Raw genomic sequence first — 57,671 nt, 5'->3', positions numbered from 1 at the left:
CGGATACATCGCGAGTGATAGATGGGTTATCCGATTTTTTGGAAATTTTATCAATTTCGTCAATGTATATAATTCCACGCTGAGCTTCTTTTATATCATAATTGCACTTTTGCAGTAATTTTTGTAGGATGTTTTCAACATCTTCGCCTACATAACCGGCTTCTGTTAAAGTGGTTGCATCAGCCATAGTGAAAGGTACATCAAGAATGCGAGCTAGAGTTTCTGCTAGAAGTGTCTTTCCGCTACCTGTTGGCCCAATGAGTAAAATGTTGCTCTTTCCAAGTTCGATACTGTTATTTATATGTAGTTTATATAATCGTTTATAGTGATTATAAACTGCCACTGCAAGCACTTTTTTTGCTTTTTCTTGACCAATCACATAATCGTCTATTTTCTTTCGAATTTCGTGGGGTTTGGGTAGTGAAATACATGTGTGATGTAAATTGGTTTCTTTTTTTTCTTTAAAAATAATATTATTACATAGATTAATGCATTCATCGCAGATATATACCGACGGTCCTGCAATTAATTTCCGCACTTCCTTTTGGCTTTTTGAACAAAAAGAGCAATATGGGAGTATTCCTGAACCGTCGTTGCATTTATCTGTCATGAGTAAGCCTCTTTTCGCTAAAATTTATTAGGCCATTAATAAAGATGACATTAGAACTAATTAGTAGATTCGCTAATGTTTTATGTTATATTTAGATTAGTTTAATTCTGTTGTTATTAAGTACGGTGGCTTAGAACGGAGTCTATTAATCCATATTCTACAGCTTCATCAGCAGAAAGAAAACGATCGCGTTCAGTGTCTTGTTCTATCATTTTAAGTGGTTTTCCGGTATGTTTTGCCATTAATTTATTCATACGATCTTTAATGTACAGGATTTCTCGCGTATGAATTTCAATATCGGTAGCTTGTCCTTGAAACCCGCCTAATGGTTGATGAATCATGATCCGAGTGTTAGGGAGTGAAAAACGTTTTCCTTTGGTTCCACTGGAAAGTAGGAAGGCACCCATAGAAGCGGCTTGCCCCATACAAAAAGTACTAATATCGGGTTTAATAAATTGCATTGTGTCATAAATGCACATTCCGGCGGTAATTACTCCACCTGGTGAATTGATATATAAGGATATATTTTTTTCTGGGTTTTCTGCTTCTAAAAACATCATTTGTGCCACAATCAAACTTGCCATATGGTCCTCTATATGACCATTTATAAAGATAATTCGCTCTTTAAGTAGACGTGAAAAGATATCGAAGGAGCGTTCTCCGTGTGTAGTTTTCTCTACTACCATAGGCACTAAAGTCATATGAGGTATAAAGTGATGTTTTGTTTTACTATATGACATTACCATCTCCATAAAAGATAATCTTTAGGAAAATTTTGTGCATTGTATGTCCTACGCAGACTCTTAGTAATGTTTTAATTTTTTGCTAGAGTGGTATTAAGTAGTAACTATGTTTCTTGTTGGGTTTTTTATAACACTATTCATTTCTTTAACTTGGGGGTCTTCATGCTATTTTCAAGATGAATGGTGTACTAATTTCAGAATCGGCATATATTACTATCCTAACAAGAATCTTAAAATAGATAATTAATATGATATATATTTTATATATTAAATATTTTTTTTAATTTAAGAGTGTCACGAATTTTTTTTGTGAGCTGGCTATCAGCCTAAAGCAAAAACTTACTAACAACAAACTGGTTTAATTATTAAAATTTTTTAAGTAAAGTAGTAGAGATTTAGGGATGCGTTTAAATACATTTAGTTTTTTTAGGTACATAAAATATTTAAGTATTATTTTAAATTAGAGTTCTGTCTTATCTAGATTGGAGCTGTTATTAATTCTTTATTTAGGAGTAATATTTTTTTTGGAAGTGGGAAGTGTCTTTTTTTTGTTTATTGTAATTTTATAAAGTTTTGCTAAAATATTTTGATATAAACTCGAATAATGGTTCATAATTAAAATTAATTATAGAAGTGGATTAATTATTTATAATAAAAAAAATTTTGAACAAAAGTAAAGAAAAAGCTTAATTAAATAAGTTATTAAAAATGTTGTACAACATATATTGTATAATAATTTATTTTTTTCTTATGATTTACATTAATTATTTATGATACATATAACTCATAATTATAAATCTCTTTTTTTTTGTCTTTGGAAGTATAAATTTATGAGACATTTACCCTGGGGATGGTATGAAGTACTTATACGTATGATATTACCGAGAGTTATACATCAATTAATAAAAAAATAGTAAAATTATTTTTTTATTCTTGTATAATAATTGTATTTATTATATATATAATCAATTTATTGCATCCAATTTATTTATTTTATAGATAGAGGCTATATTGTTGTTTTCCACTTTTTCCAGATAGTTGGGTAGATCCCAGATAATTAGAACACGTAATTAATTGAATTACTGTTTAAATTAAATGCATTAAAATTAATGTTTTTACTATTTTAAATTTAACTTAATGGTGTAAAATTTAAGCTTGTTGTTTTTTTGTATGATGTATTTAGAAGATAAATATAGTTGATTTCTTTATAAAAAATTTTTTTATATTACTTATTTTGAAGATTTTTTAGAGAGTTAGTTAATTCTTTTTAAGAGGAAACTACATCTCTTTTAAAAGAAAAGAAACACGATTTAGAGTAATAATCAAGTGTTTTTTTTATTATCTTAAAGAGAAGACAAATAAAAAAGAACTATTAATTACGATGAGCACGTTTACGTTCTTTTTCTTTCAGAAAACGTTTTCGTAACCGGATAGATTTTGGTGTAACTTCTACTAATTCATCATCATCAATAAATTCTAACGCTTGTTCTAGCGACATCTTAATCGGCGGTACTAAAGTCGTTGCTTCATCATTACCAGATGCTCGCATATTAGTTAGTTTTTTACTAGCGAGGCAGTTTACTGTAAGATCATTAGATCGAGTATGAATACCAATAATTTGTCCTTCATAAACTTCTGTGCCGTGTTCTATAAAAAGTCGTCCACGATCTTGTAGGTTATAAAGAGCATATGCTACAGCTTTACCCTGATTATTAGAAATCAAAACTCCATTTTGTCGGTGTTTAATTATTCCAGGACGTACATGTTCATAGTGGCTGAATGTAGAATGTAAAATTCCGGTACCTGATGTCATGGTAAGAAAGTTGTTGCGGTAGCCGATTAACCCGCGGGTTGGAATGATATATTCTAAGCGAATACGTCCTTTTCCATCTGGGAACATGTTGCAGATTTCTCCTTTACGTGTGCCCATTGATTCCATGACTACTCCTTGAGATTGTGATAAAATATCCAACGTCACTAATTCGAATGGTTCTTGTTTAACAGTATCGATATTACGAAAAATAACTTTTGGGCGAGAAATTGCGATCTCAAACCCTTCACGACGCATGTTTTCGATAAGTACTGCGAGGTGCATTTCACCACGACCGGACACACGAAAGGTGTCAGGATCTTTTGTTTCTTCTACTTCTAATGCTACATTATCTACCAGTTCTTTTTTTAAACGTTCTTGGATTTGGCGAGAAGTGATATATTTCCCATCCCTGCCACAAAAAGGAGATGTATTAATACTAAAAAACATAGAAATAGTTGGTTTTTCAATTTTTAACATTGGCAGGCTTTCTATTTGATTTGGATCGCAAAGTGTGTCGGAAATTTTTAATTCACCCAAACCGGTGATTGCAATGATATCACCAGCTTCGGCTATATTAGTCTCAATACGAAGTAAACCCATGTGACCTAATACTTGTCCAACTTTACCATTGCGGAATTTGCCTTTGCTATTCACTATAATAAGGTTTTGATTAGGTTTTACAGAGCCACGCTTAATGCGACCAATTCCTATAACGCCCATATAGCTATTGTAGTCTAGTTGAGAAATTTGCATTTGAAATGGGCCGTTGACGTCGACATCTGGTGGATCGACGTTTTTTATGATACTCTCAAAAAGAGGTGTCATATCTTCTTCCATTTTTGTATGGTCTAGACCAGCAATTCCAATTAGCGCTGATGTATAGACAATTGAAAAATCAAGTTGTTTGTCGTTAGCTCCTAGATTTACAAAAAGATCAAAAATTTGATCTACAACCCATTCAGGTCGTGCTCCTGGGCGATCAACTTTATTGATGACAACGATAGGTTTCATTCCGTAAGCGAATGCTTTCTGTGTGACGAAACGGGTCTGTGGCATTGGACCATCTATAGCATCGACGAGAAGTAATACGGAGTCAACCATAGACATGACTCGTTCCACTTCTCCTCCAAAATCAGAATGTCCGGGTGTATCGATGATATTAATCCGATAATTCTTCCAATTAATTGCGGTATTTTTAGCTAGTATGGTAATCCCACGTTCTTTTTCTAAATCAGTAGAGTCCATTACGCGTTCGGTAACGATATTTCGTTGATTCAAAGTTCCGGATTGTTGTAATAGTTTATCAACTAATGTGGTTTTACCATGGTCTATATGTGCGATGATGGCGATATTCCGGAGATTTTTGATCACAAATTTTCCTTAAGCGTCAGAAGTGTTATTTTACTATACATAAATTCAAGGTTTAAATAAGAACTGTCTTTTGTTTTTTTTATGAGTTTTAATTATATTTTGTCTATCGTAAAAAATCTCTTAAATCATACATTCCAGTATGTGTATGACGCAATAATAACTATTCTGTAAAATCGCGATTAATTTTTTTTAAAAACTCTTTGATATGATTGAAATCATATTCTTTTTAATGAGTATAAATTGTTTTCTAAAAAAAACAACATTATCTAATTAACTGAATTACATAATTATTTATCATTATGTTAGGTGTTAGTTTTTTAGTATTTTTAATACTTTATATTGTTGTATAATTATGAGTTTGTACTCAATGTTTATTGAGATATTTCTTATTAGTGCTCAATTGAGGATATTAGTTTTTCTAAAAAGGTCATTTTATAAGGAAGTAATAACTTTTCTTGTCAAAGGTTATAAATATTTTCTAATATAAAAAAATCTATTTGAATTGCGTAAAGAATATCGATGCGGTTATCGTTTTCCCTTTTTTATAGAAAATAAGTATTCTTGTCGATTTTTATTTGATATTTTTACAGCAAAGAATAATTAAATAGATCTAATATCAATTATTTCGATTGTTTTATGGTGACGAAACTAGATTGTAAAATATTATTTTCTTTAATGTATTTAAGTATCACAAAATAATCTTTAAATATGGATTTAATTAATCAACAATTTTTTATTTGAACAGTAACGAAAGTGAATAAATATTAATTTTTTTATTATGTAGTATACATTACATATATTACATATATTAAAAGAGGCTTTAAAGATAAAAGTTAAGCGTGTAATATGATTGTAGCGTAATTTATTTTACTTTAATTTGATGGATATGTTGTTGAGATATTGAAGTTATCTTATTTAAGTAGGAAAATAAAAAAAATAAATTAAATAGTATTTATATTTTTTTTATTTTTTTTTTTTTTTTTTTGAGAGATAGAGTGAGTGGATATTAAAATAGTAGCAACGATGTTCCATGTGTTAAAAAATTAAGGTCAATTTCTAGTACTACTAACATAGAAAATCTATCCTACATATTTTTAATTCAAAATAGTTATCGATAACTAATTAAACAATCTTTATACAATCCATTTCGGGATTAGTAACGTTTAAAATTAGTTTTTTTCACTCTAATACAAGATTGATATTATCGAAAAAATTTTTTAAGGAAAATCATGTCTATAATGCTTCTGTTTATTAAGATTAACGATTGATCAAATAGATAAAAATATTTATTAAAAATGAATGAGGATTTATGTGTTTATAAGAAAGAAATTTAATATCCAGTAAGAATATTATTATAAAAGAGAACAATATATAATCCTAAAAATTTTATAAAAAACTCTATTTTTAATATACTTATTAAAGTAGATATACTTAAAAATATCGATATAATTATCGACCATAACTAAAGAGAAAAAATATTTTAACATATTGATGTTAAAAAAAGTTTTTACAAGAAATTACTTTAATTTAAATTAATGAATTTTTAGCTTCAATGAAATTTCATAAGTTTAGTCTGGAAATTAATCTATTAATAATTCGCTTATTTGTTCTTGATGCGCTTCGGGATTTCGGACAATAAACATTGCATCTCCATAACTAAAAAAACGATACATTTTTGTTACTGCTTCACGATAAGCTGTTAGTGTGTGACGATAGCCAGCAAAGGCGGCGACAAGCATGATAAGAGTGGATTCAGGAAGATGAAAGTTAGTTATTATGACATCCACGATGCGAAATTGATAACCTGGATAAATAAAGATACTTGTATCACCATAGAAGGGGATTAGGTTTGTTTTTCCAATTTTAGCGGCAGCTGCTGCTGCGCTCTCAAGAGAACGAACAGAGGTTGTCCCAACGGCAATGACCCTCTTTCCTCGAGTTTTACAAGTATTTACTGCATCTACTACATTTTGAGATACTTCTATATATTCCGAGTGCATCTGATGGTTTTCTATTAAATTTACTCTTATTGGTTGAAAAGTAGCTGCTCCTATATGAAGCGTGATAAATTCTATTTTAATTCCTTTAGCATTTAGTAGAGCTAATAGGTTTTCATCAAAATGTAAACCGGCGGTAGGTGCTGCTACCGATCCAGGGTGTTTAGCATAAACTGTTTGATATAGTTCGTGATCTGCAATTTCAGATAATCGATTTATATAAGGCGGTAAAGGAGTATGTCCAAAATCATTTAATAGGGTCATAATATCTCGATTGTCGTTAATATGTAGTTCAAAGAGAGAATTATAGCGACTAATCATGGTTGCAGAGATACTGTAATCGTCCCCCAACAATAATTTACTTCCAGGTTTTGGTGCCTTAGAAGAGCGGATGTGTGCAAGTGTTCGATGGTTGTCGAAAATCTTTTCAATTAAAACTTCAATTTTTCCTCCAGTAACTTTTCTTCCATATAACCGTGCAGGAATAACTTTTGTGTTATTAAAGATTAGTAAATCTCCTTCTGTTAATTTTTCTACTAAATCGTTAAAGGTTTGATGGATTATTGTTCCTCCTAGACCGTCTAGACATAATAAACGACAGGAGCTGCGTTTTGCTTGAGGATAACGCGCAATTAGATTATCAGGTACTTCAAACGAAAAATCTGTAACGTGCATAATAAGTCATTGTCAGATAAAATATATATTTTAGTCTAAAACTATGTATTCTTATCTTCAAGAATTAACTAATATAAGTTATATAGTAATTGATAATTTTTTTATAAAAAATTGTATCTAATATAATAAAGAAGAAATAGAGCATGCAAACATAAAAAGATAAACAAAATAGTCGACAACGTATGTGAGAAAAGTGGAATAATTTAGACAATTATAGCAAATTGTAGGTATGGTTTATGAAAAAAGTAAGCGTTGCTACAGTATGGTGGTGATTTAGATCATCAATAAATATCGCCAGGTGAGCAATATTATTAAATATATTCAGAGGATTAGAACAATCAGATTAGATTTATTATTAATATAAATAATATGAAGATATTATTTGCTTAAAGAACAACAAAAAATAATTTTTTATAAAAAATCTCTATTAACATCCCACTTGGGACCCCAATAGTAATTACTATTAGGATTGACTGGAAAAGTAGCGTCATATCTCTGATAAAGATAATTAGCTAACAGAACGCAGACTGTGTAAAAGACTTATAGGAAAGAACATAAGAGAAACGTTCTCAAAAAACCTTGCGGAAAATTAGTATAAAATTAGTTGTTATTTAAATGTTTTCTGAATTAACTTTAACTACTAAAAAAAATATTCGACAAGATAAATGACGATTAAAGTTTTACATCACAACCATCTATTTTGAAAATAGTTTCTACTCTTTTTGTCTTCATGTTAACAGTTATAGATAAACAATTTTTATGTGTATGATTAATTGGAAGAAAGTATTTCGTTTGCGATGGAAAAAAATCCAAAAAATTAACATTTTTTAAGATAAAGTTCTTATCTGGAACTGTAATAGTTATAGATTATTGAAATGATATCCATTGCTTATATATTATTAGATATGTATTAGGTTGAGAATTTTTTGGTGAATGTGTTATCCCCTTTAAGGAAAAAGAAAAACTGAGTAAATCGGTTGCCACCATAATCACTTAAGGAGCATAGGATATTTCGCATGAAACATGGTATTACTATATGATAGTTCTTGTAATCATTATTACTAAGAACAAGATTAATCTTAAAAGAAATAACGCATTTCCTCAATATCAATTAAGGAAGAAATTGTTACTTAGTTAGTTGAAGTGTCTGGAAGTTTGTACATATAATTTTACTAAATGAAGGGTTGACTAAAATTCTAATAGAATAGCATTCACTAGAATAGTGTGATCATGCTTTATAAGAAATTTCTTAAAAAGTTATTTGATGGTTTTTTTTAATTATCGTAACCATTGTCCTTGGCTTACACGATCATTATTAGAATAATCCTTTATTGTAGTTATTTTACTAAAACCGCCACTTCTAAGCAGGCTACGAACTATTTCTCCTTGACAGCAAGCGTGTTCTAATATTAACCAACCACCAGATTGTAAATGAGATCCTGCTTCATTACAGATGATTTTTAGATGTTTCAGTCCATCTTCTCCAGCTTCTAAGGCTTTTCGTGGCTCAAACCGTAGGTTTCCTTGTACAAGAATGGCGTCGTTAGATTTAATATAAGGTGGATTGCTCACAATAAGATCATAACGCTGATTTTTTAAAAATTGAAACCAGTTACCTTCATAGAATTTTACGTTATTCAGTTTTAGATGATCTGCATTAGCACGGGCAATCAAGATAGCACCTGGAATACAATCAATACCAATAATTTTCCATTCGGGTCGCTCTGAGGCTAAAGCCAGTGCAATTGCTCCACTTCCAGTACCTAAATCAAGCACTTTAAGTTCCATAAAAGGTAGCAAATTTAATGCACATTGAACTAGACATTCAGTGTCAGGACGGGGAATAAGAGTATCAGTTGATACCGTGAGGGGTAAAGACCAAAATTCACGTTTTTTTGTTATATATGCTATAGGCTCGCCGAGTTCTCGTCTTACTAACAAACTTTCAAGTTTACTTTTTTGTAGATCTGTTAATACAAATTCATCAAAAGTAATTAAATGACTACGTGATGCACCTGTTACATTTTCTAGTAGAATTTTGGCATCTAGTCTAGGACTAGAACTGAGAGATATGCGTAGACGCAACGTAGCTTCTTCCAACCATATTTTCCAAGTTGTCATTTTGTTTCAGATAGCAAAGTAAGTTGATTGGTGTGATATTCTTGCAAAATAGGTTTAATCAGCATGTCTAGTTTTCCTTCAATAAATTCATCTAATCTATGTATTGTTAACCCTATACGATGATCGGTTATGCGTCCTTGAGGAAAGTTATAAGTACGAATACGATCACAGCGATCTCCACTACCTAAAAGATTACGGCGTGTAGAAGATTCTTGTTGTTGTCGTCGTTGAATTTCATTAGCTTGTAATCTAGCACTTAATACTCCTAAAGCCTTAGCTTTATTTTTATGTTGGGATCGTTCATCCTGACATTCTACTACTAGTCCGGTAGGGAGGTGAGTAATGCGTATAGCTGAATCAGTAGTATTGACATGTTGACCTCCCGCTCCGGAAGAACGGAAGGTATCAATTCGTAGATCGTTTGTGTGGATTTTTGGTAAATCTGCTTCTGGAATTTCTGGCATCACTGCGATTGTACAGGAGGAGGTATGAACTCGGCCTTGAGATTCGGTATTTGGAACACGTTGAACACGATGACCACCAGATTCAAATTTTAATAATCCATAAGCGCCAGAATGAGATATCTTAGCTATTACTTCTTTAAAGCCGCCGTGTTCACCATCATTGGCATTGATTATATCTATCTTCCATCCTTGCTTTTCTGCATAACGATTATACATGCGAAATAATAGCCCTGCAAATAAAGCTGCTTCATTTCCACCAGTGCCGGCGCGGATTTCTAGAAAACATCCCCGTTCATCATTAGGATCTCGTGATAGTAATAACATCTGCAATTCTTTTTCAAGTTCTTGTTGATTATTTTTTAATTTCAGAATTTCTTCTTGAGCTATGTCGCGCATTTCTAGATCGTGAAGTAAGTCTGTAATAATATTGATATCTGTTTTAAGTTGTTTCCACTTTTGAAAGCATTGAGTGATCGCTAAGAGTTGTGTGTGTTCTTTTGAGAGAGAGCAGAAACGAACTTGATCGGACACGATACTTAGTTCATTAAGCAGAACCTCTATTTCTTCACGGCGTTCCTGTAATGTCGTTAATTTTTTTATTATTGAGGAATGCATGTGTGCTAGTCTCCCTATAGTATCTATCAATAAATATTTAATATAATTAAGAACATATGATATATCATAGAAAGAACCTTTAATATTACTGATTACTTTGGAGCAGATTGAAACATAATTCTAAGTAAGCAGTTTATTTAGTAAAAGTATGAAGATATGGTTTCATCGGTGTCTACATATACAGGACAGGTAGCATATTCAAAAATATTAACCAGTTTTTTTTATAATTAAACGATTATTTAGCTTGTATACCATTTTATGCTACCTTTTTTATCTTTATCATCGTAGATGAAGTTCGTTTAAGGTGCGAGATTAACATTTTTAAGTTATTAAATTTTATGAGATACCTTAATATATTTTTATAGATAATGTTTAGCTAATTTATTTAATTTATGAGATTTATAATTCAAATTATAAAGATAGTTCATAGGGTAGTATAGTATTAATGTATTTTTTTTCAGTTAAGTGAGTTTTATAATGCTTTAGAAGCGATCTGTCGTATCAATAGATATATAGCCTAGCCAGGTTAAGATGTTTTTTAATTTTATTTATTAAGTAAAATATATAGTTGAAGATAACAATTGTAGCTTGGAAATTTTTCCGGCACTATAATTTTATTAATTTTTTCAAAGATTTTAGTAGAATGAATGAAAAATGCTATTACTATTAATTTAAAATATCATCAATAATAATAAAATTAATTTATGGAGATGCAGAGATAATACGATAATTAAGATCTCTGTTTTTTAATTTTATTTAAAAATGTAAGTAATCTTTGAATTTTAAAGGAAAGGAAGATAGCCTAGGCTGTAAATAAAATTAATATCTCATTTTATGCGGATTGGTTTTTTTTTATTTATATCTTATGATCTTATGATGTTACAAATTCTTTATTTAAGTTTTATCTTCTATGTAGCTTTATAGTTGCTTTAGCGATACCTTATTCTTTTTTTTGTAAGGATTAAATAAAATTTTTTAGTTCTTTGATATTTATAATATTTTAAAAGATTTTATCTTGTCATATGCTAAAAACATTAAATTATTTAGAAAGTAATATCTGTACTTGGGTATTTTTTTACAATAGTTTCGAATTAGATGGTAGTTGTTGTGCTAATTAGTAATAATTAAAGAGATGGTTTAATTAACATACCTTGATCATAATAATAAAAATCTATATTATGTATTAAAATATTAATATATTAAATATAGATAAATATTATCTACGATGATGATTGTAGATCAACAAATTTTTTAGCGATTATTTTAAAAGATTTAAAGGGGGCGTTAACTTTATAAAAATAGTTTTTTTATTTTGTAATAATGCGCCGCCCAAGACAGCGATACTATCGCTATATGGAAGTTACAGAGCAATAGAGATTTATAAAAATTATTATTTTAATACATTTTCACATATAATAAAGATTATAAAAAAACGCTTGTTTAATAAATAAAAGTTATTGGGGTGTTAATAGCAGTTTTCTATAAAAAATTTAGGTATTAGATTTATAATCTAAAGATTATTTGGAAATCTTAAATATTGTTTCATATTTCATAAATTTTAACAGTTTGATAATTATATTACTTTCATAACGTTAGACACTAACGTCTTCTTTTCGAAAAGGTATCATGATTTAATCATTATTGAGTAAGGTATTTAAGTAGTTTCGTTTATTTTTATAAAAAAATTCTCATATAATATTAAGTTAAAATAGATTCTACTTAACAAAAAAAATCAATTCAATTATAAATTTTAACATAAAATATTATTTTTTTCACAGAAAATTTCCAAATTAAATAGTTCTACTGTGATGATATAATTTAAGGATTAATAACTAGCACTTCTATGATAATTAAAATATATTTCATTGATTTTTTTCGGACTGTCGACTATTAATTTAAAGTAATTTTTAAACCGAAAAATCAATGAAAATATCAACTTTATTATAGACTTAAGAATATAATTTGAATCGACTAAGATAGCTATTTTAAAGTAGAAATATAGTTTTTATTATTTAATAAATAACAAAATCGAAATATTTAGATAATATATAATTAAAAATGCAATAACATATTCTATAAAAAAGAAATCTCTACCATGTAGTAGTATATAAAATTGCAGAAAATGTTAACACATAGATATATGAGATTTTGATCGATTTTTAAATGATAGAAGTTATGTTATAACTCTATTTGTTTTAAAGAATGCAAATTAACAAACACTTAGTAGAAAGCATTGAATAAAATGAACGACAATTCTCTTATATCAAACAAGCATTAATAAATAAAAAGAAAAGCTGCCTATTTGTTTTAATAATTTTTAAAAAAAACAAATGAATATTGATTAAAGTCATATTTGCATAACGTGGAATTTATAATAAAAATTATTTCCTTGCTAGAGAGATTAATATCTAGAGAAAAGTCAGATTTTTTTTCTAAGAAACACTCAGTAAAAATAGTAGCTAAAATAGCTATAATCTCGATTATTATTCCCTATTATGAGAGATAAAATATTGTTTTAAAAAACTGTTTTTAAAAAAGTACATAAGGTTAATCTATTAAATAAATGAATGTGTTTTTAAGGAATTTTGATGAATGTTTAGATTGTATAAAAATGTGCTCGTTTACAAAATATGGAGAGAAGCGGGATAAAAGCTTTTTAAGAAAAACCATTTTTTGACCAATTCTTTCATAAAAATTAAGATATGAGTATATTTAAGGGTTAGAAAGATTTATGTACGACTATTGTGATTTTTTTTTGTATGTAGATCTATATAAAATACATAGCATAACAAATTCCATGGCCATAGTGAATGCTATAAAGATCGTAATACCGAAAATATTTTATCGTTTTAGAGACAAAAATAAGGTCTATATTGCAAATTTTTAGTGTGTCGAGGTGCAGGGTGGTTGAAAGTACGCTCTATATCGTTTCTTCGCCAAGTGGTACAGGAAAATCAAGTCTAATCCAGTCGTTATTGAAAACGCAAAAACGTTATAATATTCAACTATCAATTTCTCATACAACTCGGGCCATGCGTCCTGGAGAAGTTGAGGGTCAGCATTACTTTTTCGTGCCTATGGAAAAATTTAAGCGTATGATTGCTAAGGACGAATTTCTTGAGCACGCTTACGTGTTTGATAATTACTATGGTACTTCTCGTGAAGCTATCTACCAAGTTTTAATTACGGGAGTTGACGTTTTTCTTGATATTGATTGGCAAGGTGCAAAACAGATCCGAAACAAAATCCCAAATATTTGCAGTATTTTTATTCTTCCGCCTTCTAAAGAAGAATTAGATCGTCGGTTACGTGAGAGAGGTCAAGATAGTGAAGAAGTAATTAATCGGCGTATGGCTCAGGCAGTAGAAGAAATGACTCATTTTTCAGATTATGATTATTTAGTCGTTAACGATGATTTTAATGTAGCATTAAACAATTTAAAAACTATCATTTTAGCTGAACGATTACGACTTGGACCTCAGAAACTTCGGCATAAGGTGTTAATAAACAAGTTGTTGTCGTATTAATATAATGGTGTTATTGAAAATCTTTTTATGAGAGGTAGAGTAGACATGGCACGAATAACTGTACAAGATGCTGTTGAGAAAATAGGAAACCGTTTTGATTTGGTACTAGTTGCAGCACGACGCGCACGTCAAATTCAAGTTTTTGGTAAAGATCCGTTAGTTTTAGAAGAAAACGATAAGCATACTGTTATCGCGTTGCGTGAAATTGAAGAAGGGCTAATTAACCGAAATATTATGGACGTACGGTTAGAAACTAGAGTTAAATGAGGTTGAAAGTTAAAAGTATAAGAACCAAAAACCAAGATAATATGAATTATATTTACTTATTTTTTTAGTCTATAGAGACTTTGTAGTATATGGTTACTGTGTGTTTTAATGAAATTATTCTGATTTATTGTTTTTAATATTAATCTGACATTTATTAGTAATTAAGTTAAATGATGTTTTAAAAGAAAAACTATCAAATATGTATCTATAATGAATGTTGTATATTAATAATTAATAATTGTTTTATAAAATTCCACTTTATAAGTTTAATTAAATATAGAACATTAAACATAATAACATTATAGTTTAGCTTAATTAAAACATTTAACCCTATTCGAATTAAGGGGAAAAATTTTATAAACTAAGAAGTTTACTAAAATAATTTAATTTATGCGAAATGATATATATAGTATTATTTACTATAAAATATGACTTATATAGGTGTTTCGGATTCTAAAATAAATTAATAAACAAATTTTCAGAAGCACCAAATTGTTTTTAGACATTTAAAAAAAAGCTTTCAATAAGATGACATATCCTAAAAATATTTAAACGGGTTTCCCGAGTATTAGACGGTGTTCTAGCCGAACTTCAGTAAGTGTTATATTAAGAAAATCGCCTTGCCGATAACGTGGTTGACCTTGTATTAGTATGATACCGTGTTCTTGATTACATATAATTTCATCACGTATATTATGAATAAACGAAATGGGAATAAAAACTAATGCACCGTTATCGGTTAAACGTACTCGCATTCCACCGCGAGAAATGTCGATGATTTCGGATAAAAAGCAATTTTTGTTGCCAACCTTTGATTGTAAAAAACGAGCATACAGCCAATCAGCAAGATCTCGTTCAGCCATGCGGTTTTGTCGGCGCCGTTCAATGAGACGTTGCCTGATTTTTTCGTTTGGTCGCTCGGCTGTTCCGACTTTAATAAGCGCCTTAAGTAGTCTATGATTAATCATATCTCCATATTTACGAATTGGTGAGGTCCAAGTAGCATAAGCATCTACTCCGAGACCAAAATGGGGACCGGGTGTGATACTAAGATCGGCAAATGTCTGGAATCGACGTATACGTTTCTCTAGATAATGATTTTTTTTGCTTTTTAATTCTCTTCGCAATGCACAAAAACCTTTCAAGGTTAAGAGGTCAGTAGAATTCACATTAATTTGATGACTTTTTAGAAGTGCAACTACTTGATCTATCAGGAGCGGATTGAAGCCATTATGTACATTATATAATCCATATCCAAGATTATCGCGAAGAACGCGGGCAGCGCAGATATTAGCAGCTATCATCGCTTCTTCAATCATGTGGTGAGCCACTCGACGTCGTTCAATAATAATATCGTTTACATTGCCTTTCTTATCCAACACAAAACGATAATCAGGGCGATCATTAAAAATAAGCGAGTGATCTTTTCGCCAGGCATTTCGAACTAGAAAAACATCATGTAATAATCGAATTTGATTACCAATAATTTCGTTTTCTGGTTGCCAAGAACCAAGGTTTTCTATCCAGTCAGATACATTGTTATAAATTTGTTTCCCTTTCGATGTAATCCAAGCGGTAAAAAAACGTGCATCTTTATCTAGACTTCCGTCAGAATGCACTGTCATTTGACATCCGAGTGCGGGGCGACGTTCGTGAGCTCGCAGAGAACATAAATTAGTAGATAAAGCATGAGGTAGCATAGGGATATTTAATCCAGGTAAATAATTGGTAAAAGCGCGTTCGCGCGCAATATAGTCTAAAGGACTATTTACCGTCACCCAAGCAGTTGGATCAGCTATAGCGATTGTCATAATCCACCCACCATTCATCGTTGGTACTAAATGGATAGCATCGTCCATATCTTCTGTATTTTGGTTATCAATGGTGATAAAATCATATGACGTAAGATCTTCGCGTTCTGTTTCACCGTTTTGAAAGACAAGATTTTCTGGCATGGTTGGAGGAGTAGTTGCAAGATTATATCGAGTGAGTGTTACCCACCAGGGGGCGAACTGATCGTCGGCCCGAGTGAGTAGAGAGGTGATTTCAGCATAAAAATGTTGATCGCCTCTTAGTGGATATCGACGCATTTCTGCAACTACCCAATCTCCGGGTTGCAAGTTTTTATTAATCTCTGGCTGAAAATAGGTGGGGATGATTTCTTTTATAAAAGGATAATCAGGTATGACAGCAAGACGTTTATCTTTAATTTGGATTCGACCTATAAATCGTGTTAGAAATGGTTCAATAAGTTCTTCAGGTTCGGCAACTTCACGTTCTTTGTCTATGTGTAGAATAGCTAAGACCTTGTCTCCATGCATGACTTTTTTCATAAAAAGCGGTGGAATAAAATAGCTTTTTTTTGCATCGACTTCAAGGAAGCCAAATCCTTTTTCATTGCTTTTAACCACTCCTTTAACTCGTGGCATTTGAAAATGAAGTTGCTGTTTTAGCTGTGCAAGCAGCGGATTGTCTTGAAACATAATGTCCGGAAAAGTAGATTGTAAGGAGCTGAACGCCAAGAATGTAGCTTTACCCGATTTGGTTTAGGTCAGCAAGATTATCGATACATAAGAATAAAAACTACCTAAGTTTATTTAAAAATAAATTTAAGTAGAAAGAATTTAGAGGTGAATTATTCATTTACTATTGGGAGTGCATCGCGATTGGATTTAGTAACATATAAGGTTGTTGTATTAAAAGTTTTAGTGATTTTAAATTACTAAACAATATTTATTGTGATAAAAGTTAGATGTTATTTACTTTTCTCAAGGTGTTGCTTTATTTATTGTTAAATGTGACGTTGATTGATTATACTATATTTTTAAATATTCTGGTTGAATATTTTATATTACTTTATCTTTTCCATTAAAAGTTTTTAATTTTATATTTTATTTAGATAAAACAAAATTTTTATAAAAAATTATTTTACCTGATATATAGGCTCTTTGCAAGAGTATGGTGTTTATTAAAGGTTAATCTACTTTTCATCATAGTGTTTTATCGCAAAGAGAAATTTAATTTACTTATTGTGCATCTAAGAGTTATAAAAAATTTTTATATATAAATGAGATTTTATATGATGATTAATAATGATACCATCATGTAAAAGTTGAAAAACTCATAAAAAAACAAATATTAAATTAACTTATGTAATTTAATTTTAAAGTAATTAAAATATATTTAATATAATATCATAGTGATATATAAATATATTAGCATAGTAATTTTGCTTACATAAATACTGTTTTATTTATTGATATACTCTTACTTTTTATCTAAATCGTTGATTTATTGATTATTTTGACAAAAAAATTAGAGTTTAAGATTAATTTTATTAAGCAAATGATTTATTAGATTTTTTTGTTTTTATAAGGAGTTTATATTCTAAATTAAAAGTTATTTAACTTATTTAATTTAGAATTTGTTGTGGTCTAAGTTGATCTTATTTAAAAAAAATTATATTTATTATAATAATTAATATTAACATTAAACAAGAAAACGGTAGCTCTCCTCACTGAAACTTTATGCAGCTAATTATATTCCTCAGATCCCATCATTGCCTATGTCTAGTATACCTCACGTCGTATTTTTTTAGAAATAGTTTTTAGTATCATGGGATATAAGTAAAACTGTGTTAATGGTAGAAAATTAAGTATATCGACTTACAAATTCGATGGTTAATTATTCTAAAGAATATATTAATAGCTCTAGAGGAAGTTAATAGCAATTACAGCCTACTTATTGAAGACAATAATGGTATTATTAATAATACTATAGATTAATAGAGTTATAGCAATTTTCAATTTCTTAATTATGCAATATGGTAGTATTTTTTCTATCTTGTTGTAGTGGATAATTAAGTACATGATATATATAAAAGACTAAATGTTTTTGTAAGTGATCGTTTTACTGTTCTAAACTAGATCTATAGAAATCATTAAATATTTAAGTTAAAAGCATCTATTATATTATGCTAATTGTAAAACAACCAATATTAGCTCTGTAATGAATATTAGTACCTGTTGAGGAGTTTGTATAGTTTAGTTGCGATGTTGTATTAAAAGTTAACTTCTAACCCTGATTATTGATTATCATCTTGTATATAGATTAGAGATGAATAGCTCTTATGATCAAGAACGTCGTTAATAATAACCCTAAAATATTATAGATAATAATATTTATAAAGTATATAATTTTTAAAATATTAATGAATTTGAGAATAAGTATTCTATTTTAAAGAAAATTTAAATCTTACTGTTGTTGATTGATAAGTGATTTGAATAGGGTTCATTTAAACTGAAAATTTATTCATGGTCGCCGTATATTTTATATTTAAAAAAAATAAAGAAGCACGATTTTTTTGTAAAAAAATATAAAATAAAATACTTATATCTTATAAATAGAACATTCTTTAAAAGAGGTAAAGTTTAGTATAATTTATATACTGTACATTAAACATATAATTTACTGGAATATTTTAATCAATTTATTGTACAGTAGTTTTTAACCTCTCAGATTCTAGTTACTCTAATGAATAAGATTTTTCAATAAATACAAATGTATACTATTGTTTAATTTTAATTCTGTTAATTGAAATTTTTATAAATATTCTTTATAAACAGATAATATTTTTATTGTATTTTTTTTAAAATAAAGAGGGGTGAAGATTCTAAGAAAAAGTTTGGATGATTTAGATAAAATACTGTTTTTATTGTATATCCTCTCGAAAGAGAGGTCTAAGTTTTGAACTATAAAAACATATAAATAATATAAAAAGCAATAAAATAATTTAACATGATAATATTAAAAACTTTAGAATCCTCTAACGATTAATAATAAATTTGATATTTCTGAGAAATAGTATTATTTTCATATATTTAAAATTTAACTAAAAAAATTCTACTTTATATATATCCTCAGTGGTGATTCATATAAAACATAAGATTCGCTCAAGTGTAGTTTGATAGAATTCATGTTCTAGGATTAAGAAATTCTGCTTTTATTGCTAATGTATATTGAACTTATACTTTCTTACCTTGTCGACTATCTAGAATTACCTAATTTTACGAATTTATTTAAATATTCACAGGATAAAGAATGAATGGTAAATTTATCGCTATTGAAGGCTTGGAGGGGGCCGGTAAAACTAATGCAATTAAACAAGTTGGTAAAATTTTGCAGGAGCAAGGTGTACACAAGATTGTTTTTACTCGAGAACCGGGTGGAACTCCGTTGGCAGAAGCGTTGCGGACATTAGTAAAATATGGGATAGACGATGAGGTTATAACACACGAAGCAGAATTGTTGATGCTTTATGCCGCACGGGTTCAGGTTTTAGAAAACGTAATTAAGCCTGCAGTAACTCAAGGTGCTTGGGTGGTGACTGATCGATACGATCTTTCTTCTCAAGCGTATCAAGGTGGAGGGCGAGGTATCGATTCGGGTTTACTAAACACTCTTCGTGATACTATACTTGGAAATTTTTATCCTGACTTAACATTATATATGGATGTAGCACCATCAATCGGATTAAAGCGCGTTCGTTCGCGTACTTCCGGAGAATTAGATCGTATTGAGGTAGAACCATTAGCGTTTTTTGAACGAATTCGATCTCGTTATCAAATTTTAGCAGAAAAAGACGACCGCATCATAACTCTTGATGCTAGTCAAGAGCTTTCTGAGGTAACTTCTGCACTTCGTGTACAATTAATAAAATGGTTAAAAAACAAAGGTTATTAGAATTACAGTGCAATGGTATCCTTGGTTAAACCAGCCCTATCGGAAGATTTTGCTACGTTATCAGAAAAGTAGCGGACATCATGCTTTACTATTACATAGCCCTATTGGGAATGGAGAAAAATCTTTATGTTATGGGTTAAGTCGTTGGTTGTTGTGTCAGCATCCAGAAGGTATTAAGAGTTGTGGTTTTTGTCATAGTTGTTGTCTCATGACAGTTGGTAACCATCCTGATTTTTATCATATAACATTAGAAAAAGATACTCAAAAAATAGGGATAGATCAGATTCGCGTACTGATTGACAATTTATATTTCCGATCTCACCAGGGAGGAGTAAAAGTTATTTTGATGCTCGACGCTGAGCAATTTACTGAACAAGCAACCAATGCGTTATTAAAAATTCTTGAAGAGCCTCCTGGAGATACTTATTTTCTATTAGGTTGTCATGTACCCTCTCGTTTGTTGCCAACGCTGAAAAGTCGATGTCTTTATTGGTCACTTCCAGGTCCAAATGAAGATTTGGGTGTGCGTTGGTTACAAAAAGAAACAGGGTTTAAGAATGTTCTTTCTGCTTGTGTCGCCCTGCGTTTATCTTCTAATGCGCCTTTAGCAGCAGAAGCTTTATTGCAACCGAAACGATGGAAAGAGCGACTCTTGTTTTGTTCTGAATTAAATATAGCGTATACAAACGGTGATTTTTTAAGCCTTTTGCCATTATTAGAAGAGAATAAGGATAATAAGTTTATATATTGGTTGCTTACCTTTATAATAGATGCAGTTAAATGGCAGCGGGGTGATCAGGTTACTCTTATAAACATAGATAGATTAGAATTAATAGCCACAATCGCTACGCGTAGTTCTACTTATCTATTGCATGCGCAATGGCGACACTGGCAGCAATGCTTATATCAATTACAGACAATTAGTGGTCTAAATAATAAACTTTTATTGACCCACTATTTGCTTAATTTAGAAAAAAGTGTAGTAGATGCGAAAATTTTTTAATAATACAAAAAAAAGGTTCATCTATGTTTCTTGTTGATTCTCATTGTCATGTGGATTTCTTAGATTATAAAACAGTACATTGCGATGTTTCGGATTTAGTAGATAAAGCTCAAATAAAAAATGTAAAATTAATATTAGCCGTATGTACTACATTATCTGGTTTTTATACTATGATGTCGATGATCGGTCATTGTGACAATATTCTTTTATCCTGCGGTGTTCATCCACTTCATATTGATAATCGTTATGATTTTAACGAATTGTGGTATCTAGCAAAAAGAAAAAATGTAGTGGCAATCGGTGAAACGGGATTAGATTATCATGCTAATCAAGAGGATAAGTCGCAGCAACAGATAGTTTTTCGTGAGCATATTCGTGTAGGGCGTGCGTTTCATAAGCCGATTATTGTTCATACACGTAATGCACGTGAAGACACACTTGCAATTCTCCGAGAAGAAAAAGCTTATGAATGCGGCAGTGTGTTACATTGTTTTAATGAAGATCTTGCAATGGCAAGATCTGCTTTAGACTATGGTTTTTATATTTCGTTTTCTGGAATTGTTACTTTTAAAAATGCGGAATCATTACGCGAGATAGCTCGTTTTATTCCTCTAGATAGGCTTCTCCTAGAAAGTGATTCTCCCTATTTAACACCGGAACCTTATCGAGGAATGGAAAATCAGCCAGCTTACGTTCGTAATATAGCAGAGTATATAGCGACGCTAAAAGGAATCTCTTTAATAGATTTAGCTACTGTTACTACAAAAAATTTTAGTCGTTTGTTTCATGTTAAAATTTAGTCTGAATTTTTAATGCTATATGATTTAATTATATTGTTCTGTTACTATAAAATCGGTTATTTTTTTATAATTATTATAAGTTTTTTTTGGTTTTGAATATCTATACTTTTACATAAAACAGAGCAATTAATTCAATTTTTATTAACTTGCAATAAAAAAACAAAATAATAAATTTTGTTGATGATATTAATAGTAAACAAATAAATATTTCTCAATGTTATACCAAAAGGTCTATTCTTAATAAAGAATAGAAGAATATTTAAATAGTTAAAGAACCGGATAATCACTTAAATTCAGTAAGAAGATGTAGGTAAAATTAATCTCTTTAGATTAAAAATTAATTAAAGTTATTTACAATTTAAAGAAAAAAATTTTGAAATATGTTTAATGAATTGTTGATTAGAAATTTTAGAATATGAAAATAATTATTTCGTTTTATAAAAAGATGATTATAATTTTTATAAATAATTATGACAATATGTTACATCGACAATATAGATAGAACATTGTCTATGACATCATCATTAAAACGTTTTAAACTTATGATATCATTTTTTTTACTATATAAAACTTATTTTTTAAGAAATATACATAATGTTGCATAATCTTAATGTATCAAGTTTTTAACTAATGCTATATAAAATATATATAAATAATAATTTATTTGTGAATAATACGATAGAACTGTTAATGGTATGGTGAATCGTAGAAAATTATAAGTCTGAGGAAACACATTCCTAATAATCTGAAAAAAAGTATTGTTAAACTTAAAAGGCGCTTGAAAATAAGAGAGTAAGTCTAAGTGGCTTTAAATAAGAAAATGATTGTTTTATAAAAATAAAGAAATTTAAAATAACAATTGTTTTAATAAGTTCAAATAAACCTTTAGATATGTTGATCAGTAATTTTCTGGATATTATCGAATATTTCATCATCAAACAAAAGATGAAAGAAATAAGATAGTAATCAGTATAACAAAAGATATAATGAAATTCCCCAAGAAAGCTCCTATCAGTTTTCCCTTGGGGAAAGGTAAATAAAATTATTTAAAATTAAGAACTTACACAAAGAAATATAAAATAATCCATTAGTACTGAAACATGTCAATCATATATATGATAAGGAGGATTTATTGGATAATAATCTATCGTTATCTTTTAGATACCACGAGTTATCATGTATAAAAATCAATTAGAATAATGTTCTCCGTTGCAAGTTATTACGACTAATATTAGAATTTATCCGGCGATCTTTTCCGCGTGACTTTACTTCTCCTATAAACTGCATATGGATAGGTTTATTGAGAATTCTTGTGCGAGTAAAATGAGAGAGAATCTCTTTCGCCATACTTTTTGGAAGTTCTATCGTTGAATGAGATGCGAATAATTTGACATTTCCAATATAGCGGCTACTGATGTCGCCTTCATTGGCAATAGCGCCGACAATATGACGAATTTCTACGCCATCATCACGTCCTATCTCGATACGGTAAAGATCCATTTCCCCAATATTGCGAGAGGAGCGACGTGTTGGACGGTGATTTCCACCTTCTCGAAGTTCGTGACGTTCACTGTATTCACGGCGTGATCGTCGTTCGATTACTGGATCCGGTGGTAATATTAGAAGACGTTCTCCCTGCGCTATCTTTAATAGTGCAGCAGCTAGTGTTTCTATGTCAATTTTCTCTTTTGGCTGTAGTTTTTCTAATAGCGTTCGGTATACATCAAGATCATCGCTTTTTAATTGACATTGTATTTTATTTGCAAACTTGGATAGACGACGCGCGCTTAGTAGTTCAGGGGTAGGTATGTAGACTTCCTGGATTGGAAGCTTCATAACACGCTCAATATTTCGTAGCAAGCGACGTTCGCGAGTTTCCACGAATAAGATGGCTCGCCCAGCGCGGCCAGCACGACCGGTGCGACCGATACGATGTACATAGGATTCAGAATCGAGAGGAATGTCGTAATTTACCACTAAACTAATTCGATCAACATCGAGTCCCCTAGCAGCTACGTCTGTGGCAATCAAGATATCTAAACGACCATCTTTTAATCGATCTAAAGTTTGTTCACGTAGGGCTTGATTCATGTCGCCATTTAGAGCTGCGCTATTATAACCACTAAGCTCAAGTGCTTCGGATACTTCTAGTGTTGCATGTTTAGTTCGGACAAAGATGATTGCAGCATCAAAATCTTCAGCTTCTAAAAAGCGGATTAATGCTTCATTTTTTTGTAAACCTTGGACTATCCAGTAACTTTGTCTAATATCGGGACGTGTACTAACATTAGAGTGAATGCGTATTTCTTGAGGTTCATTCATGAAACGGCGACTAATTCGTCGAATAGCTTCTGGCATAGTGGCTGAAAATAGTGCGGTTTGATGTTCTTTAGGGACCTTTGCAAGAATATGTTCGACATCTTCGATAAAACCCATACGTAGCATTTCATCAGCTTCATCTAGCACTAGTCCGGTTAGATTAGAAAAAATTAACGTACCACGTTTTAAGTGATCCAGTAAGCGGCCTGGTGTTCCTACAACTACTTGTGGCCCATGGCGTAGTGCTCGTAATTGTACATCATAACGTTGGCCACCGTATATGGTAACTACGTTAACTCCATTTATATATTTAGCAAAATCAGAACAGGCTAACCCTACTTGTACCGCTAGTTCGCGGGTTGGTACGAGGACTAATAACTGGGGCGCAGCTAAGTCAGCTTTAATGTTGTGTAAAAATGGTAGAGAAAAGGCTGCTGTTTTCCCACTCCCAGTCTGCGCCATTCCTAATACGTCTCGTCCGGATAACAGATGCGGAATACACGCAGTTTGAATAGGCGAAGGTTTTTTATATCCGAGATCAGTTAATGCGCTAAGGAGCGATGCTTTTAGCCCTAATTCAGTAAAAGAGGTTTTTAGTTCAGACATGTACACGAGCCTCATTTTTTAATGGCGGCCAGTCTACATACTTTGTCGTGAAAGTTTTCATTTGTTTTCATAATAAAGTGTGAACCGGCTTAAGTTAAATGTATAACGAAAAAATCAATTTAATCTATGTTGATCGATAAGGGGAGTTCAGGAAGATTTAAATATTTTCGTTAACTATTTCTGGTCCGACTCTGATAGATTTTTACCCTGAATAAAAAAGAGATTCTTTCAACGATGCATATTAATGTTCAATAAATTGTATACATTATTATCAACTGTCATGTTGAAATTCGTTGAATTGGTGTTCTTGTCGCCTAGATTTAAATAGTATTTTACTACTAATTAGAAGTAACTGTTATTAAGATGCTACAGCGAAAGTGTTGTTATCTTCATCTGCTTTAAGGCGTTCCATCAACGTCAATTCATTAATATTACCGAGACAAAACTCGAAAATATTTTGTTCCCACTCTCTTTTATTTGCCTTTAGATAATGGCTGTTAAGCGCGTTATTTTCTTTTTTTTATTGATGTTTTTATTCAACTAGAAAAAGTAAGAGTGAGCGGAAAAGATCATGTAGATCGTTGCTATAAAACGCTTACAGATTATTATCCTGCGCTAAAACAGTAGTAGTTTTACCATAAAAATGGTGATTCTACACTTGAAGTGCGCCTAGTTGTAATTTGGGTCAAGTTCTAGTACAGAATCAAACACTCTATAGGCGGTATCATATTTACCTGCCTGTGTTAAGTATATGTCAAGATAATTAAAATATTTCTGACATTTTAGATTAAAGTTCAAGCTTTTAAAAATGTCATGATATAGCAAGGTACTTTGAGAGAAAGAGTATCATACAGTACTCTACTCTCATATAATAAATATGGTTACTTTTTATAATATAAAGAAAATATATTAGTATATTGTAGTTATTAAGATAACTTCTTATAGAATTAGAGAAATATTGAAAGTTAGTATTTAAGCTATCTTTATATTGTTAATCATTTCTTCTAGAATTCTTATATTTTTAAAGTTATTAAATATAAAAAGCTAATATAAGTAAAACTTTATTGTTTACTCGTTAAGGTATATGCAGATCTTATGCCCTTTAACTATTTTAAATTTAAAATTATGATTCTTTAGTAATGGTGGTTTTTTCTTTAAGAAACCCGGTTTCTTTTAAACTTAAGCGAATGCGGCCTTGACGGTCTATGTCTAGGACTTTAACTAGAACTTTTTGTCCAAGTTCTAAATAATCGCTAACTTTTTCTACTCGTTTATCAGAAATTTGCGAAATATGAACTAGCCCTTCCTTACTACTACTGATTGATACAAATGCTCCGAAATCTACTATTCGTGTTACTTTACCACTATAAATACGTCCTAGTTGGATCTCAGCAGTAATTTCTTCGATACAACGAATAGCATAACGAGCTTTTTCGCTATTGGTTCCAGCGACTTTTACAGTACCATCATCTTCAATTTCAATCGTAGTACCGGTTTTTTCTATTAATGTTCGGATAACGGAACCACCTTTTCCAATGACGTCTCTAATCTTATCTTGACTAATTTTAATCGTATGAATTCGAGGAGCGAATTCAGAAAGGTCTTTGCGTGGAGTGCTAATTGCTTGTTCCATTACGCGAAGGATATGCAGACGAGCACCTTTAGCTTGATTTAAAGCTATTTGCATAACTTCACGAGTAATTCCTGCAATTTTAATGTCCATTTGTAGTGCGGTTATCCCTTCGAAGCTACCAGCAACTTTAAAATCCATATCGCCTAAATGGTCTTCATCACCTAAAATATCGGATAATACAATAAAGTTATTGTCTTCTTTTACTAACCCCATGGCGATTCCAGCAACGGCTCCTTTGATAGGCACTCCCGCATCCATAAGCGCGAGCGATGCCCCACAAACGGAGGCCATAGAGGAAGAACCGTTTGATTCTGTTATTTCAGATACCACACGAACAGTATATGGAAATTCACTAGCGGTGGGCATTACCGCCAATACACCACGCTTTGCCAAACGGCCATGACCGATTTCGCGTCGCTTTGGGGCACCTATTGTTCCCATTTCACCGACGCAGTATGGTGGAAAATTATAGTGTAGCAGGAAACGATCAGTACGTTCACCAGTCAACTCATCAAGACATTGTGCATCACGTTCAGTTCCTAGCGTTGCAGTGACCAATGCTTGAGTTTCCCCTCGAGTAAATAGTGCAGATCCATGAGTTCGGGGTAAAACACCGGTTCGGATATCTAGGCTGCGAATCATATCTTTTTCACGCCCATCGATACGGGGTTTTCCATGCAAGATTCTGTTGCGTACTATATTTTTTTCAAGCATGCCAAGTATTTTCTTAATCTCATTTGCATCTAGGGTTTCGTCTTGAGTGGTTAAATCTATAATCACGTCTGTCTTGATGGCGTCAATAGCAGTATAACGTATTTGTTTTTCAGTTATTTGATAGGCGTCGTTTAGGCGAGACTCAGCTAAGAGAGCGATACGATTTTTCAGGTCAACATTAATTTCTTTTGTTTTCCATGACCATTTTTTTGGCTCGCTTTGAGCTATTAGTCGATTAATGCTATCAATGACGATTTGTTGCTGATTGTGGCCATAGATCACTGCGCCAAGCATTTGATCTTCATTGAGAATATTTGCTTCAGATTCTACCATTAATACAGCATCCTTTGTTCCGGCAACAACAAGATCAAGGCGGCTAGAGCTTAATTCAATCTGAGTTGGATTTAGTATGTATTGATTGTTGATGTAACCAACGCGTGCTGCGCCGACAGGGCCATTAAATGGAATGCCGGAGAGGCTCATCACTGCAGAAGCGCCGATCATTGCTACAATATCGGGATTTACTTGGGGATTTACTGAAACGACCGTAGCGACAATCTGTACTTCATTTAAAAAATCTTCTGGAAACAATGGACGAATAGAACGATCAATTAGTCTAGAAATCAGTATTTCATTTTCGCTTGAACGTCCTTCACGACGAAAAAATCCACCAGGAAAACGACCGATAGCATAAGAACGTTCTTGATAGTTTACAGTTAATGGAAAAAAATTTTGTCCTGGTTTTTCTTGTTTTTCTCCAACAACAGTTAAAAATACGGCTGTGTCATCCATGGTGACCATGACTGAAGCAGTTGCCTGTCGAGCGATCATATTAGTTTCTAATGTAACAGTATGTTGGCCGTATTGAAATTTGAGAACAATCGGATGTAACAAAATAGTTTCCTTTTTTAAAATAAGGGGGGGGCTTGCGATTATATCGCATGTGTAATTAATACATTCTTTTTTATATCCTTACTTGTTTAGTGTGCGTATTACCATATAATGGATTCATCTCCCTTATTAGGCACATAACTATCGCAATAGAAGAAAATTTATACACTTCAGCTTAAACAAAAGTATCTAGAGTATGTCTGTTTAGGAAAAAGGGGGCCACATATGGCCCCCTTTTTCCTAAATTTATCTATTTAGCGGCGCAGACCTAATCGTGAAACCAAGCTTGTATAACGAGCTATATTCTTACCTTTCAGATAGTCGAGTAGTTTACGACGTTGTGAAACCATGCGTAAAAGGCCCCGTCGGCTATGGTGATCTTTTTTATGTGCTGCAAAATGTTTTTGTAAGGTATTAATATGTGCAGTTAAAAGAGCAACTTGAACTTCAGTTGAACCGCTATCTCGAATATTACGTCCGAAATCAGTTAAGATTTTTGTTTTTTCTTTCATTTTTAGAGACACCGTTAAACTCCAAAATAATTATGAAATAATAGGCGCCGATCTCTAATTCAGCAATTTATTTTATAAACAGTATATTTTACTCTGATCCTGTCCTGATTGCAAGATGATTAGATGATCAGGGTTGTTATTTTAGCATCAGTCGACGCGGTGTTAGTTGTCCTAATGTAACTATTTCAGCGATGCCAAAAAATCGATTAGCATCTCCTTCAGTTAAACGTACAAGACCATATGTTATTTGCTTTGAAATAGATACTGTTTTTCCTAGGCGTATTTGTTCTGCAATTATAGACGTTAAATTAACTGTAGGTATATTTGAAAGTGCACTATCTGTCGGTAATAGTAAGCTATCAAGCAGTGTGAACGTTTGGAGTGATTTTTTTTTAATCGCTTCGGAAATCTCTTCTATTCTCGCAAGCGTAACCATTTGATTAGTAGTATACTGACCTACTGCGAGACGGCGGAGTGCAGTAACATGTGCACCGCATCCAAGATATTCACCTAAATCATCGATAAGAGTCCGAATATAAGTGCCTTTTGAACAATGAACTTCTATCTCTACCTCAGGTAATTTCCAGTTACGTAACTTTAAATCGTATACATAAATTAGGCGTGGTTCACGCTGAATGGTAATGCCTTTTCGAGCATATTTATATAATGGATGCCCTTGATGCTTCAGTGCAGAAAACATAGAAGGTATTTGGCTAATTTTACCACGGAAGTGATTTAAGGCAACTGTAAGGTCTTCTTGATTGATTGATACAGGACGTATACTCACCGTTTGGCCATCGGAATCAGAAGTATTAGTTCGTTTACCAAAGAAGGCGGTGACATGATATCGTTTATCTGCTTTTAGCAGATATTGACTAAATTTAGTTGCTTCTCCAAAGCAGATGGGGAGCATGCCTGTTGCTAAGGGGTCGAGTGCACCAGTATGTCCAGCTTTGTTAGCAAGAAACAACTGTTTTACCTTTTGTAGAAGGTTGTTGGAAGACCGCCCACATGGTTTATCTAATAGGAGAATGCCGTTAATATCCCGACCCTGATAACTGTGACCCACCATTAGTTTTCCTTATCAAAACTATTTAGGTTATTCAATGTACTAATATTTTGCTGTGAACAATTATTTGGAACTATCTGGTCAATCAAATTAGCTAAGTATATACCATTTGTTAATGAGCAATCGTAGATAAAAGTTAATTTAGGTACAGTTCGAAGATGCATACTTTTTGCCAGCAAGGTACGGATGAAACCTGTTGCATCTTGTAATACCCGGAGTTCCGTTTTTATTTGCTCCGGGGTGTTGATATGTAGAAAGGTAACAAAAACTTTAGCATGAGTTAGATCGGATGATGTTTCTACACTCGATATTGTCACCATAGTAATTCGTGGATCTTTAAGTTTGTGTTGTAGGATGTATGCGATTTCTTTTTGCATCTCATTATCAATGCGTTGAGTACGACTATATTCTTTATTTATATTAAATTTCTCCAGATTGCCTGGGTGATTATTATCTCAGGTAATAAGTGTTATTTTATCAGATATAATCAAGTGATTGTTCGTGGGATTTCAATGGTTTCAAATATTTCAATTATATCACCTGAATGCACATCATTATAGTTCTTGATACCAATTCCACATTCCATACCGTTACGTACTTCGTTAACATCATCTTTAAAACGACGTAATGACTCTAGTTCACCTTCGTGTATTACTATATTTTTACGTAGGATGCGGATTTTATTATGACGCTTCACTATACCTTCGGTTACCATGCAGCCTGCGATGGATCCAAATTTCGGTGAACGGAATACATCACGAACTTCTGCTAGTCCAATAATTTCCTGTTTATATTCCGGTGTTAACATCTTGCTCATTGCTGTTTTTACATCATGAATCAAGTCGTAGATGACGGAATAATAACTTAGGTTAAGGTTTTCCGATTCAATAACACGACGAGCAGATCCATCAGCTCGAACATTAAAGCCGATGAGGATCGCTTTAGAGGCTGCCGCTAGTGTTGCATCAGTTTCAGTAATTCCACCTACACCTGAAAAAAGAATTTTCACTCTTACTTCTTCTGTAGATAACTGGTTTAATGCAGCGCTAATCGCCTCACTTGATCCTTGGACGTCAGATTTTAACACAATGTTTAGCTCAGACATTTCACTATCAGTTAGGTTGGCGAAGATACCATCTAATTTAGACTTTTTTTGATTTGCTAATTTGATGTCACGGAATTTTCCTAGGCGATGAAGTGCGACTTCACGAGCTTTTTTTTCGTCTCTTACAACTGTTGCTGCATCTCCAGCTGCTGGTACTCCAGAAAGTCCCAGTATCTCAACTGGAATAGAGGGACCAGCAGAGGAGATATCGGAACCAAGTTCGTTACGCATAGCACGTATTCGGCCATATTCAAAACCACATAAAACTATATCACCTCGGTGAAGGGTTCCTTCACGGACTAAAATAGAAGCAACAGGTCCTCGTCCCTTATCTAAAAAAGATTCAATAACTACGCCATTTGCCATGCCATTGCTAATAGCTTTTAGTTCTAATACTTGCGCTTGAAGTAAAATAGCGTCTAGTAATTCATCAATGCCAGAACCAGATTTTGCAGAAACACATACAAACTGGCTATCGCCACCCCATTCATCTGGAATGATGCCGTGTTGACTCAATTCATTTTTAATTCGGTCTGGATCTGATTCCGGTTTATCAATTTTATTGATAGCAACCACTACAGGAACTTTAGCTGTTTTAGAGTGTTGAATAGCTTCTATAGTCTGTGGCATAACACCGTCGTCACTTGCTACCACAAGAACGACAATATCTGTTATTTGTGCACCTCGTGCTCGCATGGAAGTAAAAGCCGAATGTCCTGGGGTGTCTAAGAAAGTAATATTTCCCTGATTAGTTTTTACATGATAAGCGCCGATATGTTGGGTAATGCCGCCTGCTTCGTTTATTGCCACCTTAGTTGAACGGATATAATCTAGCAGAGAGGTTTTTCCATGATCAACATGACCCATTATGGTCACCACTGGTGATCGAACTTCCTGAGTATTTATGCTACCAGTATCACGGTCAGACATTATAGATTTTTCTAGTTCGTTCTCATGGCGTAAAATTACTTTATGTCCCATTTCTTCTGCTACTACTTGAGCGATTTCCTGGTCAACAACTTGGTTGATGGTAGCCATGGTGCCTAGTTTCATCATAACTTTTATGACCTGGGACCCTTTGACTGCCATTTTGTTAGCAAGATCTGCTATAGTAATCGTTTGTCCAATAACAACATCGCGATTTATTGCTTGAGAGGGTTTATTAAACACCTGAGTTAGTGTGCTTGTTTTACGTTTTCCTTTATTTCCTCGACCTACAGTACGCGCTTCTTCTCGATCTGATTTAGTTTCAAATAAACGACTGTTCTTTTTCTGCTTGTTTAATTTTCCGCTTCGGGATCGGATTCGGCGATCGCCTTCTACTTTACGATCGTTTTCATCTTCAGCTTCTCTAGCATGATGAGAGGTTGTAATATGGTAGTCGCTGTCATCTTCTTCAGAAATTTCAGATATGTTATTCCATCTATTACTATGTTCTTCAGCCATAAGGCGAGCTTCTTCCGCCACTTGTCGAGCTTTTTCTTCTATTTTACGCCGAGTTTCTTCTTCTGATTTTCGTCTGAGATCTATAGCTTCAGCTTCACGGCGCATTTTTCTAGTTTTTTGTGGTAAGTGGTTTATGTTTTTAATCTGTTTGTTTACTAATTGTTTACTTTTTGATAGCACATTTTTTGCCTGTACAATATCTTCATGCCAACTCTTTTTTTCGAGCGTATATTTTGTATTTTTTAGAGAATTTAGATCTGCGTTCTTTTTGCCAGTCTCTTTTTCTATATCACTTTTTTGTTCTATATTGTGAGTTTTTCCTTTCTCCTGTTTTTGTGGATTTGATGATATATAGGTTCGGTTTTTTCTTATTTCAATTTGTATTGCTTTACTTTTACCCCCACTGCTGGGAATATTTAAGGTGCTGCGTGTTTTTCTCTTCAAAGTTAACTTATTGGGTTGCCTGCCGCGATTGCGGTTCAGATATGTCAGTAAGGTAGCTTTTTCCTTCTGCGTAACAGAATCTACTATAGTTTTATTGATCCCTGCATCAGCAAAGTGCTGTATCAGGCGATCGACTGGAATCTGTATTTCAGAGGCGAGCGATTTTACAGTTACATCTGTCATGCTGTTCCTTTCGTGCTACAATGTATTATGCGTTTTCTCCAAACCAGCAAATATTGCGAGCAGCCATGATAAACTCGCCGGCTTTTTCACTACTTAGGCCTTCAATATCCGCCAGGTCATCGATACCTTGCTCGGCAAGGTCTTCTAACGTACAAACACCTCGAGCTCCCAGTTTAAATGCTATATCACGTTCAAGTTTAGGGAGCGCAAGTAAGTCTATAGCGGGAAATTGCGCTCCACAATTTACTTCTTGTGCTAGCGCAATTGTAGTGAGCGCATTTTTTGCTTGCTCTCGTAACGTTGTTACCATCACCTCATCGAGGCCTTCAATTTCTAACAGCTCATTAACTGGTACGTACGCCAATTCTTCAAGAGAAGAGAATCCTGCTTCTACAAGAAGCTTAGCAGACTCTATGTTGATATTAAGATTTCGAGTAAAAGTATCGATTGATGCATGGGTTTCAGCTTGATGTTTTTCCTTCAATTCTTCTACTGTCATCACATTTAGTTCCCAACAACTTAGTTGAGAAGCTAACCGGACATTTTGACCGTTACGTCCGATAGCTTGGGCAAGGTTGCTTGCTTCTACTGCTATATCCATGCTTTGTTTATCTTCATCTACTACAATAGATACGACGTCGGCAGGTGCCATTGCATTAATGACAAATTGAGCTGGATTATCGTCCCATAGGACGATATCGATTCGTTCTCCCCCTAATTCACTTGATACTGCTTGAACACGTGCACCACGCATACCAACGCATGCACCTATAGGATCAATGCGTTTATCATTACTCTTCACGGCGATTTTCGCCCGTGAACCAGGATCGCGAGCGGCAGCTTTTATTTCAATGATCTCTTCACTTATTTCAGGTACTTCAATCCGAAATAACTCAACTAGCATCTCTGATCGTGATCGGCTTACAAAAAGTCTTGCGCCGCGCGCTTCTGGTCGGACTGAATATAAGAGTCCACGAAGACGGTCACCTGGACGAAAATTCTCTCTCGGTAACATATCTTCACGCAATATAATTGCTTCCGCATTACTGCCAAGATCTAGGCTGATGCTGTCTCGGTTTACTTTTTTTACTATCCCAGAAACGATCTCGCCTTCATGATTGCGAAATTGATCAACTACCATCGCCCGTTCAGCTTCACGCACTTTTTGAACGATAACTTGTTTTGCGGTTTGCGTAGTAATACGATCGAATACTACCGACTCAATTTCATCCTCAACATATCCACCAAGCTGTGCTGTAGGGTTATCAAACTGGGCTGCATCTAATGTAATCTCTTTAGTAGGTTGGTTTACTTGATTGACAATAAGCCAACGACGAAATGTTTTAAAATCCCCCGATTTATAGTTAATGCTGACACGTACTTCGATATCCTGTTCGTATTTTTTTTTCGTTGCTGTGGCGAGTGCCATCTCGAGCGCTTCGAAAATTTTTTTTCGCGGAACAGCTTTTTCGTTGGATACTGCTTCAACAACAGCCAGAATTTCCTTGTTCATTCTAGTTGCCTTAGTAAAACGTTAAAAGTTGAATATCAGATTCGCTTTTTGGATATCATGTAATGCGAACACTTGATTTTTTTTACCTACTGTTAGTGTGATTATATCCGCGTTAACTGCTGTAAGAATTCCTTTCCACTTAAGTCGATTTTTAACTGCAACACGTAGTATTAATTTAATATTGCTTCCGATAAATCGGCGATAATGGTCGGTAGTAAATAGCGGTCGATTTAAACCGGGTGATGAGATTTCAAGAGTATAGGGGGTGGAAATAGGATCTGCAGCATCTAGTAATATGCTTATTTTTTGGCTTACATCAGCACAATTATTGGCGGTGATGCCCCTGTCATTATCGATATAAACACGTAGTGTCGACTGGTGGTTGCGAATGAAATCAACACCTACTAGCTCAAATCCAAGGTCTTCGACAGGTACAGAGATTATCTGTATTAATTTTTGTTCTAATGTGGACAAAGAGTACCTCTAAGACATAAAAAAAAAGGGCTATTTAGCCCAGTGTGAGTGTATTAAAAAAAAATCCCAAAAATTGGGGCATAAATGAATAAAATTTATAAAACTTTTAGCATATCTAAAAGAATATGGTATTAAATGATATTGGTTGCGGGAGTTGGATTTGAACCAACGACCTTCGGGTTATGAGCCCGACGAGCTACCATGCTGCTCCATCCCGCGTTACATTGAAACAATATCAGTTTACTACGATAAATTATAAAAATCAAGTTTTCTTTGAAATTGGTACCGAGAACGGGACTTGAACCCGTAAGCCCAATGAGGCACTACCACCTCAAGGTAGCGTGTCTACCAATTCCACCATCTCGGCATTTTTAATGCGATCTGATTTTTTTTATTTCCAGGATTAATTTTAATTATCTACTATGAAATACTGTTGTTTTTTTCTTGTTGAGGCGCTTTTGAATCTTGATCTAGATGATTCCACTGGCTATCTTTCTGTTTATGATTTGTAGTTAGGATGCCTAGTATGAGGCTAAGAGTAAAAAAAAATATTGATACAATTGCTGTCATTCGACTAATAAAGTTACTAAAATTGCTTGAACCAACAAGGTTAATAGAAGCACTAGAACTAAAAGAAGCTCCAGTATCAGCACCATTTCCATGTTGTATCATTATTAATGATACTAGAAAAATCGCTATTAATAAGAATATGATTAAAAAAACTTGATACATGATTTTTAGTATCCTTTATACAATCAGGGTACTTTTAAAGAAGTTTAATTAAAATTAATCTAAGAATTATATACTAATATAAATTTTACTGAGTTGCAAGAGCATTTTACTATCAATTAATTTTTATAGTAAATATGATGAAGGTTGAATGGATAATATTTCCTGTTTTATTGAATATTTTCATAATGAAAGAAGACCCGGTGTTTCTAGATAACTTTTTCGGTGTTTTAATAACGTTAATTTGCTTAATTACTTTTATTGATTCTAGTTAATGCTTTGTATTCAGGAAATCATTTTTCAGCCACATGAAACTGTCACAACTTCCTTGTATACATAAAAAGTATTAATCTTTTCTAAGGTTGCGTTATGTTAAGTTAAGTTGTATAACTCATATGCTATTACAGTAAAAAAAGTAAGATATCACTGTTGCCTCTTCTTATCGATATCATCTTTTATGTATACTTAATTAGCCTGTTTTGTTCATCAACGGGAATAAATGCTCTTATCATAAGAGATTTATGTCGATTTCTGTTTTTTATTGTTTTGATCATCTCGCATTAAAGTTTAATTAGCTTAGTTAGTAAAAGCGTTCTTAGATTAATACTAAGAAAATTTCTCCGTGATGTTCAAAAAAAAGGTATAGATGCGTAACGTATAATTAAAAGAGCGTTAATATTAACTGATAGATGAGTAATAAACATAGCTCATTATTATTCTTGAGTTTTGTTTTTCTAATTTAATAATACAGAACAATATAGATAAATTGTTGATCTATATATTGAATATTAAAACCTTTTAAGTAATACTTAAAAAGTAAGCATATCTTATAATTTATACTATAAAAATATAAAAATTGTAATTATTAAAAAAAAGAATGTGCAATATAAGGTTTACTTATAAGAATTTTATCAAGATTCGTTGCGATTAGAATTGGCCGCGATATCTTGAATAGAGTTGGCGAGATGATGAGCTAAGTGGTTAACTTGTCTGATATCTTCTCCTTCTACCATAATGCGGATAAGCGGTTCTGTTCCCGATTTTCTTAAGAGAACTCGTCCACATCCACCTAGTTGATTTTCTATTGCTTTTCTAGTTTTCGTGAAGTGTTTCGAATTAATCGGATTATATGATCCTTCGTATGGTACATTAATTAAAGCTTGTGGAAGTAAACGCATGTTACTGCAAAGATCATGCAAATTCATATGGTTAATTACGATTGCGGATAATACTTGTAATCCAACAATAATACCGTCTCCAGTTGTTGTTTTGTCAAGCAAGATGACGTGACCAGAGTTTTCAGCTCCGATATACCAATTTTTTTCTTTCATTTTTTCAAGTACATAGCGATCTCCTACTCGAGTTCTTATAAAGGGAATCCCCAATGTCTTCAACTCTCGTTCAAGCCCTATATTACTCATTAAAGTACCTACCACTCCACCAGACAGTTGACCTTGGCGTAGTTTTTCTTTTGTGATTATATATAATATTTGGTCACCGTCTACTTTGTTTCCGCGATGATCCACCATAATGATTCGATCACCGTCTCCATCATAGGCAATTCCCAAATCAGCTTTTTCTGCTATTACTGTACTTTGTAAGATTTTAATATTAGTAGTGCCACACTTTTGATTAATATTTAGTCCATCTGGACAACATCCAAGAGTCACTATTGTTGCACCTAGTTCACGTAATATCCTGGGGGCAATTTGATAGGTTGCACCATTGGCGCAATCGACAACAATTTTTAATTTTTTCAAACTTAAATTAGAAGGAAAAGTTCCTTTACAAAATTCAATATATCGTTCTTCTGCATCAATAATACGGCTGGCTTTTCCTAACTCTGTTGGTTCGACGCAGTTTAGTGGTTTAGCTAACTCTAGTTCAATAGCTTCTTCTACTTTATCAGGTAACTTAGTGCCGTTGGTTGAAAAAAACTTAATACCATTATCATAAAATGGATTATGAGAAGCGGAGATTACGATTCCAGCTTCAGCACGAAGAGTACGAGTTAAATAAGCGATAGCTGGAGTTGGCATGGGTCCAGTAAACGCAGCGGAAAGACCCGCTGCGGCTAGCCCTGCGTCTAAAGCTGATTCTAGCATGTAACCTGAAATTCGCGTATCTTTTCCTATAATAATCTTTCGAGATCCATGATGTGAGAGTACTTTACCTGCAGCCCAGCCGAGTTTTAGGATGACATCTGGTGTAATTGGAATCTTTCCTACTCTACCACGAATTCCATCTGTACCAAAATATTGATGATTAATCATTGAAAATAAGTTTCCTTTTCTAGAAGCGTAGCTTCTACTATTCGTATTGCTTGTGCTGTTTGCTTGACGTCATGGGCTCGAATGATTTTTACACCTTGAAGTGCGGCAATAACTGCGCAGGCGACACTTCCCGAAACCCGTTGTCCTGTTGATGTATTTAATACTTTACCAATCATTGATTTACGCGACATTCCTACCAATAAGGGTAATCCTAGATGATGAAACGAAGATAATCGGGAGAGGAGATGGTAATTATGTGAAAGGCTTTTGCCGAAACCAAAACCTGGATCAAGTAGTATTTTATTTTTTTTAATACCTGCATTTTGACATTCTAAAACTTTTTCTTTCAAAAAGGTTGTTATTTCTAGAACAATATTTTCATAATGCGGTGCTTTTTTCATGGAGGTTGGCATATCACTCATATGCATTAAACAAATCGGTAGTTGTATGTTAGCAGCAGCTTTTAACGCTCCAGGTTTACTAAAAGCGCGTACATCGTTAATTAAATGTGCTCCTACTGAAGCACTTTCACGCATTACAAGCGGTGTCGAAGTATCCACTGATAAAAAAAGTGTCAAAACGTTGCGATAGTGCCGCGACTACTGGGACTACTCGGCTTGCCTCTTCTTCTTCGCTAATAGGTAGTGAACCTGGTCTGGTTGATTCGCCACCAATATCGATTAAGGTGGCTCCGGATTTTAGCATATTTGCAACATGATCGATGGCATGTTCAATACGTTGAAATCTTCCGCCGTCGGAGAATGAATCGGGAGTTACATTTAAAATTCCCATGATGCGAGGTACATTAAGATTAAGAATGCGTTCTCCTGCAATAATTTGCATAATAGTATGTCCTTTAAACAACATAGAATATTAGGTTATCTTAACATTTTAAGATCATCGTTGCTTAATTTTGGTTTTATCATTAAAAATGTTTCTTATTAGAGTTAAACAAACATGCTTTAATAATTCCATTCTTTCTTTATTAAGAACACGGTTTTAGACTATAAATCTTAATAGTAAATTAATGGATAAACCCTCATCGATTACATAAAAATTTTTAAAATATATAACTTTATGAAAGTTGTCATATTGTGTATAAGAAAAAAAAGCTTAAAAAGTGTGAGCGGTTTTTATTACTTTAATTCTTATCCAATAATATTTTAGTGTATTTTACTTTCTCTTTTATATTGGGGCTTTATTTGTGCTTTATTTTTGTAAGTCAGATTGAATCGAACACTCCTATCTATACATAAAAGAAAAATATAAATTAATATGAGGAATTATAAGAATTTCATTGTTGGTAACATGGTATGTTTATTTGTTGGCGTTAAGACGACAAACTTCATTGAAGATAAGATATAAAATATTCCAGTACAAATACTTATGAAGTTGAGATTGTCATTCTAATAGCTAGAATGCATGAAATTATTTTAATTCTGGAAATTACACATACTAATTATTTTCTCTCAAATGAGAGAAACGTAGAAATTTATTTATGTTTAAAAAATCTGAACTTACAAGAAAACTATCTAAGAGCTAATTAACAGTTCTTAAATATCATTATATTTAATAATGTGTTAATTCTTTTGAATTTCTAGAAGAGAATATTAATCAAAGTGTTACAATTGGTACAACTAATCTATAAGAAAGAAGTTCTTATTTAGATAAATTATTTCTTTTTAAGAAAGAAATCTGACTTTTCGGCCTACTCGTGTCTAAAAAAACGATATATATCGTTATGATTTTTTTTATACAAGGCGTTCTAATTGTCACATAAAAATTAACACTAAATAATATAGTAAGATAAGTCTTGTTAAGATGCTTTTTTTTGTTTCTTGTTTATTTATAAATGTATTTATATAATAAAAAGCCCTTTTTTATAGCAAGATAAAAAGAAGGGCTTTTTATTTATATACACAATGATTTAAAAACATGAATTAATTTAACGATAACGGCATTCCGGCATTGTGGTGATTGGACTTGAGGTGTGATCTTTATCTACTAAAATAGGTGATTGAGGTGTACTGTCATCGTTGTCAACTTTTTTAGAGAAAGTGTCATTCCAGCCGATTGGGCTTCGAATAGCATTTCGTTTCATTAAATCATCAATTTGCCGTGCATCGATGGTTTCATATTTTATTAAAGCATCCTTCATAGCATGTAAGATATCTAGGTTGTCAATTAAAAGCTTGCGTGCTCTGATATAGTTACGCTCAACGAGAGATTTAACTTCTTGATCAATAATGCGTGCGGTATCATCTGATATATGCTTAGCTTTAGCTACGGAGCGGCCGAGGAATACTTCTCCCGTTTCTTCAGCGTAAAGAAGTGGACCAAGCTTGTCTGAAAATCCCCACTGGGTTATCATATTTCTAGCAATTGCAGTTGCTACCTTAATATCATTAGAAGAGCCAGTAGAAACTTTCTCCGGACCATACACGAGTTCTTCCGCTAACCGGCCAGCGTACAGCGTTGAAATTTGACTTTCCAGTTTTTGTCGACTTGTACTAATAGCATCTCCAACTGGCAAGAAAAAAGTTACTCCGAGTGCCCGACCTCTAGGTATGATGGTTACTTTATGTACTGGGTCATGTTCTGGCACCAAACGACCAATAATAGCGTGGCCAGCTTCATGATAAGCGGTAGATTCTTTCTGTTCTTCAGTCATTACCATCGATCGGCGTTCAGTTCCCATCATGATTTTATCTTTAGCTTTTTCAAATTCTAGCATAGATACTACACATTTTTTGCTTCTAGCAGCACAGAGTGCTGCTTCGTTAACCATGTTTGCTAAATCGGCGCCAGAAAATCCGGGAGTACCTCGAGATAAGATAGAAGCATCCATGTCTGGTGCTAGGGGAACATGACGCATCTGTATTTTTAGAATTTGCTCTCTACCTCGGACATCAGGGAGATCAACGACAACCTGGCGATCGAAGCGTCCTGGTCGAAGTAAGGCTGGATCTAAAACGTCCGGTCGGTTTGTTGCTGCGATCACAGTGATTCCTTCGTTACCTTCAAAACCATCCATCTCTACCAACATTTGATTCAATGTTTGTTCTCGTTCATCATGCCCTCCCCCGAGACCGGCACCTCGTTGACGACCAACAGCATCAATTTCATCGATAAATATTATGCAAGGCGCTGTTTTTTTTGCTTGTTCAAACATATCTCGAACTCGAGAGGCTCCGACACCGACAAACATTTCTACAAAATCTGAACCCGAAATAGTAAAGAAGGGCACTTTAGCTTCTCCTGCGATAGCTTTTGCTAGTAATGTTTTTCCAGTTCCAGGTGGTCCTACCATTAGTACTCCTTTAGGGATTTTTCCTCCTAGTTTTTGAAAACGACTAGGTTCACGCAGATATTCAACTAGCTCACTAACTTCTTCTTTAGCTTCATCACAACCAGCAACATCAGAAAATGTTGTTTGAATCTCTTCTTCTGAGAGCATTCGTGCCTTGCTCTTACCAAATGACATAGCACCTTTACCTCCGCCTTGCATTTGGCGCATAAAAAAGATCCAGACTCCAATTAGTAAAAGCATGGGAAACCAAGATATAAAGATAGAAGCTAGTAAGCTGGGTTCTTCCGGTGGCTTTCCTACGACTTTGACGTTTTTAGTTAAAAGAATATCTAGCAACTTAGGGTCGTTAACCGGGATATAGGTGGTATAGCGGTTACTGTCTTTTTTAATAACGGTTATTTCACGACCGTTAATATGTGCTTCCCTAACCTTATCCTGATTTAATTCATACATAAAAGTAGAGTAATCTACTTTATGTTTATTGGACTCGCTGGGTCCGAAGCTCTGGAATGCTGACATAAGCACGACTGCAATCACCAACCAGAGAATCAGGTTTTTTGCCATGTCACTCAAGGGATGAACCTCATATTACAACTGTGTTAACAAATAGCGTAGGGTACTATACTTTGCGCCCTGTCGCCACAATATAAACTTCCCGAGAACGGGCTCGGGAAGAATTTGGCTTATGAATTTTTACTTTCGTAAACAGGGAGTGAATATCTCGTAGGTATTTATCAAAACCTTCTCCTTGGAAGACTTTAACCAACATCCCCCCACCTGGGGATAGTATATCTTTGCACATATCTAGCACTAGTCTTACAAGATGTATAGATTTAGGAATATCAATTGCTGGAATACCACTCATATTAGGAGCCATGTCAGATAAAACAATCTGGGCTTTTTTTTGCTCCAGACGTTGAAGGAGGCTTTGTAATGTAAAGGGTTCACAAAAATCTCCTTGGAGAAATTCAACTCCAACTATCGGATTCATTGCTAAAATATCACAGGCAATAATCCGGCCTGTTTTACCAATTTGTTTGGTAATATATTGAGCCCAGCCACCAGGCGCAGTGCCCAGTTCAATTACAGTCATTCCAGGCCGCAATAGTTTATATTTTTGCTGTATTTCGGCAAGTTTAAACCAGGCTCGAGATCGGATACCCTTTATTTGTGCTTGCTGAACGTATTTATCACTAAAGTGTTCTCGCAACCAAGAAGTAGAGCTGGCAGAACGCTTTTTAGTTGTCATGTTAGTACAATCTATCTTATTATTAAGATAATTTTAGTAGTAGTTAATTTAGTAAACACCTACTTTGTTTAAAACGAAATGGCGGTAGAGTAGAGTGTTTTCAACCCTAAACTCCCTAAAAAAAATAAAAATAGATTTGAATATTAATAAAAATTATATTTTAAGTTTCTAATTTAATTAACCAAATCATGTTGTTGAGAGTAGATAATAATTCAATGACATAGAGCTTTAACCTTAATAAAATTATATATAAAAATTCCTCGTTTTATTTTTAGTCAAATTAAGTGTTGATGACGAAACGATACTAAATGTTTTAATAAAGTCTACATTTAAACTTAATTTAAAGAATTTTTAATTCTTTTATATAAGGAATAAGACAATTATAGAGCTTATCATTTACAATGTTGCTAAAAAAGAATCCTCAATTTATATAAGGAATATCGTTTAACAATTCTTCGTGAGACGTACTGTCTTATAATTTCGAACTTTTCTTTTGATTTCTACCTTTTAAAAGCAATACAGGTTAATTTATTTCTAATAAAAAAAACTTTTATTGATTTGGGAAGAGGAGATTTTCACTAAATTATTCCTATGCGTTAAACATTTTTAAGATATTTTAAAGATATTCTATATTAAGAATTTTGTATTCTACTTCACCACCTGGTGTTTGGATGATTGCGACATCTTCTTTGTTTTTACCCACAAGTCCACGCGCGATAGGTGAATTAATCGAAATTAAATTTTGCTTGAAATCGGCTTCATCGTCTCCCACGATACAATACGTTTGTTTCTCTTGACTATCTAGATTCTCGATGGTAACGGTAGCCCCAAAAATCACTTGTCCGTTACTAGGAGCAAGTTTAGTTATATCAATGATCTGTGCGTTAGACAACTTTGATTCAATCTGTTTAATGCGACCTTCACAGAATCCCTGTTGTTCCCTAGCGGCATGGTATTCAGCATTTTCTTTCAAATCACCATATTCTCGAGCTTCAGCGATAGCTCGAATAATTGCGGGACGCTGAAAGTTTTTTAGACGTTCGAGTTCTTTCCGCAATTTTTTAGCACCGTTTAAAGTCATCGGAATCTTATTCATCATTATACCTATAAGATTATTACTCTAAATTCTAAATAATCGTAGTTTTGCATATTCTATAATTTTATCTTGAGCTAATCATTAATGAAGAGTTTATTTTTACAATCGTTTTTTTTGTTTAGCATTATGTCACTATTTTTTTAGTATGTTGGAGCGAAGTTAAAATAGATTATTGTTTAGCTGTGTTTCTAAAAATATTTTGGCATATACAACTATTCACTAATTCTACAATTATTTTTTATAATACCGTGTTTTTATACGATGTTTATAATAAAAGTGGTTTTATTCATTTATTAATTAAGTTTATTTCTTCCATTGCTTGCTCATATTTAATGATAAAGATGGAAATTTTTCTTTCTCAAGTGGCTTTTAAAAGTGAAAATAGGCATCTAAAATTAATATATACAAGCTAAGTGTTCTATTTTAATTTTTTTGTAGTGCGTATTTAACAACGTTATTCTAATTATGAATTTATTAAACATTGATAGAATAAAACGATTCTATTAAATGTTTTTTTAATTGCCGCTTGCATCGTGACATTATCGCACATTATATGTGTTATCAGCCAGGGTTTTCTCTATTATTATTTCATCTATATTTATTTTATGAGAGATTTTAGCTAACAAGTTTTTACATCAATTAAGTTAGGGAAGGGGGGTTTAGATTATAGCAGTGGAGATTAGAAGCTATTACTAAACAGTATTATATTTTTTTGCATTTTTTAATGATAGATTAAACTATATTAAGTTTCTATTTTTTTTACAAATAAAGTAACTAATATTACCTATATTGATTGTATGTTAAAAATATCATTTTATTATAAATATCTTTAAACGTGTAATTGTTAACATAATTTTCACTCAAAACTGGCAATTAAATTACTACTAAAACAGTATCTTTCATAAATATAAGGAGACTTATAAAGATTTAATTAAGGTTTAAGTAGTATGATGTTTTTTTTGCTTTTTTATGATGTAATGGCAAGATCATATTATGATCTGTTTTTGATAAAAAAATTTTGGTTTTATATGTTTTAATTTGGAGAAGTAGGTTGGTTTTATGTAGATTTTACAATTTTATGTTAAACTAATACGCTGTATTACTATATTTAAGTTCCTGAGTAATCGTGAAAGAGTTAAAGTGGATTAAATTTAGACCAGAATATCATTTTTGATAAAAACGTATATTGTTTTATTGCTAGATCTAATTATTTGTATAGGTGAAAAAAGTATAGAAGACTATAGAAATCTACCTTCGAGATGGAAGAAAGTTGTTCTCGATTATATAATTTATCACATCATTTATATTAAGAAGTAAGGTTTATTTTAACATTTTACTTGTTTTAAATTAAATTTATTTGATCTAAGGGAGATGTTATTATCGGAGATAATAATAATTAATAAAAGTATAATGTGTAAATAATATATATAAACCGCATATTTTTTATATGTAGATTAGAGAGCAATATAGATATATATACATTATAATTAATTTAATAAAAATTTAAGAATCTTCAAAAAAAACTTTATTGACTGTATTAGTTTAGTTACCAATTAAACTAGCTTATGCCTATGTAGTTAAATAGATTAGGGAAAATTCTAATTAATTACATGCGTTATTAATCTACCTTTAATAGGTTGAGAGTATATAAAATTAAACATATATAAAATAATTAAGTGTTATAAAAAAGTATTAAATCTACATTAAATGAGCAACTGTTATAATTAGAACATTATAACTATTATAAATTACTACCTTAAGATTAATATATGTTAAATTAATTTAATTATTGATAAACTATCACGCAAAACTAAAATAAATGTATTTAATTACATAAAATTAGTTATAATATTGTTTAATAATTTGTTTATGTTTTATGATAAAACTGAATTTTCGTCTTCAAGTTTTAAGATTTAAACAAACTTGCTTGACGATAGTACATTTCTAGAGAGTTGTGATGAGCGAACTCATAAATGATATTGCCGTTATTGATTCCTATTCAAAAAAGGTTGTTTCTCTAACAGATAACGAAAAATCTATTTTACGCCAAGAAATTGCAAGTTTACTGAAGGCTAAGAACGCGGTGATGGTAGTCCATTATTACACTGATCCTGAAATACAGGCTCTAGCAGAAGAAACTGGTGGGTTTGTGGGAGATTCCTTAGAAATGGCCCGTTTTGGAAAGACTCATTCTGCTAGTCAACTATTAGTAGTTGGCGTGCGTTTTATGGGTGAAACTGCCAAAATTCTTAGTCCAGAAAAAACCATTCTTATGCCAACGTTACAAGCGGAATGTTCTCTTGATTTAGGATGCCCTGCAGACGAGTTTAGGGTTTTTTGCGAAAATCATCCTGATCGAACTGTAGTCGTTTACGCTAACACTTCTGCAGCTGTGAAAGCTCTTTCTGATTTTGTGGTAACTTCTAGCATAGCCATTCCGCTTATAGATTATCTTGATGGTTTAGGGAAAAAAATTATCTGGGCACCAGATCGTCATCTTGGTAGATATATACAAAAACAGACTGGAGCAGATATTCTTTGTTGGCATAGCACCTGTATTGTACATGACGAATTTAAAACCAAAGCCTTACAGCGGATGAAAAGCATCTATCCAAATGCAGCTGTATTAGTACACCCCGAATCTCCCCAAGGAGTAGTTGATCTTGCAGATGTAGTTGGTTCTACAAGCCAACTCATTCAGGCAGCAAAAACATTGAAGCAAAAACAAATTATTATAGCAACTGATCGCGGCATTTTTTATAAAATGCAGCAAGCATGTCCAGATAAGAATTTATTAGCAGCACCAACTGCGGGAGAGGGTGCTGCTTGTCAAACTTGTGCACATTGTCCTTGGATGGCGATGAATGGTTTGAAAGGAATCGTTGCAGGACTTAAGTATAGTGGACTGAAGCATGAAATTAAAATCAAGAAAAGTGTGATTAAGCGGGCGTGGTTGCCTTTACAACGTATGATGTTATTTGCAGAAAAATTAAAAGCTTGGTAAACAATAACAGAAATATAGATGAAGATTTATATGTAACATGAATAAATAATCCTATACAAAGAGTTATTTGAATAGGATTAGAATTCAAACGAAAAGTAATAATATTTACTTAAGTATTTTGTTGTTTGTATATTATGTGTAACATACATGTAGGTTTTTTAGTTATATATAGAATAAAATTGAACTAAAAATTGAACTAAAAACAACTTTATTAGAATTAGAGCATTGTAATTTTATAAAAATTTAATATATCTTTTTCCTAAAATTTTTGAATTTTTTTAATGCATTTTAATTTGCTATACAAAATTTCATAGGAAAGTTGTTACTACTATATTCGGTACTTTCATTATAAAGGAACGTTAAAGTTGCTTCTTGTGTTAGCTTAGTTAGCACTCATCTTATTTTTGTAATGGTCTAATAATTTAAACTACTGAGACATAATTATTTTTTTAAAGAGTGTAGATTTTATATGTAGGAGAAAAGTTTTTCAATAATATGTTGATCATGTTATGAATGGATTTATTCGAGTTATAGTAAAAATATTTAATACATTACTTTAATAAATCTTAGTAACAAAGATGCTAAGTAAAAATGAAAAACCTAGGTAGTTAGTGTTTTTTTTCAATTTTCTATTCAGAATCTTGTCATATTCATAAAGATTTTTTTTTGGATGAATTGTCATTTTAATAGAAATTGTATGTTAAAAGACATTTATAGTATTTCTTTTAATTGTACATTTAATTATTAATGTTGTGCAAATAGGTTATGTGGTTGATAAAAGTAAAGATTTTTTCGAAAATTATATGGAAGTATAATGACATTTTTATAAAAAAAATAGTTTTAAATACTATTAATCTAGTATTAGATATTAGTTAGGTCAGAAGACCTTTAGTTTGTATATTTTTTAGTGATAAGTAAAAGATAATTAGTAATCAACAGAAAGCGATGGATCGATTAGAATAAAAAACGTTTATGAAAATATGTTTATTTAGCATTTGTATTTAATAAATTAAACCACTATAGTTGTTTTTAACTATTTTGTAAATAGTGATCTGTTGCTATATAAAAATAATGGTCGAGTAATAAAAATATAGTATCGTCAAGCTAATTAGATAATATAAAACTATTAACTTTCGTTTAGTAATTTCTAGACTTTTTAGGAAAAAATTCTTATTAGTTAAGCTACTTGTTTTTTTATGTTTAATAAAACATCTATTTTTGAACTTTTATTTAAGGATTATTTTTTTAAAAAAAACAAAGACAACTATTTGATTTAATTTTATAATATACGTTTATTTTCAGAATAGATCATAGCGAGCGGCATACAAATATTGAAACATAGATAAAAAGGTTAGTATTGCTGCAACATAAAGTGAAGCAATACCTATCCATGATACTACTATATCATCTGGTCGAGATAACAGAGCTATTAATGCTAACATTTGTGTGGTCGTTTTTATTTTTCCTATCCAAGAAACAGTTACATTCTTACGTTTTTTTATCTTTGCCATCCATTCTCGTAAGGCTGATATAATAATTTCACGAGCGATGATCGTCATTGCTGGTAGGGTTATCAAAAAAGAGTGAAAATGTTCTGCCACTAATACTAATGCCATGGCAACCATTACTTTATCCGTGACAGGATCAAGAAAACTACCGAAGCGAGTCGTTTGTTTCCAACGGCGGGCTAGAAATCCATCGAACCAATCTGTTATAGAGGCAAATACAAAAATCAAAGTGGTACATAAAGGGCTCCATTGTACAGGTAGATAAAAAGCCAAAATAAAGAAAGGGATCATGAAGATTCGGAGCAGGGTAAGCCAAGTTGGTATATTTATTTGCATAGTGTTGTGATAATTATCTAGCAGAGTGAAAATAATAAGTATGTTTCTACATCTCGAATATTACTTCAACACATGAAATATTTTTTTAGAATAACGTCCGAAATAACTTTACCTTTAGTTATGCCTTCAACCGTAGAAATCATTTTTTTAGTAATTGTAAGCCGTTGATATAATTCAATAAAGCTTAATTTTATTTAGGGTTAAGATTTTTTAATCGATTTTCAATAACTAATATTTTTATATTATCGCGTTCATTTTTATGATTAATAATTGCTTACTTATGTAAGTAATTATTAATATGTTGTATTGCAGGTGAGTCATCGGGAGTGGTAATATGTTTTTTCGAAATGTTGACAAACGATTTGTTTTCTCTTTTATAATAGTACTATAAGCGCTTTATGCCAAGGAACTTCTGGTTTTTTAAATGTTGATTTAGCTATTTTTTTAAATATCATTTCATTCGATGAATAACTATTAATGTCTAGAATTTTTCTATAAAGCTGTATCATAGTGTTTACATAAAATTTGCACTATAAAGTAAAAAAATCATTTCTGTATTTAATGCCTATAACATTAAATCGGGATATTTTTTCCTATTAGTCATATAATATGATCAAGTACTAAATAAGAAGAGATAATCTTTTTCCTTGTAAACTAGCTAATATCAAAGTATTCTATAATGGTGAATTACGTTAAAACCTAAAAGTGTTGTTAGAGTACTTACATATTAACGGAAAATCGATTTTTTTATTTGTTTAAAAAAAATGATTGTTACTGTAACATTGATGCAAGCTAACTTTAAGTGATCAGATAAATTAGCGAGTACTTAAGTTTTAATCTGAATTTTTTTTTATTAGTTTGTTTATTTATTAAAACTGATAGATGCTTTTTGTTGATGTACAATATTCAAAATAATGTTTGATAGAAATGATCGTATTTGTTTTTTTTAAATAAAAATCCACCTACACAATATTTATATTATTTTTATAAGTTAATTTTTCACCGGTACTGGAGGGAAGTAACTAGGATTTCTATCATTTTTACCTTGTCGAATAAATATGACATATAAAAACAAATTATATTTCCATAAAAAAATACTGATGATAAAAAAATCTTCATAGGTACGAAAATATCTTATTCTTTGCAATATATGTTACCGTTTATATTGGAAGGCGAGTGTGTATTATGTTTTTAATACTTTTTTGTGTATCATAGAAAACTTCGCTTTTTTATTAGTATATTAATAATTTCTTGATTTTACCGAATAAAAATAAATAAACATATTCTTCTGGTTTTTTATGCTCCTTGTTACTTGCTCGCTCTCTTATACAAGGTTTAAAATCACGGTTAGTTTAATATTTTAAATATGATCGTGAATGGTTTTAATATATGTTATTTTAAAGATTTTTGAATTGGAACGATCTTTTTATAGCAATATGAATATTTTTACCTCAAAGCTCTTAAGAAAGGGTTTAAAGTAATCTATTTTCTCTTATTTATTGCCGTAATAAAATATAATTCTGAGACATAAATCATCAAGGGAATAATGAAGGGATAAGATTTATCTTCATATAGTATGATATTATAGTTAATAACGTTTGATATGCTCCTTGTTAAAAAAGGAGAGTTTTTAGTTTTTGTTTAAATGACAGCAAGATCGACGTAATGCATAATGGATGTATTTATTAGTGTTCGAGTCTTATGATTTGATATGTTTAGCTACTAAATAGCTTGATAGACGTTATTTAAAATTTTTTAGCCTTTTCGACATAGGTCACTTTATTTTTAAAATTTTAGTATTAATATTATTAATCACTACTTTATATAATCTAGACAAGTGAATATGTTAGTAGGAGAAACCCAGACCAAATTAGCTAATGTTATATGATTTAATGATATGTAATGTATTACAGAGCTTATAATTATGGTTATTAATTAATAATTGATAATATTGTAAAAAATCTAGATACTTCTTGTATAATTTTATTAAATGTAATGATTAATAATAATTTATTACAACTATTTCAAAAAAAGATGCGGGTTTTACTTTAATAGATTTGTTTTAGGTAAATCATATTAAATGTTAAATATTAGATTTTAAATAACTACAGTTTATCAAAAAAACTAATTATTTTTTTTTGTAGGAAACATTTAATTTTTTTAATTCATTTTTTATAGAAACGTTTTTGAGTCTTGATGTTTATTCAAATTTACTAGTATTTTAGACTATTTAAATAATACGACTATACAATAAAAATTATATTAAAATAAAAAAATCCATTTTATTGTATAATAATAATTGGAATTTGAGAAATAATAATGACTACTTTTTTTTATAAATAATAAAGTCTAATAAATAAATTTAATGGTAAAAATGTATTGTTATATTTTAATATCTTTAAAAATATAAAAATATTTAATTAAAATTATTTTTTAATATAGATGTTAAAGTTTTAGTAAAAATAAAGTTGTATTATTAATTTGAAAAAAAAGATTAGGAACGTTAGACATCAATATTGGTTAAAAGAGTATTATAGTTTATCTAAATATAATGTTTAATTGGTGAACTGTTGTAAATAAAATAAAGTTATTAAATGAAAATGTTTTTCTCTATTTTATGTGTAGAGTAAATAAAACTAAATTTTTATAAGTTAATTTAATATTTTCAACGAAACAACGAGTATAATTTTTATTTATAATAAAAACAATGATAATACATCATCTTTTTAAGATTTTATTAATAAAATAAAAAAAATATAATGCAATAAAATCAAAAGTTCTATAATGAGGAGAAGAATATGGCAATAAGTGCTATAGCCCAGGCCTGTGATCTGGTAATTTTTGGTGCAAAAGGTGCTTTAGCAAGGCATAAATTGTTGCCCTCATTATATCAGTTAGAAAAGGTAGGCTTGTTGCATCCAGATACTCGCATTATTGGGGTTGGGCGTGCTGAATGGGATGTGCTGGAATATGCCAAATTTGTTCGTAAATCGTTAGAAATTTTTACTAAGGAGCCTGTAGACAAAAAACTATGGGAAATACTCAGATCAAGACTAGATTTTTTTAATCTAGACGTGAATGAGACCCAACATTTTAAGCAACTAAGTGAAAAAATAGATAAACATACTAGAATAACGATATGTTACTTGGCGATACCTCCTTATACTTTTTCTTCTATTTTTAAAGGGTTAGGTGAAGCAAGGTTGAACTGTAAACCGAGCCGTGTTGTTATGGAAAAACCTTTGGGTAGTAACTTAAGGTCTTCAGAGGTGATAAACAATCAAGTTGCAGAATATTTTAATGAAAGTCAGGTCTACCGGATTGACCATTATCTTGGAAAAGAAATGGTTTTAAACTTACTCTCTCTGCGTTTTTCTAATTCACTTTTTTCCGCCAACTGGAATAATCAGACAATAGATCATGTACAGATTACGGTAGCTGAAGCAATGGGTGTTGAAGGTCGTTGGAGTTATTTTGATAAAGCTGGTCAGATGCGTGATATGGTTCAAAATCACTTATTGCAAATCCTGAGCATGATAGCCATGTCCCCACCTTCTACTTTAACGACGAATTGTGTTCGAGATGAAAAAGTTAAAGTATTACGCTCCCTCCGCCCAATAAATCATAGTAATGTGCGTGATACTACAGTAAGAGGTCAATATACTGCTGGTTTTATAGGAGGAAAAAAAGTATCTGGTTATTTAGAAGAAGGTGACAATAACAACAGTCGTACTGAAACCTTCGTATCCATCCGAGTTGATATCGATAATTGGCGTTGGGCAGGTGTACCATTTTATCTTCGTACAGGGAAGCGGTTGCAAAAAAAATATTCTGAAATTGTAGTTTATTTTAAAAAAATCCCTTTAAATTTGTTTCAAGAATCGTTTCAAGAATTGCCTCAAAATAAATTAACGATTCGTTTGCAGCCAAACGAAGGAATGGAGGTACAAATTTTAAATAAAGTTCCCGGATTATCGCATAAACATCGATTGCAAGCTACTAAATTAGATTTGAGCTTTATTGACGTTTTCAATCAAAAACATATAGTGGATGCTTATGAAAGACTTCTTTTGGAGATTATGCGTGGTATTCAATCGCTGTTTGTTCGACGTGATGAAGTAGAGGCAGCTTGGAAGTGGGTTGATTCAATTTTAGAAGCTTGGGAAGCTGATAATGAGGCGCCTCAACCTTATCAGGCCGGTACGTGGGGCCCAGTTTCTTCCATTGAAATGATGACGCGAGATGGACGCGCATGGAATGAAGCTCCAGAGGTTTCATGAATCTATAGTAGAGACAATTTATTTTCACGTAGTGAAACAATCCCTATTTCTGCAAATCTTTTAATATTGGAGATTTTATAAATAAAATTTTTATTAAAAATCGAGATCAATGTTAGATTAACAGAAAGAAAAAGTAGATAAAACTTTAGGTATTAAAAGATCTAGCTCTATATAGAGTTTATAAATTTTATTTGTTTGATATGATTAGTTTAATATTAAAAGTTTATTGAAGAAAAAGAATGTAAGTATATAAATGTATATTTAAAATAGCAGAGAATTATGGTATAATAGATATTTATACAAATAAAACAATTAATAAATATATAATTTAATTTAAATTTTTAATAATATAATATTATTAATTTTTTTACACTATAAATCATTAATCTTATATTAAACAATGGAGAAGGCCTAGAAAACGAACAACCATATCATCTTCTGGCATGGCGAAGATAGTTTATTGATTTCTAGTGTTGACTATATAGTATTTACGTGTTTTTAATTACGATTTATATCGTTGCGTGATTATATAGAAAGGAAAAAATATGCAGAAAACAGATAAAAAATTATTTAATATTCTTTGTATTCCACAATCAGTAATTTACTTAATAGCGTTATTTTTATAATTAAAATTTTTTAATTTATAAAAAAATAGATTATATCTCAAAATTTTGAATTGCTATTTAATTAATTAAATGTGTTTTTAATGAAAATTTTAAGATATGTAAAAATATTATTTATAAATGTCTTGCTATCGTTTGAATAACAGACTCTGTTATTTTAGAAGCAGTTTTTGCAACAATATTAAGCGATTCATTAAATCTTAAATGAGCTTTTATGTCTGCCATATCAGAGATTGCACGCACTATAACAAATGGGGTCTTAAACTTATAGCACACTTGGGCAATAGCTGTTGCTTCCATTTCTACAGCAATAGCATCTGGGAACGTCTTTAAGATGTGTGATAATTTTTGGGCATCCTTTATAAAAATGTCACCACTAACAATCAAACCAGATATTACATGTATTCCTAATTGGTCAGCTATCTCTTCTACGAGTGCTACTAGTGAGACATCAGCATAAAATGATTGTGGACAATCTGCTACTTGGCCAGGTTTATAACTAAAAGCAGTCATATCTACATCATGATACCTCATTTTATTAGGAACTATAATGTCGCCGATTTTTAATGATGATAGTAATCCGCCCGCAGTTCCGGTATTTATAATTAGTTCTGATTTAAAGTTATCTAATAAAAGCGTAGTGCCGATTGCTGCAGAAACTTTACCAATACCAAGTTTTATTAATGTGATTTCAATGCCGTGTAAATAACCTCTATAGATTTTGTATCCCGCTTTTTCTAATAAGGTAATATTTGTCATTTGATCTCGTAGAAAAGCTATTTCTTGTTCCATTGCACCGGTAATGCCAATTTTCACAAAAACTCCTATATTCACGTTTTTCTTTAAAGTCTAGTTTTACTAAAAAAATACAGGTTATTAATTGATGCATTTATTAGCATTTATATTTATAATTATTTATAATTTTATGTACTCTTTTTAAGAACGTTATTATTAGTATTTTAATAGCGTTTTGTTTTTGATTACATTTTTTTGATTATAGGCAATCAGCAATTAGTATTTAATTTGAATTGTTTTCAACAATTATTTAATTGATTGATGATATGTTTTCGTTTTAGATTCTATTGTTTTCTAATAAGAAGTTTGTTTTTAAACGATTAATTAAAATCATGTATATAACTTGGATTAATGTTGTATTTTATATTTTTTTAAATAAAAAATAGAGTTTTATCCATTTTTTATTTAGTGTGATGGGAAAATCATAGATACACTAAATAAATAACTTTTAAGCTTTTATTAAAAATTTTAATGCAGTATTTATTTCTAATTTAAAAAAAATTAATAAAATAAATTTATTTATCATTTTAATTTAATGGTTATAACAATTTAAAGTTGAATTTTCATTTTATAGAATATATATTATATATATAACATTTTATTAATTAAGGTCTTTGTTTAAGTGATGAGAAAATAATTTTATTATAATGATTTTTCCTTGTCGACCATAAAGTTGACTACACGTTTAATAAACGAGTAATAGTGATGGCTCAAAAGTAGTTATGCGTCTTTAGGTTGCCATACTTTGTTGAAACAAGTACATTTATTATTTTTTTACTCATTAATAAGTGTTCATGTTTTTTCTTTATATTATGAAACAAAACTTTATAGCTTTATATTTAAGTTAATGAAGAGTCTTTTCTTTATTTAATATATGAGAGTTATTAAATGTATTTAAAAGATCATAACAGTATGATGTTATATTAATATATAATTATGCATTATTTCTCTCATTGTGAAAGGTAATAGTTATAAATTTATTCATATATAAAATGATTTTTATAAATAAAATACACTAAACAGCTATTTTTGAAAATTTTGTTTATTTACTCTTAAGAATATCTTTCTTAAAAGAAATTGTTAGTGGACTCTTATATTCAGATAATATCTCCATATTAAACATAGATTTTTAATAAAAATGATATAAATAATATTTATTATTCTTAATAAGCAAGCCCATAAAGATAATAAGATTTTTAACTAACTTTTATAAGTAAAGTATTTTATAAATATACAAACATTCAATTAAATACCCTAAATTCTTTTCTTTAAATGTTTATCTATCAACTTGATTTTTATATAATTAGAAAATTTCTTTAGTTTTATTTTATATAGAAAATCTTTTAAAAAAAAATTTTGATTTATAAAAATTATAAAATTAATTTTATCTAGAAAAATAAATTTGTAATGAAATTGTCTATAGTATAATACTTCATCATACTACAAAATATGATAAAGATTTTCATTAAGTTTATAAAAAAGAAAAATATCTTTAACACTAGCTAATAGTGCTTACATATTTAGTAATCTATCATTATCTACAATAAGATAGAGAGCACAACGCTTTGTTGTTTTGAATTTAAGATACACTTATATAATAAAAATTATTTTTTTTGTTATATTTTTTATCAAAAATACTATGTAAATTTGAAGATCCATGATTTTTAAGTAATTAATTATACAAAATAACAAAAAAAATATTTCTCCAACAATTTGAAAAAACATTTATTTTACAAATAAAGGAATTAATAAGAGGAATGCATATTAAATTTTTTCATAAAACTTATCAATATGGAAATTGTTAATTGATTGTAGAATTTTTTAAAGATGTTTTTAGCGGATACTGTAAAAATAGATAAACTTATTTTTTTCTATAAAAGTTTATTTCTTTTATAGAGAATAAGATTCGTTAAATGATGTAGTGTAAAACTATAAATTTATCTAAAAGTTTATTTTGATAAAATAATAAAAAAAAGATATTAAATGTATCTTATTCAACGATGTTAAAATAGAATGGTATTTTTAAATAGTCCAACTTTGAGATTACTCGCAGTGTAAATTAAAGTACCGTCACACAAGACTTCTCCATCTGCCATAGCCATTAATAATTTTCTATGAATTAATCGACGAAAATGAATGCGATATGTAACTTTTTTTGCGGTTGGTAGAACCTGTCCAGTGAATTTGACTTCACCTACACCTAATGCCCGACCTTTTCCTTTTCCGCCAAGCCAACCTAAATAAAATCCGACTAATTGCCACATTGCATCTAAACCCAAACAACCTGGCATTACTGGATCATCAATAAAATGGCAGCTAAAAAACCACATGTCTGCATGAATATCGAGTTCTGCTTCTACAGAACCTTTGTTATAATTTCCGCCGTCTTCAGTCATTTTAACTACCCGGTCTATCATTAGCATATTAGGCGCGGGTAACTTAGGACCTTCTTTACCAAATAGTTCACCACGGCTGGATGCAAGAAGATCTTTTTTTGTATAGGATTCGGGTTTATATACCATATTTCTTTAAACCTTAATAATTAAATCCCGCACATTATCTTAGCTGTTTTTAGGAGAATTTTTACCTTTTATTAAACCATTTTAGCTAGCGTGCGAAACGCGGAAAATGTTGTTGGTGTAGATTAATATTCCAAATACGTTCGTGTATAGCTGAAAGAAGACTAGGATTTTTTTTATTATCATAAAAGGTAATGCGGTTAGAATTTCCAATGCTTTCGCAATAATATTTACTTCCCATAAAGAAAACTGTTCTTCCCGTATTGCAATGCTTAAATTATCATTTAAGCATAGGTGTCTTATGTTGCCACTAGGAAATACTACACTTTGGATGCCAGTGAACTTTTTGTCTGAAAAAAAACAAAAAAACCTTCTATTTTTTTTCGTTTATCGGACTAATAGGTTGAATGTAATCAAGTGGATTTACGGAACTGGTAGCTGCAATCTCTTGATTGATCGGTTTGTCGGTCAGTTCATTAATAAAAGTAATTCCTTCTGTTGCTGAAGTGTTATCTCCGTATACTACAGTGTAAAATTCTTTAAAAACTAATAAAACAGAGAAAGGGATGGGTCTGTTTAGATGTAGTGCAGACATTAAAGGTGTCTGCATAATCATTATTCTTTTAGAATAAATATTACTACCTAGTTTTACTTTTTTTTCAATATCGTTAATTTCTTCTGTTCTAAAATGTATAACACAACTAGTGCGAAGGGGTTTGTCAAATAAAATTGGATAATTCGAAAAATCTAGAATCGATAGTGCATTTACTTGACATATAACTTGTTCCTGAGTTTTCATTATAATCTGACCTTCCATGATCTCTTCCTGTATTCGTTTTCTGAAACAGATTTCGCACCATAGGTTTTTTTCACTCGTAGACAATGGCGTAACCCTTAATCATTCTAAGAAAGTATAAATTGCTGCGTCTTTTAGAATACAAGTAAGCCATTGAGAGCATAGCGGTAGATGATATTGATCATTTATATGACGTATGAGTTGTCGTATTAAGGTTAGCCAGGCATTTTTATTTATAGCAGAAAAATCTTTCGTCTTAGTGATCATATTGACCCCAGGAATACCATGATTTTATATATTTAATTTTAGTAACGCGTAGTTCGGATACACATTCGCCGTAAAGAACGAATCTAAAAAGATCCTTCCCCACTAAACCGAGATCAGCTAATTTTTTTCTATTTCCAAGGATTATTAGTTGTAAATCAGGTGGCATTAAAGGAGTTGAAAGTACTAAGGGATTGTTGCGATTATCTAGTGTGAACCAATCACATCGTTG

33 protein-coding genes, 2 tRNA genes and 4 pseudogenes (2 of these 39 running past the window's edge) are annotated in these 57,671 nt (G+C 31.5%); 7 read left to right on the top strand and 32 right to left on the bottom strand.

Annotated features, from left to right (window positions below):
- From clpX to prfA, 6 genes are all read right to left on the bottom strand, one after another.
- Window positions 1–610, bottom strand: the 5' end (the start) of a protein-coding gene (gene clpX, locus A35E_RS02900) for an ATP-dependent Clp protease ATP-binding subunit ClpX (protein ID WP_014889192.1). Its footprint begins 665 nt before the window's first position; 610 of the gene's 1,275 nt are visible here — the first part of the coding sequence; the start codon lies at window positions 608–610; its stop codon lies off the left edge, out of view.
- A gap of 116 nt (window positions 611–726) precedes the next feature.
- Complete coding sequence (gene clpP / locus A35E_RS02895; RefSeq protein WP_014889191.1) at window positions 727–1,350, bottom strand: ATP-dependent Clp endopeptidase proteolytic subunit ClpP; 624 nt, start codon at window positions 1,348–1,350, stop codon at window positions 727–729.
- A 1,375-nt stretch (window positions 1,351–2,725) separates the two neighbouring features.
- Window positions 2,726–4,537, bottom strand: coding sequence for a translational GTPase TypA (typA, locus tag A35E_RS02890; RefSeq protein ID WP_014889190.1), 1,812 nt, complete (start codon window positions 4,535–4,537; stop codon window positions 2,726–2,728).
- A 1,580-nt stretch (window positions 4,538–6,117) separates the two neighbouring features.
- Entirely contained in the window at window positions 6,118–7,209 is a 1,092-nt protein-coding gene (queA, locus tag A35E_RS02885; protein WP_014889189.1) for a tRNA preQ1(34) S-adenosylmethionine ribosyltransferase-isomerase QueA, read from the bottom strand.
- Window positions 7,210–8,487: 1,278 nt separating this feature from the next.
- Window positions 8,488–9,330: a peptide chain release factor N(5)-glutamine methyltransferase gene (gene prmC, locus A35E_RS02880; protein ID WP_014889188.1), complete on the bottom strand. Its 843-nt coding sequence runs from the start codon at window positions 9,328–9,330 to the stop codon at window positions 8,488–8,490.
- Window positions 9,327–10,409, bottom strand: coding sequence for a peptide chain release factor 1 (gene prfA / locus A35E_RS02875; protein ID WP_014889187.1), 1,083 nt, complete (start codon window positions 10,407–10,409; stop codon window positions 9,327–9,329). The genes prmC and prfA overlap by 4 nt, the downstream gene beginning before the upstream one ends.
- Before the next feature lie 2,903 nt (window positions 10,410–13,312).
- On the opposite strand from prfA, the gene gmk reads away from it, so the two are divergent.
- Together gmk and rpoZ are read left to right on the top strand one after the other, a co-directional pair.
- Window positions 13,313–13,936 carry a guanylate kinase gene (gene gmk / locus A35E_RS02870; RefSeq protein ID WP_014889186.1) on the top strand — a complete coding sequence of 208 codons (624 nt, stop codon included), beginning with the start codon at window positions 13,313–13,315 and terminating at the stop codon, window positions 13,934–13,936.
- 45 nt (window positions 13,937–13,981) lie between these two features.
- A pseudogene (rpoZ, locus tag A35E_RS02865) lies at window positions 13,982–14,182 on the top strand (DNA-directed RNA polymerase subunit omega); the annotation flags it as partial.
- 569 nt (window positions 14,183–14,751) lie between these two features.
- On the opposite strand, the gene A35E_RS02860 reads toward rpoZ, so the two are convergent.
- The gene (locus A35E_RS02860) at window positions 14,752–16,686 is read right to left on the bottom strand and encodes an exoribonuclease II (protein WP_014889184.1); all 1,935 of its coding nucleotides are present in this window, start codon (window positions 16,684–16,686) and stop codon (window positions 14,752–14,754) included.
- A gap of 2,617 nt (window positions 16,687–19,303) precedes the next feature.
- Here A35E_RS02860 and tmk point away from each other — a divergent pair.
- Genes tmk through A35E_RS02845 form a run of 3 tightly spaced genes read left to right on the top strand, consistent with a single transcriptional unit; the run spans window position 19,304 to window position 21,748 of the window.
- Window positions 19,304–19,945: a dTMP kinase gene (gene tmk / locus A35E_RS02855; RefSeq protein WP_014889183.1), complete on the top strand. Its 642-nt coding sequence runs from the start codon at window positions 19,304–19,306 to the stop codon at window positions 19,943–19,945.
- Between the two features lie 7 nt (window positions 19,946–19,952).
- Window positions 19,953–20,948, top strand: a complete 996-nt coding sequence (holB, locus tag A35E_RS02850; protein ID WP_014889182.1) for a DNA polymerase III subunit delta' — start codon at window positions 19,953–19,955, stop codon at window positions 20,946–20,948.
- Window positions 20,949–20,971: 23 nt separating this feature from the next.
- On the top strand, window positions 20,972–21,748 hold the full coding sequence (locus A35E_RS02845; protein WP_014889181.1) for a YchF/TatD family DNA exonuclease: 777 nt from the start codon (window positions 20,972–20,974) through the stop codon (window positions 21,746–21,748).
- Between the two features lie 1,191 nt (window positions 21,749–22,939).
- Here the strand turns inward: A35E_RS02845 and A35E_RS02840 are convergent.
- The 18 genes and pseudogenes from A35E_RS02840 to greA form a co-directional block, all read right to left on the bottom strand.
- On the bottom strand, window positions 22,940–24,673 hold the full coding sequence (locus A35E_RS02840; RefSeq protein WP_014889180.1) for a DEAD/DEAH family ATP-dependent RNA helicase: 1,734 nt from the start codon (window positions 24,671–24,673) through the stop codon (window positions 22,940–22,942).
- An 11-nt stretch (window positions 24,674–24,684) separates the two neighbouring features.
- Complete coding sequence (yrbN, locus tag A35E_RS03370) at window positions 24,685–24,744, bottom strand: protein YrbN (protein WP_160142544.1); 60 nt, start codon at window positions 24,742–24,744, stop codon at window positions 24,685–24,687.
- 1,052 nt (window positions 24,745–25,796) lie between these two features.
- Window positions 25,797–27,914, bottom strand: a complete 2,118-nt coding sequence (pnp, locus tag A35E_RS02835) for a polyribonucleotide nucleotidyltransferase (protein WP_014889179.1) — start codon at window positions 27,912–27,914, stop codon at window positions 25,797–25,799.
- Window positions 27,915–28,165: 251 nt separating this feature from the next.
- A complete protein-coding gene (gene rpsO / locus A35E_RS02830) occupies window positions 28,166–28,423 on the bottom strand; it encodes a 30S ribosomal protein S15 (protein WP_407635087.1) in 258 nt (85 codons plus the stop codon).
- Window positions 28,424–28,559: 136 nt separating this feature from the next.
- Complete coding sequence (gene truB / locus A35E_RS02825; RefSeq protein WP_014889178.1) at window positions 28,560–29,495, bottom strand: tRNA pseudouridine(55) synthase TruB; 936 nt, start codon at window positions 29,493–29,495, stop codon at window positions 28,560–28,562.
- On the bottom strand, window positions 29,495–29,911 hold the full coding sequence (gene rbfA / locus A35E_RS02820; RefSeq protein ID WP_044105149.1) for a 30S ribosome-binding factor RbfA: 417 nt from the start codon (window positions 29,909–29,911) through the stop codon (window positions 29,495–29,497). The genes truB and rbfA overlap by 1 nt, the downstream gene beginning before the upstream one ends.
- A 68-nt stretch (window positions 29,912–29,979) precedes the next feature.
- A pseudogene (gene infB / locus A35E_RS02815) lies at window positions 29,980–32,151 on the bottom strand (translation initiation factor IF-2); the annotation flags it as partial.
- A gap of 236 nt (window positions 32,152–32,387) precedes the next feature.
- A pseudogene (locus A35E_RS03365) lies at window positions 32,388–32,670 on the bottom strand (translation initiation factor IF-2 associated domain-containing protein); the annotation flags it as partial.
- Window positions 32,671–32,695: 25 nt separating this feature from the next.
- The gene (gene nusA, locus A35E_RS02810) at window positions 32,696–34,183 is read right to left on the bottom strand and encodes a transcription termination factor NusA (RefSeq protein WP_014889175.1); all 1,488 of its coding nucleotides are present in this window, start codon (window positions 34,181–34,183) and stop codon (window positions 32,696–32,698) included.
- Between the two features lie 21 nt (window positions 34,184–34,204).
- Window positions 34,205–34,657: a ribosome maturation factor RimP gene (gene rimP, locus A35E_RS02805; RefSeq protein WP_014889174.1), complete on the bottom strand. Its 453-nt coding sequence runs from the start codon at window positions 34,655–34,657 to the stop codon at window positions 34,205–34,207.
- A 142-nt stretch (window positions 34,658–34,799) separates the two neighbouring features.
- Window positions 34,800–34,876, bottom strand: a tRNA-Met gene (locus A35E_RS02800).
- Window positions 34,877–34,937: 61 nt separating this feature from the next.
- Window positions 34,938–35,024 (bottom strand) — tRNA-Leu (locus A35E_RS02795).
- 53 nt (window positions 35,025–35,077) lie between these two features.
- On the bottom strand, window positions 35,078–35,389 hold the full coding sequence (gene secG / locus A35E_RS02790; RefSeq protein WP_014889173.1) for a preprotein translocase subunit SecG: 312 nt from the start codon (window positions 35,387–35,389) through the stop codon (window positions 35,078–35,080).
- Between the two features lie 908 nt (window positions 35,390–36,297).
- Window positions 36,298–37,659 carry a phosphoglucosamine mutase gene (gene glmM, locus A35E_RS02785; RefSeq protein ID WP_014889172.1) on the bottom strand — a complete coding sequence of 454 codons (1,362 nt, stop codon included), beginning with the start codon at window positions 37,657–37,659 and terminating at the stop codon, window positions 36,298–36,300.
- Window positions 37,656–38,502: pseudogene (gene folP, locus A35E_RS02780) on the bottom strand (dihydropteroate synthase). Before folP ends, glmM begins: the two are co-directional and overlap by 4 nt.
- Window positions 38,503–39,604: 1,102 nt before the next feature.
- The gene (gene ftsH / locus A35E_RS02775; RefSeq protein WP_044105147.1) at window positions 39,605–41,533 is read right to left on the bottom strand and encodes an ATP-dependent zinc metalloprotease FtsH; all 1,929 of its coding nucleotides are present in this window, start codon (window positions 41,531–41,533) and stop codon (window positions 39,605–39,607) included.
- A 55-nt stretch (window positions 41,534–41,588) separates the two neighbouring features.
- Window positions 41,589–42,218, bottom strand: a complete 630-nt coding sequence (rlmE, locus tag A35E_RS02770; protein WP_014889168.1) for a 23S rRNA (uridine(2552)-2'-O)-methyltransferase RlmE — start codon at window positions 42,216–42,218, stop codon at window positions 41,589–41,591.
- A gap of 616 nt (window positions 42,219–42,834) precedes the next feature.
- Complete coding sequence (gene greA, locus A35E_RS02765) at window positions 42,835–43,314, bottom strand: transcription elongation factor GreA (RefSeq protein WP_014889167.1); 480 nt, start codon at window positions 43,312–43,314, stop codon at window positions 42,835–42,837.
- A 1,957-nt stretch (window positions 43,315–45,271) separates the two neighbouring features.
- Between greA and nadA the strand changes: the two genes are divergently transcribed.
- Window positions 45,272–46,318 (top strand): quinolinate synthase NadA, encoded by a 1,047-nt coding sequence (gene nadA, locus A35E_RS02760; protein WP_014889166.1) that lies wholly within the window; start codon window positions 45,272–45,274, stop codon window positions 46,316–46,318.
- Between the two features lie 1,298 nt (window positions 46,319–47,616).
- Here nadA and pgsA read toward each other — a convergent pair.
- Complete coding sequence (pgsA, locus tag A35E_RS02755; protein ID WP_014889165.1) at window positions 47,617–48,162, bottom strand: CDP-diacylglycerol--glycerol-3-phosphate 3-phosphatidyltransferase; 546 nt, start codon at window positions 48,160–48,162, stop codon at window positions 47,617–47,619.
- Between the two features lie 2,798 nt (window positions 48,163–50,960).
- On the opposite strand from pgsA, the gene zwf reads away from it, so the two are divergent.
- The gene (gene zwf, locus A35E_RS02750; RefSeq protein WP_014889164.1) at window positions 50,961–52,442 is read left to right on the top strand and encodes a glucose-6-phosphate dehydrogenase; all 1,482 of its coding nucleotides are present in this window, start codon (window positions 50,961–50,963) and stop codon (window positions 52,440–52,442) included.
- A gap of 737 nt (window positions 52,443–53,179) precedes the next feature.
- Here the strand turns inward: zwf and mtnN are convergent.
- From mtnN to A35E_RS03165, 6 genes are all read right to left on the bottom strand, one after another.
- Window positions 53,180–53,881, bottom strand: a complete 702-nt coding sequence (mtnN, locus tag A35E_RS02745) for a 5'-methylthioadenosine/S-adenosylhomocysteine nucleosidase (protein WP_014889163.1) — start codon at window positions 53,879–53,881, stop codon at window positions 53,180–53,182.
- A 1,982-nt stretch (window positions 53,882–55,863) separates the two neighbouring features.
- The gene (gene fabA, locus A35E_RS02740; RefSeq protein WP_014889162.1) at window positions 55,864–56,382 is read right to left on the bottom strand and encodes a bifunctional 3-hydroxydecanoyl-ACP dehydratase/trans-2-decenoyl-ACP isomerase; all 519 of its coding nucleotides are present in this window, start codon (window positions 56,380–56,382) and stop codon (window positions 55,864–55,866) included.
- Window positions 56,383–56,467: 85 nt separating this feature from the next.
- Entirely contained in the window at window positions 56,468–56,620 is a 153-nt protein-coding gene (locus A35E_RS03265) for a hypothetical protein (RefSeq protein ID WP_160142540.1), read from the bottom strand.
- 132 nt (window positions 56,621–56,752) lie between these two features.
- Window positions 56,753–57,196, bottom strand: coding sequence for a hypothetical protein (locus tag A35E_RS03170; RefSeq protein WP_014889161.1), 444 nt, complete (start codon window positions 57,194–57,196; stop codon window positions 56,753–56,755).
- Window positions 57,197–57,277: 81 nt separating this feature from the next.
- Window positions 57,278–57,442 (bottom strand): hypothetical protein, encoded by a 165-nt coding sequence (locus A35E_RS03260; RefSeq protein ID WP_014889160.1) that lies wholly within the window; start codon window positions 57,440–57,442, stop codon window positions 57,278–57,280.
- On the bottom strand, window positions 57,432–57,671 hold the end of the coding sequence (locus A35E_RS03165) for an HPF/RaiA family ribosome-associated protein (RefSeq protein WP_014889159.1). It continues 402 nt past the right edge of the window; 240 of the gene's 642 nt are visible here — the last part of the coding sequence; the start codon falls outside the window, past its right edge — the gene reads right to left on this strand; it ends in the stop codon at window positions 57,432–57,434. The genes A35E_RS03260 and A35E_RS03165 overlap by 11 nt, the downstream gene beginning before the upstream one ends.

The organism is secondary endosymbiont of Heteropsylla cubana, assembly GCF_000287355.1.
Lineage (GTDB): Bacteria > Pseudomonadota > Gammaproteobacteria > Enterobacterales > Enterobacteriaceae.
The sequence above is the reverse complement of the archived record's forward strand: the minus strand, read 5'-3'. Positions and strand labels throughout refer to the sequence as shown.

Bases quoted from the DNA above. Each gene is read 5' to 3' on its own strand.
- clpP (WP_014889191.1), bottom strand. From the start codon at position 1,350: ATGTCATATAGTAAAACAAAACATCACTTTATACCTCATATGACTTTA.
- A35E_RS03170 (WP_014889161.1), bottom strand. From the start codon at position 57,196: ATGGAAGGTCAGATTATAATGAAAACTCAGGAACAAGTTATATGTCAA.
- fabA (WP_014889162.1), bottom strand. From the start codon at position 56,382: ATGGTATATAAACCCGAATCCTATACAAAAAAAGATCTTCTTGCATCC.
- A35E_RS03265 (WP_160142540.1), bottom strand. From the start codon at position 56,620: ATGGGAAGTAAATATTATTGCGAAAGCATTGGAAATTCTAACCGCATT.
- A35E_RS03260 (WP_014889160.1), bottom strand. From the start codon at position 57,442: ATGATCACTAAGACGAAAGATTTTTCTGCTATAAATAAAAATGCCTGG.
- secG (WP_014889173.1), bottom strand. From the start codon at position 35,389: ATGTATCAAGTTTTTTTAATCATATTCTTATTAATAGCGATTTTTCTA.
- prfA (WP_014889187.1), bottom strand. From the start codon at position 10,409: ATGCATTCCTCAATAATAAAAAAATTAACGACATTACAGGAACGCCGT.
- rpsO (WP_407635087.1), bottom strand. From the start codon at position 28,423: ATGAAAGAAAAAACAAAAATCTTAACTGATTTCGGACGTAATATTCGA.
- rlmE (WP_014889168.1), bottom strand. From the start codon at position 42,218: ATGACAACTAAAAAGCGTTCTGCCAGCTCTACTTCTTGGTTGCGAGAA.
- nusA (WP_014889175.1), bottom strand. From the start codon at position 34,183: ATGAACAAGGAAATTCTGGCTGTTGTTGAAGCAGTATCCAACGAAAAA.
- ftsH (WP_044105147.1), bottom strand. From the start codon at position 41,533: ATGGCAAAAAACCTGATTCTCTGGTTGGTGATTGCAGTCGTGCTTATG.
- zwf (WP_014889164.1), top strand. From the start codon at position 50,961: ATGGCAATAAGTGCTATAGCCCAGGCCTGTGATCTGGTAATTTTTGGT.
- A35E_RS02860 (WP_014889184.1), bottom strand. From the start codon at position 16,686: ATGTTTCAAGACAATCCGCTGCTTGCACAGCTAAAACAGCAACTTCAT.
- A35E_RS02840 (WP_014889180.1), bottom strand. From the start codon at position 24,673: ATGTCTGAACTAAAAACCTCTTTTACTGAATTAGGGCTAAAAGCATCG.
- greA (WP_014889167.1), bottom strand. From the start codon at position 43,314: ATGAATAAGATTCCGATGACTTTAAACGGTGCTAAAAAATTGCGGAAA.
- glmM (WP_014889172.1), bottom strand. From the start codon at position 37,659: ATGATTAATCATCAATATTTTGGTACAGATGGAATTCGTGGTAGAGTA.
- tmk (WP_014889183.1), top strand. From the start codon at position 19,304: ATGAATGGTAAATTTATCGCTATTGAAGGCTTGGAGGGGGCCGGTAAA.
- prmC (WP_014889188.1), bottom strand. From the start codon at position 9,330: ATGACAACTTGGAAAATATGGTTGGAAGAAGCTACGTTGCGTCTACGC.
- truB (WP_014889178.1), bottom strand. From the start codon at position 29,495: ATGGTGGGTCACAGTTATCAGGGTCGGGATATTAACGGCATTCTCCTA.
- A35E_RS02845 (WP_014889181.1), top strand. From the start codon at position 20,972: ATGTTTCTTGTTGATTCTCATTGTCATGTGGATTTCTTAGATTATAAA.
- pgsA (WP_014889165.1), bottom strand. From the start codon at position 48,162: ATGCAAATAAATATACCAACTTGGCTTACCCTGCTCCGAATCTTCATG.
- nadA (WP_014889166.1), top strand. From the start codon at position 45,272: ATGAGCGAACTCATAAATGATATTGCCGTTATTGATTCCTATTCAAAA.
- queA (WP_014889189.1), bottom strand. From the start codon at position 7,209: ATGCACGTTACAGATTTTTCGTTTGAAGTACCTGATAATCTAATTGCG.